At 70.8% G+C, this 53,295-nt stretch carries 63 protein-coding genes and 3 pseudogenes; 31 read left to right on the top strand and 35 right to left on the bottom strand.

Annotated elements, in window-relative coordinates:
* Nucleotides 1-47: 47 nt before the first annotated feature.
* The 4 genes and pseudogenes from BM419_RS06605 to BM419_RS06590 all read right to left on the bottom strand — a co-directional run bounded on the left by BM419_RS06605 (nt 48) and on the right by BM419_RS06590 (nt 3,286).
* Nucleotides 48-815: an FkbM family methyltransferase gene (locus BM419_RS06605; protein ID WP_091925754.1), complete on the bottom strand. Its 768-nt coding sequence runs from the start codon at nt 813-815 to the stop codon at nt 48-50.
* 129 nt (nt 816-944) lie between these two features.
* Nucleotides 945-1,442, bottom strand: coding sequence for a peptide deformylase (locus BM419_RS06600; RefSeq protein WP_091925751.1), 498 nt, complete (start codon nt 1,440-1,442; stop codon nt 945-947).
* Nucleotides 1,443-1,528: 86 nt separating this feature from the next.
* Nucleotides 1,529-2,474 (bottom strand): annotated as a pseudogene (locus BM419_RS06595) (sigma-70 family RNA polymerase sigma factor).
* Between the two features lie 62 nt (nt 2,475-2,536).
* Complete coding sequence (locus BM419_RS06590; protein WP_091925748.1) at nt 2,537-3,286, bottom strand: SDR family oxidoreductase; 750 nt, start codon at nt 3,284-3,286, stop codon at nt 2,537-2,539.
* A gap of 237 nt (nt 3,287-3,523) precedes the next feature.
* Here BM419_RS06590 and BM419_RS06585 point away from each other — a divergent pair, with 237 nt between their 5' ends.
* The gene (locus BM419_RS06585) at nt 3,524-5,128 is read left to right on the top strand and encodes an ATP-binding cassette domain-containing protein (RefSeq protein ID WP_091925745.1); all 1,605 of its coding nucleotides are present in this window, start codon (nt 3,524-3,526) and stop codon (nt 5,126-5,128) included.
* Nucleotides 5,129-5,190: 62 nt separating this feature from the next.
* Here the strand turns inward: BM419_RS06585 and BM419_RS06580 are convergent, their stop codons facing one another.
* The 4 genes from BM419_RS06580 to BM419_RS06565 form a co-directional block, all read right to left on the bottom strand.
* Nucleotides 5,191-6,147 carry an adenylate/guanylate cyclase domain-containing protein gene (locus tag BM419_RS06580; protein ID WP_091925742.1) on the bottom strand — a complete coding sequence of 319 codons (957 nt, stop codon included), beginning with the start codon at nt 6,145-6,147 and terminating at the stop codon, nt 5,191-5,193.
* Between the two features lie 8 nt (nt 6,148-6,155).
* On the bottom strand, nt 6,156-6,401 hold the full coding sequence (locus BM419_RS06575; protein WP_091925740.1) for a hypothetical protein: 246 nt from the start codon (nt 6,399-6,401) through the stop codon (nt 6,156-6,158).
* 300 nt (nt 6,402-6,701) lie between these two features.
* The gene (locus BM419_RS06570) at nt 6,702-8,003 is read right to left on the bottom strand and encodes a glycosyltransferase (RefSeq protein WP_091925737.1); all 1,302 of its coding nucleotides are present in this window, start codon (nt 8,001-8,003) and stop codon (nt 6,702-6,704) included.
* 307 nt (nt 8,004-8,310) lie between these two features.
* Nucleotides 8,311-9,573 (bottom strand): cytochrome P450, encoded by a 1,263-nt coding sequence (locus BM419_RS06565; protein WP_091925734.1) that lies wholly within the window; start codon nt 9,571-9,573, stop codon nt 8,311-8,313.
* 244 nt (nt 9,574-9,817) lie between these two features.
* Here BM419_RS06565 and BM419_RS06560 point away from each other — a divergent pair, with 244 nt between their 5' ends.
* On the top strand, nt 9,818-10,057 hold the full coding sequence (locus BM419_RS06560; protein WP_091925730.1) for a hypothetical protein: 240 nt from the start codon (nt 9,818-9,820) through the stop codon (nt 10,055-10,057).
* Between the two features lie 82 nt (nt 10,058-10,139).
* Here BM419_RS06560 and BM419_RS06555 read toward each other — a convergent pair whose 3' ends face one another.
* The 4 genes from BM419_RS06555 to BM419_RS31885 all read right to left on the bottom strand — a co-directional run bounded on the left by BM419_RS06555 (nt 10,140) and on the right by BM419_RS31885 (nt 13,934).
* Entirely contained in the window at nt 10,140-10,997 is an 858-nt protein-coding gene (locus BM419_RS06555) for an alpha/beta fold hydrolase (RefSeq protein ID WP_091925727.1), read from the bottom strand.
* Nucleotides 10,994-12,247: a Bcr/CflA family efflux MFS transporter gene (locus BM419_RS06550; RefSeq protein WP_091925725.1), complete on the bottom strand. Its 1,254-nt coding sequence runs from the start codon at nt 12,245-12,247 to the stop codon at nt 10,994-10,996. Before BM419_RS06550 ends, BM419_RS06555 begins: the two co-directional genes overlap by 4 nt.
* The gene (locus BM419_RS06545; protein WP_091925723.1) at nt 12,238-13,521 is read right to left on the bottom strand and encodes a glycosyltransferase; all 1,284 of its coding nucleotides are present in this window, start codon (nt 13,519-13,521) and stop codon (nt 12,238-12,240) included. Before BM419_RS06545 ends, BM419_RS06550 begins: the two co-directional genes overlap by 10 nt.
* Before the next feature lie 110 nt (nt 13,522-13,631).
* Nucleotides 13,632-13,934, bottom strand: a complete 303-nt coding sequence (locus BM419_RS31885; RefSeq protein WP_132367411.1) for a hypothetical protein — start codon at nt 13,932-13,934, stop codon at nt 13,632-13,634.
* A 374-nt stretch (nt 13,935-14,308) separates the two neighbouring features.
* On the opposite strand from BM419_RS31885, the gene BM419_RS06540 reads away from it, so the two are divergent.
* From BM419_RS06540 to BM419_RS06525, 4 genes are all read left to right on the top strand, one after another.
* Entirely contained in the window at nt 14,309-15,070 is a 762-nt protein-coding gene (locus BM419_RS06540; RefSeq protein WP_091925721.1) for a response regulator, read from the top strand.
* A gap of 2 nt (nt 15,071-15,072) precedes the next feature.
* Entirely contained in the window at nt 15,073-16,101 is a 1,029-nt protein-coding gene (locus BM419_RS06535; protein WP_091925720.1) for a cytochrome-c peroxidase, read from the top strand.
* Nucleotides 16,098-18,560, top strand: coding sequence for a two-component system VirA-like sensor kinase (locus tag BM419_RS06530; RefSeq protein ID WP_091925718.1), 2,463 nt, complete (start codon nt 16,098-16,100; stop codon nt 18,558-18,560). The genes BM419_RS06535 and BM419_RS06530 overlap by 4 nt, the downstream gene beginning before the upstream one ends.
* Nucleotides 18,561-18,768: 208 nt before the next feature.
* A complete protein-coding gene (locus BM419_RS06525; protein ID WP_091925716.1) occupies nt 18,769-21,810 on the top strand; it encodes a PAS domain-containing protein in 3,042 nt (1,013 codons plus the stop codon).
* Between the two features lie 97 nt (nt 21,811-21,907).
* Here BM419_RS06525 and BM419_RS06520 read toward each other — a convergent pair whose 3' ends face one another.
* On the bottom strand, nt 21,908-22,654 hold the full coding sequence (locus tag BM419_RS06520) for an SDR family oxidoreductase (RefSeq protein WP_091925714.1): 747 nt from the start codon (nt 22,652-22,654) through the stop codon (nt 21,908-21,910).
* 96 nt (nt 22,655-22,750) lie between these two features.
* Between BM419_RS06520 and BM419_RS06515 the strand changes: the two genes are divergently transcribed.
* Together BM419_RS06515 and BM419_RS06510 are read left to right on the top strand one after the other, a co-directional pair.
* Entirely contained in the window at nt 22,751-23,656 is a 906-nt protein-coding gene (locus BM419_RS06515) for an AraC family transcriptional regulator (RefSeq protein ID WP_091925712.1), read from the top strand.
* Nucleotides 23,657-24,132: 476 nt separating this feature from the next.
* Nucleotides 24,133-25,218: an acetyltransferase domain-containing protein gene (locus tag BM419_RS06510; RefSeq protein ID WP_244540714.1), complete on the top strand. Its 1,086-nt coding sequence runs from the start codon at nt 24,133-24,135 to the stop codon at nt 25,216-25,218.
* Nucleotides 25,219-25,297: 79 nt separating this feature from the next.
* On the opposite strand, the gene ybaL is transcribed toward BM419_RS06510, so the two are convergent.
* A complete protein-coding gene (ybaL, locus tag BM419_RS06505) occupies nt 25,298-27,172 on the bottom strand; it encodes a cation:proton antiporter domain-containing protein (RefSeq protein ID WP_091925707.1) in 1,875 nt (624 codons plus the stop codon).
* A gap of 842 nt (nt 27,173-28,014) precedes the next feature.
* Here ybaL and BM419_RS32805 point away from each other — a divergent pair.
* Nucleotides 28,015-28,346 (top strand): annotated as a pseudogene (locus BM419_RS32805) (hypothetical protein); the annotation flags it as partial.
* On the opposite strand, the gene BM419_RS33185 reads toward BM419_RS32805, so the two are convergent.
* The 4 genes from BM419_RS33185 to BM419_RS06485 form a co-directional block, all read right to left on the bottom strand.
* Nucleotides 28,311-28,859 carry an HD domain-containing protein gene (locus BM419_RS33185; protein ID WP_091925704.1) on the bottom strand — a complete coding sequence of 183 codons (549 nt, stop codon included), beginning with the start codon at nt 28,857-28,859 and terminating at the stop codon, nt 28,311-28,313. The pseudogene BM419_RS32805 and the gene BM419_RS33185 sit on opposite strands and share 36 nt — an antisense overlap.
* Nucleotides 28,860-28,917: 58 nt before the next feature.
* On the bottom strand, nt 28,918-29,118 hold the full coding sequence (locus tag BM419_RS06495) for a hypothetical protein (protein WP_056532440.1): 201 nt from the start codon (nt 29,116-29,118) through the stop codon (nt 28,918-28,920).
* A gap of 381 nt (nt 29,119-29,499) precedes the next feature.
* Nucleotides 29,500-30,708 (bottom strand): tyrosine-type recombinase/integrase, encoded by a 1,209-nt coding sequence (locus BM419_RS06490; protein WP_091925700.1) that lies wholly within the window; start codon nt 30,706-30,708, stop codon nt 29,500-29,502.
* A gap of 221 nt (nt 30,709-30,929) precedes the next feature.
* Nucleotides 30,930-31,283, bottom strand: a complete 354-nt coding sequence (locus tag BM419_RS06485) for a hypothetical protein (RefSeq protein ID WP_139257055.1) — start codon at nt 31,281-31,283, stop codon at nt 30,930-30,932.
* Nucleotides 31,284-31,537: 254 nt separating this feature from the next.
* On the opposite strand from BM419_RS06485, the gene BM419_RS06480 reads away from it, so the two are divergent.
* Both BM419_RS06480 and BM419_RS31880 read left to right on the top strand, forming a co-directional pair.
* The gene (locus BM419_RS06480; protein ID WP_091925693.1) at nt 31,538-31,807 is read left to right on the top strand and encodes a DUF1488 family protein; all 270 of its coding nucleotides are present in this window, start codon (nt 31,538-31,540) and stop codon (nt 31,805-31,807) included.
* A gap of 841 nt (nt 31,808-32,648) precedes the next feature.
* A complete protein-coding gene (locus BM419_RS31880) occupies nt 32,649-32,852 on the top strand; it encodes a hypothetical protein (protein ID WP_139257054.1) in 204 nt (67 codons plus the stop codon).
* Nucleotides 32,853-32,856: 4 nt separating this feature from the next.
* Here the strand turns inward: BM419_RS31880 and BM419_RS31875 are convergent, their stop codons facing one another.
* Entirely contained in the window at nt 32,857-33,255 is a 399-nt protein-coding gene (locus BM419_RS31875; protein WP_139257053.1) for a hypothetical protein, read from the bottom strand.
* A gap of 142 nt (nt 33,256-33,397) precedes the next feature.
* Between BM419_RS31875 and BM419_RS06470 the strand changes: the two genes are divergently transcribed.
* Nucleotides 33,398-33,610, top strand: a complete 213-nt coding sequence (locus tag BM419_RS06470) for a hypothetical protein (protein ID WP_091925687.1) — start codon at nt 33,398-33,400, stop codon at nt 33,608-33,610.
* Nucleotides 33,611-33,801: 191 nt separating this feature from the next.
* Here the strand turns inward: BM419_RS06470 and BM419_RS06465 are convergent, their stop codons facing one another.
* Complete coding sequence (locus BM419_RS06465) at nt 33,802-34,461, bottom strand: hypothetical protein (protein WP_091925685.1); 660 nt, start codon at nt 34,459-34,461, stop codon at nt 33,802-33,804.
* 83 nt (nt 34,462-34,544) lie between these two features.
* Here BM419_RS06465 and BM419_RS06460 point away from each other — a divergent pair, with 83 nt between their 5' ends.
* Nucleotides 34,545-34,823, top strand: a complete 279-nt coding sequence (locus tag BM419_RS06460; RefSeq protein ID WP_091925683.1) for a hypothetical protein — start codon at nt 34,545-34,547, stop codon at nt 34,821-34,823.
* A 46-nt stretch (nt 34,824-34,869) separates the two neighbouring features.
* Here the strand turns inward: BM419_RS06460 and BM419_RS06455 are convergent, their stop codons facing one another.
* From BM419_RS06455 to BM419_RS32290, 11 genes are all read right to left on the bottom strand, one after another.
* A complete protein-coding gene (locus BM419_RS06455; RefSeq protein WP_091925680.1) occupies nt 34,870-35,070 on the bottom strand; it encodes a hypothetical protein in 201 nt (66 codons plus the stop codon).
* A 65-nt stretch (nt 35,071-35,135) separates the two neighbouring features.
* Entirely contained in the window at nt 35,136-35,279 is a 144-nt protein-coding gene (locus BM419_RS32295) for a hypothetical protein (protein ID WP_175556277.1), read from the bottom strand.
* On the bottom strand, nt 35,279-35,572 hold the full coding sequence (locus tag BM419_RS06450; RefSeq protein WP_091925677.1) for a hypothetical protein: 294 nt from the start codon (nt 35,570-35,572) through the stop codon (nt 35,279-35,281). Before BM419_RS06450 ends, BM419_RS32295 begins: the two co-directional genes overlap by 1 nt.
* A gap of 1 nt (nt 35,573) precedes the next feature.
* Nucleotides 35,574-36,209, bottom strand: coding sequence for a lambda exonuclease family protein (locus tag BM419_RS06445; protein ID WP_091925674.1), 636 nt, complete (start codon nt 36,207-36,209; stop codon nt 35,574-35,576).
* 1 nt (nt 36,210) lies between these two features.
* Nucleotides 36,211-37,002, bottom strand: a complete 792-nt coding sequence (locus BM419_RS06440; RefSeq protein WP_091925671.1) for an ERF family protein — start codon at nt 37,000-37,002, stop codon at nt 36,211-36,213.
* A gap of 5 nt (nt 37,003-37,007) precedes the next feature.
* Nucleotides 37,008-37,310 (bottom strand): hypothetical protein, encoded by a 303-nt coding sequence (locus tag BM419_RS06435; RefSeq protein WP_091925670.1) that lies wholly within the window; start codon nt 37,308-37,310, stop codon nt 37,008-37,010.
* Nucleotides 37,307-37,465: a hypothetical protein gene (locus BM419_RS32795; RefSeq protein ID WP_244540713.1), complete on the bottom strand. Its 159-nt coding sequence runs from the start codon at nt 37,463-37,465 to the stop codon at nt 37,307-37,309. The genes BM419_RS06435 and BM419_RS32795 overlap by 4 nt, the downstream gene beginning before the upstream one ends.
* Nucleotides 37,466-37,699: 234 nt before the next feature.
* Complete coding sequence (locus BM419_RS06425) at nt 37,700-37,996, bottom strand: hypothetical protein (protein ID WP_091925668.1); 297 nt, start codon at nt 37,994-37,996, stop codon at nt 37,700-37,702.
* A complete protein-coding gene (locus BM419_RS06420; protein WP_091925666.1) occupies nt 37,993-38,211 on the bottom strand; it encodes a hypothetical protein in 219 nt (72 codons plus the stop codon). The genes BM419_RS06425 and BM419_RS06420 overlap by 4 nt, the downstream gene beginning before the upstream one ends.
* 2 nt (nt 38,212-38,213) lie before the next feature.
* Nucleotides 38,214-38,588, bottom strand: coding sequence for a helix-turn-helix domain-containing protein (locus BM419_RS06415; RefSeq protein ID WP_091925664.1), 375 nt, complete (start codon nt 38,586-38,588; stop codon nt 38,214-38,216).
* A complete protein-coding gene (locus BM419_RS32290) occupies nt 38,588-38,737 on the bottom strand; it encodes a hypothetical protein (RefSeq protein ID WP_175556276.1) in 150 nt (49 codons plus the stop codon). Before BM419_RS32290 ends, BM419_RS06415 begins: the two co-directional genes overlap by 1 nt.
* Nucleotides 38,738-39,194: 457 nt before the next feature.
* On the opposite strand from BM419_RS32290, the gene BM419_RS06410 reads away from it, so the two are divergent.
* Nucleotides 39,195-39,461, top strand: a complete 267-nt coding sequence (locus BM419_RS06410; RefSeq protein ID WP_091925663.1) for a hypothetical protein — start codon at nt 39,195-39,197, stop codon at nt 39,459-39,461.
* Nucleotides 39,462-39,538: 77 nt separating this feature from the next.
* On the opposite strand, the gene BM419_RS31870 is transcribed toward BM419_RS06410, so the two are convergent.
* The 4 genes from BM419_RS31870 to BM419_RS06395 form a co-directional block, all read right to left on the bottom strand.
* A complete protein-coding gene (locus tag BM419_RS31870; RefSeq protein ID WP_139257052.1) occupies nt 39,539-40,498 on the bottom strand; it encodes a hypothetical protein in 960 nt (319 codons plus the stop codon).
* A complete protein-coding gene (locus BM419_RS06405; RefSeq protein ID WP_091925661.1) occupies nt 40,498-40,755 on the bottom strand; it encodes a hypothetical protein in 258 nt (85 codons plus the stop codon). The genes BM419_RS31870 and BM419_RS06405 overlap by 1 nt, the downstream gene beginning before the upstream one ends.
* 148 nt (nt 40,756-40,903) lie before the next feature.
* A complete protein-coding gene (locus tag BM419_RS06400) occupies nt 40,904-41,593 on the bottom strand; it encodes a hypothetical protein (protein WP_091925659.1) in 690 nt (229 codons plus the stop codon).
* Nucleotides 41,594-41,597: 4 nt separating this feature from the next.
* Nucleotides 41,598-42,311 carry an XRE family transcriptional regulator gene (locus tag BM419_RS06395; protein ID WP_091925657.1) on the bottom strand — a complete coding sequence of 238 codons (714 nt, stop codon included), beginning with the start codon at nt 42,309-42,311 and terminating at the stop codon, nt 41,598-41,600.
* Between the two features lie 98 nt (nt 42,312-42,409).
* On the opposite strand from BM419_RS06395, the gene BM419_RS06390 reads away from it, so the two are divergent.
* From BM419_RS06390 to BM419_RS32785, 17 genes and pseudogenes are all read left to right on the top strand, one after another.
* Nucleotides 42,410-42,619, top strand: coding sequence for a transcriptional regulator (locus BM419_RS06390; RefSeq protein WP_091925655.1), 210 nt, complete (start codon nt 42,410-42,412; stop codon nt 42,617-42,619).
* Nucleotides 42,616-43,041 carry a hypothetical protein gene (locus BM419_RS31865; protein WP_139257051.1) on the top strand — a complete coding sequence of 142 codons (426 nt, stop codon included), beginning with the start codon at nt 42,616-42,618 and terminating at the stop codon, nt 43,039-43,041. Before BM419_RS06390 ends, BM419_RS31865 begins: the two co-directional genes overlap by 4 nt.
* Nucleotides 43,041-43,409, top strand: a complete 369-nt coding sequence (locus BM419_RS06380) for a hypothetical protein (RefSeq protein WP_091925650.1) — start codon at nt 43,041-43,043, stop codon at nt 43,407-43,409. Before BM419_RS31865 ends, BM419_RS06380 begins: the two co-directional genes overlap by 1 nt.
* Before the next feature lies 1 nt (nt 43,410).
* Entirely contained in the window at nt 43,411-43,593 is a 183-nt protein-coding gene (locus tag BM419_RS06375; protein ID WP_091925648.1) for a hypothetical protein, read from the top strand.
* Nucleotides 43,594-43,857: 264 nt separating this feature from the next.
* Nucleotides 43,858-44,283, top strand: a complete 426-nt coding sequence (locus tag BM419_RS06370) for a hypothetical protein (RefSeq protein WP_091925645.1) — start codon at nt 43,858-43,860, stop codon at nt 44,281-44,283.
* A complete protein-coding gene (locus BM419_RS06365; RefSeq protein WP_091925641.1) occupies nt 44,280-44,627 on the top strand; it encodes a hypothetical protein in 348 nt (115 codons plus the stop codon). The genes BM419_RS06370 and BM419_RS06365 overlap by 4 nt, the downstream gene beginning before the upstream one ends.
* A 21-nt stretch (nt 44,628-44,648) precedes the next feature.
* Nucleotides 44,649-44,921 (top strand): hypothetical protein, encoded by a 273-nt coding sequence (locus BM419_RS06360; protein ID WP_091925638.1) that lies wholly within the window; start codon nt 44,649-44,651, stop codon nt 44,919-44,921.
* A 90-nt stretch (nt 44,922-45,011) separates the two neighbouring features.
* On the top strand, nt 45,012-45,551 hold the full coding sequence (locus BM419_RS06355; RefSeq protein WP_139257050.1) for a hypothetical protein: 540 nt from the start codon (nt 45,012-45,014) through the stop codon (nt 45,549-45,551).
* A gap of 2 nt (nt 45,552-45,553) precedes the next feature.
* A complete protein-coding gene (locus tag BM419_RS06350; RefSeq protein ID WP_091925632.1) occupies nt 45,554-45,931 on the top strand; it encodes a PDDEXK family nuclease in 378 nt (125 codons plus the stop codon).
* Nucleotides 45,931-46,170: a hypothetical protein gene (locus tag BM419_RS06345; protein ID WP_091925629.1), complete on the top strand. Its 240-nt coding sequence runs from the start codon at nt 45,931-45,933 to the stop codon at nt 46,168-46,170. Before BM419_RS06350 ends, BM419_RS06345 begins: the two co-directional genes overlap by 1 nt.
* The gene (locus BM419_RS06340; protein WP_091925626.1) at nt 46,167-47,438 is read left to right on the top strand and encodes a DNA-methyltransferase; all 1,272 of its coding nucleotides are present in this window, start codon (nt 46,167-46,169) and stop codon (nt 47,436-47,438) included. Before BM419_RS06345 ends, BM419_RS06340 begins: the two co-directional genes overlap by 4 nt.
* 4 nt (nt 47,439-47,442) lie before the next feature.
* Nucleotides 47,443-47,643, top strand: coding sequence for a hypothetical protein (locus BM419_RS06335; RefSeq protein WP_091925623.1), 201 nt, complete (start codon nt 47,443-47,445; stop codon nt 47,641-47,643).
* The gene (locus BM419_RS06330; RefSeq protein WP_091925621.1) at nt 47,640-48,221 is read left to right on the top strand and encodes a hypothetical protein; all 582 of its coding nucleotides are present in this window, start codon (nt 47,640-47,642) and stop codon (nt 48,219-48,221) included. Before BM419_RS06335 ends, BM419_RS06330 begins: the two co-directional genes overlap by 4 nt.
* Complete coding sequence (locus BM419_RS06325; RefSeq protein ID WP_091925618.1) at nt 48,218-49,855, top strand: hypothetical protein; 1,638 nt, start codon at nt 48,218-48,220, stop codon at nt 49,853-49,855. Before BM419_RS06330 ends, BM419_RS06325 begins: the two co-directional genes overlap by 4 nt.
* 177 nt (nt 49,856-50,032) lie before the next feature.
* Nucleotides 50,033-50,470 (top strand): Ros/MucR family transcriptional regulator, encoded by a 438-nt coding sequence (locus BM419_RS06320; RefSeq protein WP_091925614.1) that lies wholly within the window; start codon nt 50,033-50,035, stop codon nt 50,468-50,470.
* Between the two features lie 273 nt (nt 50,471-50,743).
* A pseudogene (locus tag BM419_RS32790) lies at nt 50,744-51,931 on the top strand (S8 family peptidase); the annotation flags it as partial.
* 9 nt (nt 51,932-51,940) lie between these two features.
* A partial coding sequence (locus BM419_RS32785; protein ID WP_244540719.1) for a beta strand repeat-containing protein occupies nt 51,941-53,295 on the top strand: 1,355 nt, incomplete at its 3' end.

The raw sequence follows: 53,295 nt of genomic DNA, 5'->3' as shown, positions 1-53,295 counted from the left end.
GGTCCGGCCGCGCCGTTCCGCCCGGGTCCATATCACGCGGGTCCGGATCACGCGGGTCCGGGCTCCGGGCGGCGCGCGAACAGGGCGGCCCAGTCGGCTCGACGCTCCTGCGGGACGAGGAAGAAATCCCACGTCACGTAGTCGCTGACCGCGAGCCACGTGCTCGCATCGTCGATCAGGTTTCCGGTGATGTCCGCGCAGATGTAGCCGTGGCTCTCGGCGAACCGGTAGAGGGAATCCTGCGCGTGCCCGTAGGCGGAGTAGCCGGCCCAGCCGTACTCCACGCTGACGATCGGGCGGCATCGCCGGAGGAGCTGGGCCGCGCCGCTCAGAGCGTTCAACTCCCCGCCCTCGATGTCCATCTTGATGTAGGCCACCGCGGGGACGTGACTGAGGGCGGTATCGAGCCTCTCCGTCCTGACCTTGATGGTCTTGGACGTGATGGCGGGACTGCTGAAGTAGCGGGCGAGGAGCCCGCTCTCGCCGGGCACGCTCGCGACCGTGAAATCGGTGCGCCCCGCCGCGTCGGAGAGGGCGACGTCGTGCAGCTCGACTTCGGATCGTCGGCCGAAACGCCCCACCAGATCCTTCATCAGGACCGGGATCGGCTCGAAGGCGTGGACCTTGCCGGTCGGGCCGACGATGTCGACGAACGCGACGAGGTGGAGCCCGGTATGGGCGCCGACGTCGACGACGACATCCCCCGGAGCGAGGAAGCGGCTGTAGCCCTGCCGCAGGATGCGCTCGTAGTCCGGGACCTGACCGGCGTCATGAACCGCCCTGAACGCGTTGGCGGCGGCGACGGCAGGATGCATGCGCAGGGTCCGTTCAGAGGAGGCGAGCCCGGAGGGTCGGCGAGGTCGCGCCCATGGTAGCCCGCCCCGTGCCGGCTCTGCCAGCGCGCCGCGGCGGGGTGCCGACGCCCACCGCGAGCCCCGACCGGATCAGGCGGGCCGGCCCTTCCCGAACCGCTTCAGCAATCGCTCGCGCTTCAGGCGCGACAGGCGGGCGATCCAGAACACGCCGTCGAGCTGGTCGATCTCGTGCTGGAGGACCGCGGCCGGGAAGCCCTCGGTCTCCTCCTCGTGGGCGGACCCGTCGAGGTCGCGGTAGCTCAGGCGGATGCGGGCGGCCCGGGTGATCCGCTCGCGCACCCCCGGCATGCTGACGCTGCCCTCGTCGTGGACCTCCGTGTCGGGGGACGCCCAGGACACGACGGGGTTCACGTAGACGCGGGCGCTCTCGTCCGGCGACATCCGCACCACCACGAGGCGCGCGGGGACGCCGATATGCGGGGCGGTCAGGCCGATGGCGCTCTCGGCCATGAGCGTGTCCCGGACGTCGTCGGCGAGGGCCCGCAGGGCCGCGTCGAACGCGTCGACCGGTTCGGCCGGGCGCGTCAGGCGGGGATCGGGAAACAGGACGAGCGGGCGCGCCGGCATGGTTGATCAGTCCGCGTGGGTCGTTTCACCAGCGGCGCCGCGAGGGCCAGCCGCGCGCCATGCAAGCCGCGCTGCGGGGCGGATCGTCAAGACCGGCGCGCCGCAGGCCCGGCCGCGTCGCCGGGTCCCGGGCCGGCCGCGACGGCGCGCGCGACGTGGTGGAGCTTGTCGGGATTGCGCGTGATGTAGATGGCGTCGATCCGGCCGTTCTCGATCGCGAGGGCCGTCGTCTGCAGGAGGCCGCCGCGCTCGCGGGTGACATAGCCCGGAAGCCCGTCGATCCACACGAACCCGATCAGCGCCGCCCGGCCGTCGCCCCACTTGCGCCGCGCGCCCGCGTAGAGCCGGAGCAGGCGCTCGAGCCCCCGGATCGGGTTGACGAAGGCGAGCACCCTGCCGCCCCCGTCCGAGGAGAGCGTCACGCGGTCGGCGAGCAGCGTCCGCAGCCCCGCGACATCGCCGCTCGCGGAGGCCTCGAAGAACGCCCGGGCGACGCGCTCGCCCTCGTCGCGGGTCACGGGAAAGCGCGGGCGCGCGGCCCGGACGTTCCGGCGCGCGCGCCGCGAGCTGGCGCACGGCCGGCGCCGCCCGCCCGAGCGTCTCCGCGACGTCGCCGAGCGGCAGACCGAACACGTCGTGGAGCAGGAAGGCCGCGCGTTCCAAGGGAGACAGCCGCTCGAGCGCGAGCATCAGCGTCAGCGTGAGGTCGTCCTCGTCCACGCCGTCCACGCCGTCCGCCCCCGGCTCGACCAGCGGCTCGATCAGCGGTTCCGGCAGCCAGGGGCCGACATAGCTCTCCCGGCGCGCGCGCGCCGACTTGATCTGGTCGAGGCAGAGGTGCGTCACGACGCGCGCGAGGAACCGGTCGGGCGCCGCGACCCCGCTCCGGTCCGCCGCGACCCAGCGCAGCCACGCGTCCTGCACGACGTCCTCGGCCTCGCTGCGCGAGCCGAGCATGCGGTAGGCGATGCGCAGGAGCCGGGGACGGTGGGCCTCGAAGGCGGCGGTCCCGTCCCCGCGCCCCGGCGGCATGACCGGACCGGAGGCCTGATCGCGTCGGGGCGGAGCCCGCCCGCGGGGAAGGTCGGGTCCCGTCATGCCGTCGCGAGCCAGGTCTCGAAGCGCGTATCCCCGAGGCGGGCCGCGGCCGCGTCGTCGGGGACCAGGGAGCCTCGCGCCAGCGCGGCACCGAAGTAGCGGGCCGCGGCGTCGACCGTCACCGCGCGGCCGTCGCCGGCGGCCGCCACGCGCCGGGCGACGAACGCCCGGAACGGCAGCCGCTCCGGCCCCGCGACGTCGATCGTCCCGTCGGCGGGCGCGCCGACGGCCACCGCGGCGAGCGCCGCGGCCACGTCCGCCGCCGCGATGGGCTGGAAATCCGCGTCCGGCACGAGGATCCGCTCCCCGACCGCGAAGGCTTCGGCGATCGTCGCGACGAACTCGAAGAACTGGGTGGCGCGGACGATGGTGTAGGGAAGGCCCGACGCCGCGATCAGCCGCTCCTGCGCGACCTTCGCCCGGAAGTAGCCGTTGCCGTCCGCGCGGTCCGCGCCGACGATCGAGAGGGCGACATGGTGCTTGACGCCCGCTTGCCGGCCGGCGGCGAGGAGGTTGCGGCTCGAGCGCTCGAAGAAGTCGCGCACCGCCGCCGCCTCGAAGGAGGGCGCGTTCGCCACATCGACCACGGTGTCGGCGCCGACGAGAACCTGGGCCAAGCCGGCGCCGGTCACGGCGTCGACGCCCGTGCTCGGGGAGGCGGGGACGGCCTCATGGCCCGCGCGCTCCAGCTCGGCCGTCAGATGCCGGCCGATCAACCCGCTGCCGCCGATCACCACGATCTTCATGACGTCTGTCTCCCGCGCGGACCGGGCCGAGGGGCACCCTGCCGCTCCGGCGTCCCGGTCGGTGACAGGACGATGCAGCATCCCGGTTTGTGACATCCCGCCGCAAAAAGCGACGGCCGCGGCGTTGCGAGAGGCCGCGACCGGCGCTACGGAGGCCCCCCGCCGGAGCCGAGACGCCGATGAGACTGACCCTGACTGCAACGCCGCCACGCCTTGCCGCCAGGACCGTCTCTCCGCATGCCAGCACAGCTCTCCCTCCTGAACCTCGCGTGGACCGCGCCTGACGGGCGCGCCGTCCTCTCCGGCATCACCGCCAGCTTCGGGCAGGAGCGGACCGGCATCGTCGGCCGCAACGGCGCCGGCAAGAGCACGCTCCTGAACCTCCTGGCCGGCCGCCTCGCGCCGACGGGCGGCAGCATCCACCGCGACGGCACGGTCGCCCTGCTGCGCCAGTTCGCGGGCCCGACCGCCGACGAGACCATCGCCGAACTGTTCGGCGCGACGGCGGGCTTGGCGCTGCTCCGCCGCGCGGAGGCCGGTGCGGCGGAGGCCGACGAGCTCGCCGTCGCCGACTGGACGCTCGCGGAGCGCCTGACGGGAGCGTTGGCGCGGATGGGCGTGGCGGTGGACCCCGACACGCCGCTCCGGCGCCTCTCCGGCGGGCAGCGCGCCCGCGCGGCGCTGGCGGCGGCGATCTTCGCCGCGCCGGATTTCCTGCTCCTCGACGAGCCGACCAACGATCTCGACCGCGACGGGCGGCGGGCGGTCCAGGAACTTCTGCAGGCGTGGCGCGCCGGCGCGATCGTGGTCAGCCACGACCGGGCCCTGCTCGACGCGATGGACGCGATCGTGGACCTCGCGCCGGCGGAGGCGACCCGCTACCGGGGCAATTTCGACGCCTTCCGGCAGGCCAAGGCGGCGCGTCTCGCCGCGGCCGAGCACGACCTCGCGGTCGCCGAGAAGCGGGCGACGGACCTCGCCCGCCGGGCGCAGGAGCGCGTCGAGCGCCAGCAGCGCCGCGACGCGGCCGGGCACCGCCGCTCCGCGAAGGGCGACCTGCCCCGGATCCTGGCCGGGGCTCGCCGGGACAACGCGGAGCGGACGGCGGGCGGGAGCGCGCGCCTCACCGAGCGCCAGCGCGCCGGCGCCGAGGCCGATCTGGCGGAGGCCCGGGACCGGATCGCGGCGGTGAAGCCGGCCGCGATCGCGCTCCCGCCGAGCGGGCTCCACGCCGACCGGCGCGTCCTCGCGCTCACCGACGTGACGGTCGGCTACCGGCCGGGTCAGCCGGTCCTGCGGGACGTGTCGCTCGCGGTCACGGGTCCGGAGCGCGTCGCCCTCCGCGGGCGGAACGGCTCGGGCAAGTCGACCCTGCTCGCGCTGGTCGCCGGCCGCCTCAGCCCGTGGTCGGGCCGCGTCTCGGTCGGGGTGCGCGCCGCGCTGCTCGACCAGCGCCTCGACCTCCTCGACCGCGACCGGACCGTGGCGGAGAACTTCGCGCGTCTCAACCCGGAGGAGGACGCGAACGGCTGCCGGGCGGCGCTGGCGCGGTTCCAGTTCCGGGCGGCGGCCGCGGACCGCCCCGTCGCGGCGCTGAGCGGCGGCGAGCGGGTCCGGACCGCCCTCGCCTGCGTGCTCGGCAACCGCGCGCCCCCGCCCCTCCTGATCCTCGACGAGCCGACCAACCACCTCGACCTGGACGCGGTCGAGGCCCTCGAGGCCGGGTTGGCGGCCTATGACGGCGCGCTCCTCGTCGTCAGCCACGACGCGGCCTTCCTGGACGCGTTGGGGATCACCCGGCGCGTCGACCTCGACGACCTCGCCGACCGGCCCCGCGCCTGAGGGCGGCATCCGGAACGGCGGCGGGACGGGACGCTGTCGCCGCCCCCTGCCCCGCCGGGTCTTCAGGAGGCGTCGGTTCGGTCCGCACGCGTCCCGGCCGGATCGAGCCGGAGGGTGAACAGGCGCAGGACGGTGCGGCCGCCGCGCACGGGCCCGACGGCGACGATCCGCGCCCCGCCGGACGGCGCCGCCCGGACGACCGCCTCGGAGGCGAGGCAGTCGCAGGGCAGCGCGCGGGTCATCTGTTCCAGCCGACGGGCCACGTTGACGGTATCGCCGACTGCCGTGAACTCGACCCGCTCCGCCCCGATGACGCCGATGAAGACCGGGCCGCGATGCAGCCCGATGCCGACCCGCACCGGTGGCAGGCCGGCCTGTCCGCGCTCCCGGCTCCAGGTCGCCATCGCGGCCGCGAGCGCGCGGGCCGCCGCGACGGCGCGACCGGCATCCCCGGACGCCGCGTCCGGCACGCCGAACACCGCCATCACCTCGTCGCCGACGAACTTGTCGACGAAGCCGCCCGCCGCCTCGATCGCCCGCGCGGCACGGGACCGGAACGCGGCGAGGAACGCCGCGACCTCGCCGGGCGCCATGCCCTCGCAGAGGCGGGTGAAGCCGCGGATGTCGGCGAAGAGCACCGTCGCCTCCTGCTCCCAGCCGGGGCGCCGGGCGGCGCGATCCGTCTCGGCGACCCATCGGGCGACCGTCGGCGCGGTCAGGCGCGCGAGGTTGTTCCGCTGCCGCGTCGCGGCGCACGCGGCCCCGCGCAGGCGCTGCACCCGCAGCGAGAGCCATGCCAGGGCGAGCCCGCCGAGCCCGACCGTGACGGGCTCGGGCGTCGTCGTGGCCGCGAGCGCCAGGAGCAGCGGCAGCGGCGCCGCGGCGAGGAGCCGGCCGCGCCCCGCCGCCGCGACGGCGAGGTGTCGGCGGAGGGGAACGGCCCGCGCCCGTCGCCCGACACCGCCAGCGAGCCCGGAACAGGCGTCCGCCGTGTCCGCGCGGGGCTCCCGCAGCGCCATCGCGGGCATCAGCAGCGTGAGCAGACGCGGGCGATGATGCGCTGCGCCCGGGAATGCTCCCGCTCCACGGCGGGGGAGCGGAGGTCTAGATCCGTCCGGAACGGGCGTGCCCGGGCGATCGCCGCGACGCTCGGGACGTCGGGCTGCGCGAAGCGCGGGACCGGCTGCGCCGGCGCGGCGGTTGGGGCCGCCAGGACTGTCAGCATCGTCCCGAGCGCGGTGGCTGCGGCGGCCCGTGTGCAGTGTGAGATCATGATCTCGTACTCCTCGTGGTGGAGCGTCCGAAGTAAAAATCCGATCTTTCACCGCGATTTCGGCGGATCGGAAAACAATGACAGCAGACATGCGGCGCGAACGACGGACGGGCGCGGGATCGTTGCCGGGACGGTCGTGACCCGGGTCCGGGCTCGTCGCCCCGACAGTCGCCCCAATGGTCGCCCCGACACGCGAACGGCACCCGGTCCGCCGGACCGGGTGCCGTGATGGGCGCGGATGCGGGGGCCGTCCCCGCCGGGACGGTCCCGGGACGGTCCCACGCCGGGTGCGGCGGACGCTCAGGCGGCGCTGCGCGCGCGGCCGCCGTGGCTGGACAGGAGCCGCAGGATCTCGGCCTTCGCGTCGTAGGCGGCGAACTCGGCGGCGAGGCGTCGCGCCTCCCGGCGATGGCCGGGCGCGTCGAGCACGGTCCGCACCGCCTTCCGGATCGCCTCCGGCGTCGGGTCATTCGCGGCGAGGTCGATCCCGGCCCCCGACCACGCGATGCGGGCGTTCACGTCGGCCTTGTCCTCGGTAAGGCCGGCGGCGACGAGGGGGATCCCGTGGCTCAGGGCCTGGTTCACGCTCCCGTACCCGCCGTTGGTCACCATGGCGTCGACCCGGGGCAGCAGCCACTCGAAGGGCAGGTAGGGCGAGAGCCGCGCGTTGGCCGGGATCGGGCCGGGGATCGCGTCGAGCCCCCGGCCGCCGCCCGTCACCACGGTCAGGATGTCGGGCTCATCGGCGAGGGCCCGGAGGGCGGGGCCGACGAGCAGGCCGAAATCGTGGTTCGCGACCGTGCCCTGCGTGACCAGCACGACCTTGCGCGCGCCGTCGAGGTCGCCCGCCCAGGGCGGGAGCGCCGCCTGCCCCGGGACGATCGGCAGCGCCCCGATGAAGCGCACAGTCGGCGGCAGCGGGAACGGGTACTCGAAACTGGGGACGGTGAGCTGCAGGTAGGTGTCGGCGAGCCGGACCACCGCGTCGAACAGCGGCCAGGGCGGGGCGGCCCGGCCGAGTTCCGCCAGCTTGGCGGCGAGGCTCAGCCCGACCGGCCGGTCGACCGCCGCCTCGTAGGCCTCTGCGATGCGGCCGTAGGCGGCCTCCTGCTCGGGCGTCTCGGCCGGCGGGAGGCCCAGGAAGGCCGGAGCCCGGTCGGGCCGCGCGCAGTGCAGGATCGACGTGCCGCACAGGACGATGGCGGGGCGCTCCGCGCGCGGCCCCAGCAGCAGCGGCAGGGCGCCGAAGAACATGTCGTCGCCGATCACCAGCGAGGCCGGGAAGGCCCGGAGCGCCGCGCGCAGGCCGCGCGCCTGGTCGGGGATGCGGTCGACGAACACGCGCTCCATGGCGACGCGCAGCCAGTCCGGTCCCGGCGCGATCTCGGCCAGTTCGGGCACGACCGCGCGGAGGTCGCGGCCGTCGAAATCCGCCGCGCCCGGCAGCGCCATGAAGCGGGCGCCGGCCGCCACGATGCGGTCGCGGAAGGCCGAGCCCGAGAGGACCATGACCTCGTGGCCGTCCGCGATCAGCATGTGGGCGATGGCGAGGAGGGGATTGAGATGGCCCGTGGCGGGCGTCGAGCAGAGGAGGACCTTCATCGCTTGTCCTTTCCGTGGGGGGCGTGAGGGCGCCGCGATCGCGGCGCGATCGCCGGGGCGTCCGGGAGCGAGGCTGGGGGCGGTCCGTTACGGCGTCGCTGCGGCGCGGGGCCGAAGCGGCTACGGCTGCAACGGGCGCGCGTCGGACGCGCGGGAGACGGCGCGACAGGGTCGCAGCGGTCCGGAGGGGCGGCGATCCTGTCGAGGCAGCCGCGCCCTGGTCCCCCTCCCGTGCGGGAGAGGGACCTCGCTACGCGCGGCGAAGGGCTCGGCGAGCGCCGCCGTCCCTATCCGGTCGGGAACGGCGCTAGGCGGCGACCCGCAGCGCGTCGATGCGGCGGATGCCGCTGTGGCCGCGGAGGACCGGCATCGCGCCGGTCAGGCGCAGGCGCGGGGCGAGGCGCAGCACGGCGCCCAGTCCCTCCTCCAGCTCGACCCGCGCCAGGGCCTCGCCGATGCACCGGTGCGCGCCGCCGCCGAAGACCGGGTGGAGGCGCGGGAGGTCGGTGCGCCGGATGTCGAACGTGTCGGGACGCTCGTAGACCGTCTCGTCCCGCATCGCCGACAGCGTCGAGAGCAGCATCAGGCTTCCGGCCGGCACGACGTGCCCGTCGAGGGGAATGTCCTCCCGGGCGACCCGGCCGGCGGAGCCGCCGCTCGGCTCGTAGCGGAGCGACTCCGCCACCGCGGCCGGGATCAGGTCGGGATCGCGGCTGACCGCCGCCCACTGCTCGGGATGCTGCAGCAGCAGCGCCACCTGCATGGCGCCGGCGACCCGGGTCGTGTCGGTGCCGCCGATGATCATCTGCACGAGCTGAATCAGCACCTCCTGCGGCGTGAGTTCGCCGGCCGCCTCGGTCTCCGCGAGGAAGCGCGACAGGAAATCGGCGCGGGGCGCCAACCGGCGCGCGGCGAGGATCCCGGCCACGTAGTCCTGCAGCGCGACCGCCGCCGCCTCCAGATCGGGGATGTCCTCCGGTCCGAAGGTGAAGCTCAGCACCCGGGAGACCTCGTAGGCGAGGTGCGTGAACCGCGGGATGTCGTCGCGCGGCAGGCCGAGGATGTCGGCGATGACCTGGGCCGGGATCTGCGCGGTGTAGCGCGCGACGAGGTCGACCTCCCCCTCCCCCAGCCAGTCGCGGACGAGGCGCTCCGCGGCGACGCGAATTTGGGGCCGCAGCCCCTCGATCAGGCGCGCCGCGAATGTGCGGGTGAAGGGCGAGCGGCGCCGGCGGTGGACCGCGCCGTTGGCGGTGAGCATGCCGTGCGCGAAGATGTCGAACAGCGCGCCCTCGGGGATCGCGCGCGATTCCGGATAGAGCGTCTCCGTGGCTTGGGCGCGGGGGTCGCGCATCAGCAGATCGACGTCGCGGGCGCGGAGGACGAGGACGCCCGCGACCTCGTGACCGACGAAGGGCAGCCGCGGCCGCCAGGCGCGGTAGACGCCGTGCGGGTCGGCCTCCAGCTCCGCCACCGTGAGCGTCGGGACGCCGGTCGGGACGCGGGTCGGGGTGCCGGTCGGGGCTTCGGGCGGGCAGGCCTGTCGCGTCAGATCTTCGGTCGCATTCATCTGTGCGTTCTCGCTGCTGTGTTGCGCGAGAACTCTCGGAAGCCCGGACTACAGGATGATTGCGGGAGCTGGGTCGAACATTACAGCCATAACATGCGGCGCGCCGGCGGCCCGGTCGCCGCCGCGGCCGCCTTGTGCGGAAGAGCACGCCGGTCGCCGCGCGGATGGTGTGTGAGATGTTCCGAAATCATGCCGTAACTTGACCCTTCGAAAAAGGCGCCGCTTCGCAGAAGGAGAAGTCCTCATGATTGCAGGGCTGGCGAATACGGACGACGTCTTCGAGACGCTGCTCCGACGGACGATCACGGACTTCGTGATCGGCGGTATGGACCACGGGATCCCGGACGAGGACGGCCTGATCGTCCGCCTGAGACAGTACGAGCAGCGGGCGCGCCAGGAGCAGCTGAGCTCCCAGACGCTCCAGGTCATCTCGTCGGCGCGGCGCCTCCTGGGCGACCGGACGGAGGCCGGCCCGGCGTCCTGACGCGCCCCGCGCGACGGGTCGCGGGACGGCCTCCGCGGAGGGTCCCGGCCCGCCTGACGGGCGTTGGTCCCGCGGCGTCCCGCTACCGCGCGCGCGGCCGCAGGCCGACCGCCAGGAAGCGCTCGATCATCGCGTTGACCTGCTCGGCCACTTCGATCGTGTTGAAGTGGCCCGCCAGCAGCGTCTGGGCGGTGACGAGCTGCGGGCAGAGCTCCCGCAGCCGGTCGAGGTCGCGGGCCGCCGCCACGAGCGGCACGTCCGCCGAGATGTAGGCCATCGGGACCCGGCAGGCGCGCGCGGCCGGGACGGGATCGTGGGCCAGCACCATGTCGCGCAGCGCCGCGTGGGCCACGTGCTGCGGTGTCCGCTGGCAGGGGCCGAGGATGAAGGTCTCGAAGATCGCCTTCCGCCGGGCCGGGTGGTCGTAGGCGCCGCCGATCGCCCAGGCCATCTCCCGCACGACGGACCGGTAATCCGGGCCGCCGACGCCCGCCAGCAGCCCCTCGATCGCGGCGCCGCCCGCCGCGTCCGCAGACGGCAGGACGATCGAGTCGATCATGACGAGGCCGGCGGCGAGGTCGGGATGGCGGCCGCACAGCTCCAGCGCCACCGCGCCGCCGAAGCTGTGGCCGATCACGATCGGCTTCACGAGGCCCAGCGTCCGGCTCTGCCACGCGACGTCCTCGGCGAAGCCCGCGACCGTGTAGTCGCGCTCCGGCGCGTCGCTGGCGCCGTGACCGCGCAGGTCGACCGCCACGACGCGGCGCGTCCTCGCGAAGTGCCGGATCTGCGGCGTGAAGATGCCGTGGTCGCCGGTCCAGCCGTTGATCAGCAGCAGCGGCTGCCCCTCGGGGGTGAGCGGCCCGGCCTCGATATGGGCGAGCCGGCCGCCGTCTCGCTCCAGGTGGAGGGGCGGCCAGGGGGGCGGGTCGAAGATCATGCGGGTTCTCCGTGGGGCTGGGACGGGGCGCGAGTCGCCGGTCGGGCGAGACCCGCGTGGGCGGCGGCGGCCGCGAGGCAGCAGCCGAGCATCACGGCGGCCATCGACAGGGCGGACCGGCCGTCGAAGAACCGGGCGACGAGGTCGCTGGCGACGGCCGCCCCGAGCATCTGCAGGAAGACCGCGACGGCGCTGGCCGCGCCCGCCGCCTCCGGGTTGCGCTCCGTCGCGCCGTGCACGGCGTTGGGCGACACGAGGCCGAAGGCCAGGGCCACGCCGACCATCGCGGCGACCACCAGCGCGGCCGCGGGCGGTCGGGCGAGCGCCGCGACGAGGAGCAGGGCCGACGCGCCGGTCGCGAGGGCGAGGCCGGCGGCGATCACCCGCGGCGGGGGGACGCCCCGGGCCGCGAGCCGCCCGTTCAGGAAGGCGCCGACCATCACCGACAGGGAGCTCGCCCCGAAGACCAGCCCGTAGGCCAGCGGACTGAGCCCGAGGGCGTCGATGAAGACCAGCGCCGAGCCGGTGATGTAGGCGAAGACCGCCCCCGCGGCCGCGGCGTTGCACAGGGCGTGGCCGAGGAAGACCCGGCTCGCCAGGATCCGCCCGTAGCCGCGCAGGATCCCCGAGGCCGGCCCGGGGCCCGCGGCCCGCTGCAGGGGCTCGTCGATGTGCCGGATCGCCACCAGGGCCGCCAGGGCGGCGGCGACCGGCGCGGCGTGGATCAGGCGCCAGCCGCCGAGATCCATCAGCCCGGCACCGATGGTCGGGGCCATCATCGGCACCACGTTGATGGTGAGGACGACGAAGGACATCCGGGCGCGCGCGGCCTCGCCCTCGAACAGGTCGCGCACCATCGCGAGGACCGCCATGCCGGGGCCCGCCGCGCCGATCCCCTGGAGGATCCGGAACAGCAGGAAGTCCGGCAGCGTCCGCGCCGCGCCGCAGCCGAGGCTGCCCACGACGAGGAGGAGGCAGCCGCAGACGATGGCCGGCTTGCGGCCCAGCCGGTCCGAGACCGGGCCGTAGACCAGCAGCGCGCCGCCGAAACCGAGCAGGTAGATGCCCATGGCCGCGCCCATCGCGGTGGCCGGGACGTGCAGCGCGGTCGCCGTGTCCGACAGGCTCGGCAGGATCATGTCGATCCCGAAGGTCGGGAGCGCCGCCAGCAGCCCGAGGAGCGCCGAGAAGGCGGCCGAGCCGGGGCGGATGCGGGGCCGCGCCAGCGCGGGCGCGCGGATCAGGCCCAAAGCCGGTCTCCGCCCCGGGCGCCGCCCCGGTCCGCGGAGGCCCGGCGCGCCGCCACCATCGCGTCGATCTCGCGGACGAGGCCGCCCGCGTCGAGATCCGCCCGCACGGCCGCCCCGAGAACTGCGGCGGCCCTACGGAAGCCCGGCTCCGCCAGGAGCCGGCGCGCTGCCGCGGCGATCTCGGCCTCGCCCGCGTCGGCGGGCAGGCGCAGGCCGGCGCCGCGCAGGGCGACGCGGGCGGCGTTGTCGGCCTGGTCGCGGGCCAGGGGGATCACCAGCAGCGGCACGCCGTGCAGCAGGGCGCGGCTGACCGTGCCGTGACCGCCCTGGCACACCACCAGGTCGGCCTGCGCCATGAGGGCGTCGTGGGAGGCGGCCGCCACGACCCGGACGGCGGCGGGGGCGGCCAGGTCCGCGGGCCCGACATTCGGGCCGGTCGTCACGATGGTCTCGGCCTCGACCGCGCCGACGGCGCGCGCGACGCGCCGCAGCAGGTCGGTCTGGTTCTGGGCGCCGGTGCTGCCGGCGACGAGGATCCGCCGCCGTCCCGTACCGGACCACGCGTGCCCCGTCCCGCGGGACCAGCTCGGCTCGTCGAGCAGCGGGCCGATGTAGCGGTAATTGGCGGGCAGCGCCTGCGTGTCGAAGTCGAAGGCCCGGCTAACGGCCAGCAGGACGCGGTCGGCTTGATCGAAATGGGCGAAGGCGCTGGCGACCGGCGGCAGCCCGAAGGCGCGCCGCGCGGCGTTGAGCGCCGGCCGGCCCCGCTCCATCGCCGACACGATGGCGGCCGTCGCCGCGTCCACCGCGTCCCGCTCCGCCTCGGTCCGCGGCGGCGTCAGGCCGCTCGCGGCGGGCGGAATGCCGGGGAGCGGGCGGATGCTGATATGCGGCGACAGGACCGCGTGCGGCAGGTCGGCCGCCTCGGCCGCCAGGGCGCAGCCGGGCAGGAGGTCGAGACTCAGGACGGCATCGGTCGGGAGGCGGCGGATCTCGTCGAGCGTGTCGGCCGCGTAGGCGCCGGCCGGGGAGAACATCGTCTGCCGCAGCCAATCCGCGAGATCCGAGAAATCGGCCGGGTCGGCGTCGAGGCCGGTCGGGGCGCGGCGCCAGCCGACGAACGGGAAGCCCGCCGCCTCGACCTCCCCGCACATCGCCGGGTCGGCCATGACGCGCGGGCGGTGCCCCGCCCGGCGCAGCTGCCGGGCCGCCGTGAGCACGGGGCTGAGATTGCCGGTGGTGCCCCACGAGATGCAGAGGACGTTGAGCGACATGATCTGAATGTCCCGAGATGATCGCGCGCGGAGGCGCGCGGAGGCCGCGAATCGGCTGACCTCCCTGGAGCGATCTGAAAGACGACGTGGAGCTCTCGACGGCAGGAGCGTCAGGTTCGGTGCCGATTTCTGCTGCTGATATCGCGCAGGAAATCGACGTAGTCCGGGTGGATACTGTGAATGCACCCGCCGAATGCGAAGCTGACCACCAGCGCGTCGAGCAGCCATCGTCCGTGGCGGGCGAGCGCCGGTCGCGGCGCGGCGATCGGGGACGAAGCCGGGCCGCCGCGCTCCCGCGCCGGGCGTCCCGACGGCCCGGGAAGACCAGCAGCGGGCTTCCGACAGTCGGGCTCGGACTTGCAGAGATTTCGGTGAAGGTGCGGACCGATCTCCGGGATCGCGGCGTCAGTCATGATCACCTCTCTATTTCGAGAGCATGATCCTGATTTCCGCGGGTTACATCCCGGTGTCTCAACAAGATGATCTCGGTTACAGCCGTAACGGTGGCGATATCGTTTGTTCGATACGGTACGTGCTGGGACGAATGCTCGCGCTGTGCTGTCACGCACAATATGGAGCGCGCAATCTTTTAGGGGGCGTGGTATCAGCTCAGCCGTGTAAGGCCCGATGACCGGACGCGCCCAGATTGGCCGCCGGGGCGGGCCGGCGACGGACGCGAAGAGCATCCGGGTGGCGCTATCAGCCCGACCGGACGCTCCTCCCGCTCCCCGAACCGGCGCGTCGAGATCGTGCCGTCGCGGCGGGCCGCCGCGAACCGGAGGTGGCCATGATCGAATCCAGTCTGGACCGGAGTCAGGGTCGGAGCGCGCGCGCCGGCACGACCCGCATCCTCCTCGTCGAGGATGACGCGGGCATGCAGCGCATCGTCTCGGACCACTTCGCCGACCACGACGTCGCCGTGACGGCGGCGACCGACCGGGCGGAGGCGGAGAAGCGGCTCGCGGAGGCCGAATTCGACCTCGTCGTGCTGGACCTGCGGCTGGGCTCGGAGAACGGGCTCGACCTGCTGCGCGATCTGCGGGCCCGGAGCGACCTGCCGGTGATCATCACCACCGGCCATCGCCGGGACGAGATCGACCGGGTGATCGGCCTCGAGCTCGGCGCCGACGATTACCTCGTGAAGCCCTACGGCCTGCGCGAGCTGCTCGCGCGGGTCAGGGTCATCCTGCGCCGGGCCGAGGTGGCGCCCGCCCCGGCGCGGGTCCAGGAATCCCACCGCAGCCGCTTCGAAGGCTGGGTGCTCGATCGGCGTCGCCGGCGCCTCACCAATCCCGAAGGCGCGGATGTCGCGCTCAGCAAGGGCGAGTACGCCCTGCTGGTAGCCTTCCTCGACGCGCCCCAGCGCCCGCTCAGCCGCGAGCAGCTCCTGCAGGCCACGCGCGTCCACGAGGACGTGTTCGATCGCAGCATCGACGTCCAGATCCTGCGGCTGCGCCGCAAGCTGGAGGTGGATCCGAGCGCGCCGCGCCTGATCGTCACCGAGCGCGGCGTCGGCTACGTCCTCGCCGCGACCGTCGAGAAGCTGTAGCCGTGACCCGGTTCCGGGCCGGCCGATGGCGCGTCGCGGTCGCGGCGCTCCTCGGCAGCGCCGCGGCGCTCCTCGCCGCGGCCGCCCACGAGAGGCCAGCCGGCCACGACAGGCCGGTCGACACCGCGCTCTCCGCCGAGGCGGCGGACGCGCTGGGGGTGATCACCCCGGTGCCGGACACCCTGGAGGCGGACCCGGCCCGGGCCGCGATCGGCCGCCTGCTCTTCACCGACACGCGGCTGTCGCGCGGGGGCGACTGGGCCTGCATCACCTGCCACGACATCCGCACCAGCGGCGCGAGCGCGGTGCCCCGGAACCTGACCGCCGACGGCACGCCGGTTCCGCGCAACACGCCGACGGCCTTCAACGCGGCGCTCAGCTTCCGGCTGGGCTGGGCCGGCGACATCCCGAGCCTGCGCGAGCAGGCCGAGCTCGCCCTGACGCGGCCCGAGTTCCTGGGCGGTTCCTGGCCCCGGATCCTCGACACGGTGCGGGGCGACCCGGTGCTCGCCCCGATGTTCCAGGCCGCCTACGGGCGCGCGGCCGACCGCGAGATGGTGATCGACGCGATCAACAGCTTCGAGCGCACGCTCCTCACACCGGACAGCCGCTTCGACCGCTGGCTGCGCGGCGACGCCCACGCCATCACCGACGCGGAGCAGGCGGGCTACGACCTGTTCCGCCGGATCGGCTGCGCGTCCTGCCACCAGGGCGTCAATGTCGGCGGCAACCTGTTCGAGAAGGTCGGCATCTTCGTCACGATCCCCAACAAGGTGGCCGAGGTGCTGCGGGTGCCCAGCCTGCGCAACGTCGCCGTCACGGCGCCCTACTTCGACGACGGCGGGATCGCCACGCTCCCCGAGGCGGTGCGGCTCATGGCGCGGGCGCAGCTCGGCCGGGAACTCACCCCCGCGCAGATCGACGGGATCGTCGCCTTCCTCGGGACCCTGACCGGCACCTACGAGGGCCGGCCCCTGACCGCGCCGCCAGCGCCCGGCGCGGCCTCTCAGGACGGCAAGCCGCAGCTATGAGACTGACCCTGCAGGCCGTCACGCTCGGCGCGCTGCTCGCGGCGCTGCTGACGTGGCTGCTGATCAACGGCAACGGCGGGATGGAGGCCGCCTACCTGGCGACCCAGCGGACCGTCGACGCCCTGGCTCTGGCCGAGTCGCGCATGCAGCACGACGTGCTGCGGGCCCGGACCGGCCTGCTGCGCAACTACGACCCGATCGTCGCGCACCTGCGCGAGATGCAGAAGGCCGGGGCCGACCTGCAGGCGAGCAATGCCGGGGATCCCGACGTCCAGGCGCTGGCCGAAGCGGTGGATCGGGAGGCCGCGATGGTCGAACGGTTCAAGACCGGCAACGCCCTGGTGCAGAACTCGATCGCCTATTTCGACTCGCTCAGCGACCGGCTGTCCGAGTCCGACATCGCTCCCGGCCTCGCGCGCGCGGTGGCCGCGCTCCAGATCCGCATCTCGGAGCTCGTGCGCGACTCGACGCCCGCGCGCCTCGCCGACATCCGCACCCGTCTCGAGACGTTGCACGAAGCCGACGGGGCGGCCGCCCGGGCCGGCGACGTCGACGCCATCGTCCTGCACGGGCGCCAGCTCCTGGAACTGCTGCCGCACGTCGACGCGGTCACGCGCTCGCTGCCGGCCTCGTCGAGCGAGGCGGCCCGCGAGGCGCTCCTGGAATCCCGGCGAAGCCTCCGCGACCGGCGCCAGGCCCGGGCGGACGGATTCCGCCTCGCGCTCTACGCCGTCGCCCTCGCGCTGCTCGCCCTCGTGGTCCGCGTGGGGGTGCTGATGCGTGCCGGGACCCGGATCCTGCGCCGGACCGTGGATTTCCAGACCGTCGTGGCGCAGGCGGCCAACCGCTTCCTGGCGATCCAGCCCGACGAGACCGACACGCGCATCGTGGACGTCCTCGCCATGGTGGGCGAAGGGCTCGACACGGATCACGGCTACGTTCTCATGCTCGACGGCACCGGCGCGGTGCATCTCTGGAACCGGCCCGGCCTCGCGCCGCCGAGCGGCTGGCCGGCGGCGCAGCAGGCCCTCGTTCACGACGTCGCGGCCGCCGCCAGCGACCTCATCTTCGTCGAGGTGGCGGACGAGACCGGGCCGCCGGCCCTGCGCCGCTCCCTGGCCGAGCGCGGCGTCGTCTCGTGGGCCTGCGCGCGGCTGCGCCGGGGCGATCGGATCGTCGGCCTGCTCTGCTTCGAGCGCACCACCTCCGGCCTGCCGCCCTGGCTGCGGCACTCGCGCGGCCTGCTGCAGGTTGTCGCCGACAGCTTCGCGGCCGCCCTGGAGCGACAGCACGTCTGGGCCGAGCGCCGGGAGATCGAGGCGGCGCTGCGCCGCGCCCAGCGGCTCGAGGCCATCGGGACCTTCGCCAGCGGGGTCGCCCACAACATCAACAACGTCCTCAACGTCATGCTGGGCCACGCCGAGATCGCCGGGGACGCCCTGCCGGCTCATCCGGGGCGGGCGGCCGAGCATATCGGGCTGCTGGTCCAGGCCGGCGGCCGCGCGCGCGAGATCGCCGGCCAGATCCTCGATTTCGGCCGCCCCGCGCGCTCCGCGCAGTGCACCAGCGCGGCGGACGCGGTGGTCCACGAGACCGTGGCGCAGATCCGGGCCTCCACGGCCGGACCGGCCACGATCGCGCTCTCGGGCACCGCGGAGGGCGCCCGCGTCGGCGGCGAGCCGGCACAGCTGCAGCAGGTCGTCCACAACCTGATCCGCAACGCCGTCCAGGCTTCCGCGCCGGGCGCGGCCGTCGACGTGCGGCTCGACCACGTCGCCCTGCCGCGGTCGAGCGCCCTGACCCACGGCACCCTGCGGCCCGGCGCCTACGTCCGGATCCGCGTGTCCGACACCGGCCGCGGCATGGACGAGGCCACGCTCGCGCGGATCTTCGAGCCGTTCTTCACCACCCGCCCGGCCGGGACCGGCCTCGGGCTCGCCACCGCCTTCGAGTTCGTTCAGGAGCACGACGGCGCCTTCGACGTGCGCAGCGCGCCGGGCAGCGGCAGCACCTTCGCGGTGTGGCTGCCCGTGATCCCGCAGGCCGCGGACGGCGCGGCGGCCGGCGGGACCGTGATGCTGGTCGGGCGCACGCGCCGGTCGGTCCAGGACGACGAGGAGACGCTGGCGGCGCTCGGCTACGAGCCGGTCGGCTACGCGGACCCCGAGGCGGCCCTGGCCGTCCTGCGGCGGGAGCCGGGGCGGTTCGATCTGCTGATCGTCGACAACCGTCTCGCCGATCTCTCGGGCCTCGCCTTCGCGCACCGCGCCGCGCGGATCTCCGGGCGGCCGATCGTGCTCTCGCTGTCGTCGACCGACGCGGTGCAGCCGGAACTCCTCGCGGCGGTTCCCGTCGCCGACATCGTCCGGCGGCCGTGGCGCTCGAACGCCCTGGCGCTGACGCTGCGGCGCCATCTCGCCTCCGTCGACCCGGCGCGTCGCCCGGCCGCCGTCTCCTGAGGGCACCGGCGGCATCAGGATCCTGCGATCCGGCCACGCGGGCGCTATCCCGGCTTTGACAAGCTCGGCGTCACGTGGGACCGGTCTGGCATGCCGGGCGGCCAGATGCGCGATGCCGCCTCGACGATCGAACGGGCCGGGTCGAGTCTCGCCGAGACCCCGTCGCGCGAGGAACCCCCGATGCCCGTCGAAGCCGCGTCAGGACGCCATGCACGGGAGATCTGACGCCCCGATCTGCGACCCGGCCTTCCTCGCCGACGGCGGCGCGATGGCCGTGCTCCTGCGCGCGCACGACTGGGACAGCACGCCCCTCGGCGCGCTGTTCGCTTGGCCCGAATCGCTGACGACCCTCATCGGGGTCATGTTCGGCGCGAACCGGCCGACGTTCATCCTCTGGGGCCCCGAGCGGCGGCTCCTGTACAACGATCTCTACGCGGAGATCCTCGGCGACCGGCATCCCGCGGCCCTCGGCCGGGACTGTCTCGCGGTCTGGGGCGGGGTCGGTGCCGGTCTCGCGTCCCTCGTGGACAGGGCCTATGCCGGCCGGCCGGTCCACACGGCGGAGGGTGAGCCCCTCCTCCACGGCGACGGCGGTGCCGACGCGGCGCGCTTCGCGCTCTCCCTGGTGCCCGTCCGGGACACGGCGGGGCAGGTCACCGGCCTCGTCGGGACCTGCACGGCGATCGCCGGCCAAGCGGGCGCCGCCCGCCGTCCGCGCGAGACGGAGGCGTCGCGGCGGGACAACGAGGAGCGGCAATCCTTCCTGCTCGATCTCAGCGACACGCTCCGCCCGCTGACCGCGTCGGCGGAGATCGTCGCGGTGGCCTCGCGGCGCCTCGGCGAGCGCGTCGGCGCGAGCCGCGTCTTCTACGCCGAGATCGCCGGCAGCCTGATGAAGGTCGAGCGGGAATACGTCCGGGGCGTCGGCTCGATCGTCGGGGAGCATTCCCTGGCGGCGTTCGGCCCCGACCTCCTGGCCGCCTACCGCGACGGGACGGTGGTCGCGGTCGAGGACGTGGCGGCCGATCCCCGCTTCAGCGAGGCGGCGCGCGCCGGCCTCGGATCCCGCGAGGTCGCGGCCTTCGTCGACGTCGTGCTGTTCCGCGGCGCGGAGTGGGTGAGCCTGCTCGCGGTGCAGAGCGCGGTGCCGCGCGCTTGGACCACCGCCGAGGGGAACCTGATCCGCGACGTCGGCGAGCGCGTGAAGGCGGCGATCGAGCGCGCCCGCGCGGAGGCGGCCCTGCGCAAGAGCGAGGAGCACCTGGCGGCGATCTTCGCCGGCGCCTCGGTCGGCCTGTCCGAGGTGGATGCCGCGGGGTGCTTCCTGCGGGTCAACACCGAGCTGTGCCGGATCCTCGGGCGCCCGGCCGAGGCGCTGCTGCGGCTCGGCGTCGCCGACGTGACCGATCCCGCGGACCGGGCGCCGAGCGCGGCCGCGCTGGCGCGGTCCCTCGAGACGGACCGCGATGTCACCCTCGACAAGCGCTATCTCCGCCCGGACGGCAGCGCGATCTGGGCTAGCAGCAGCATCCGGCGCCTCGACGACGCGGACGGCAGGCTCAAGAGCCTCCTGATCGTCACGGCCGATCTCAGCCGGCGCAAGGAGGCCGAGACGCGGCTCGCCGAGAGCGAGCGCCGCCTCCAGGACCTGAACGAGACCCTGGAGCTGCAGGTCTCCGAGCGCACCGCGGAGCGCAATCTCTTCGCCACGATCGTCGAGAGAACCGACATCATGGTGATGGCGGCCGATCTCGACTACAACATCCTGGCGATCAACAAGGCGAATGCGGACGAGTTCGCGCGCATCTACGGCGTGAGGCCGAAGGTGGGCGACAACATGCTCGACCTGCTGGCCGACCAGCCCGAGCATCAGGCGCAGGTGCGGGCGGGGTGGGGGCGCGGGCTCGCCGGCGAGGAGATCACCCTGGTCGAGGCGTTCGGCGACGCGGAGCGGGCGCGCCCCTCCTACGAGATCAGCTTCCGCACCCTGCGCGACGCGCGGGGCGAGCGCACGGGCTGCTACCAGTTCGTCATGGACGTCACCGAGCGGCTGCGCGGCCAGGCCGAGCTGGCCCAGGCGCAGGAGGCGCTGCGCCAGTCGCAGAAGCTGGAGGCGGTGGGCCAGCTCACCGGCGGCGTCGCCCACGACTTCAACAACCTCCTGACGATCATCCGCTCGTCGGTCGACTTCCTGCGCCGGCCCGATTTGCCGGAGGTCCGCAAGCGCCGCTACCTCGACGCGGTCTCAGAGACCGTGGAGCGGGCCGCGAAGCTCACCGGCCAGCTGCTGGCCTTCGCCCGCCGGCAGGCCCTCAAGCCCGAGGTGTTCGAGGTCGGCCAGAGGGTGCGGGCGATCGCCGACATGCTCGACACCCTGACAGGCGCGCGGGTGCACGTCGTGACCGAGGTGCCGGAGGCGACCTGTCTGATCCGGGCGGATGTGAGCCAGTTCGAGACCGCGCTCGTCAACATGGCGGTCAACGCCCGCGACGCCATGGATGGGGAAGGCACGCTGACCCTGCGCGTGACCTGCGGCGCGGCCCTGCCGGCCATCCGCGGCCATGCCGGGTCCCGGAAGCCCTTCGCGGCCGTGTCGCTGATCGACACCGGCACCGGCATCCCGCCCGAGCGGATCGGGCGGATCTTCGAGCCGTTCTTCACCACCAAGGAGGTGGGCAAGGGGACCGGCCTCGGCCTGTCCCAGGTCTTCGGCTTCGCTAAGCAGTCGGGCGGCGACGTCGACGTGCGCAGCACTCTCGGTGCGGGCACCGCGTTCACCCTCTACTTGCCGCAGGTGGCGTCCGAGGAGCGGCCGGCCGGTGACCGGCTGCAAGATGCCGACCTCGCGCCGCTCGGGAGCGGGCAGCGCGTCCTGGTCGTGGAGGACAATGTCGGCGTCGGGCAGTTCGCGACGCAGATCCTGGAGGATCTGGGCTACCGGCCGACCTGGGCGGCCAACGCCGAGGAGGCGCTGGAGGAGCTCGGGCGGGCGGCGCACAGATACGACCTGGTCTTCTCGGACGTGGTGATGCCCGGCATGGGCGGCGTCGCGCTCGCGCAGGAGCTTCGGCGGCGCGCGCCGCAGGTGCCCGTGGTGCTGACATCGGGTTACAGCCACGTTCTCGCGCAGTCGGACGCCCACGACTTCACGCTGCTCCACAAGCCGTACTCGGCCGAGCAGCTCGGCCGCATCCTGCATCGGGCCCTGGATCCGCGCCGGAAGGCCGGCGCGCTCGCGGATCCGTCCTGAGCCCGGGCTCCCGCGTCGGGATCCCGGACCTCCGGGCCGGGGCCTGCGCGGTTCGCCGCCGCCCTCAGCCAGCTCTCAGCTCGCCCTCAGCCCGCCCTCAGCTCGCTTTGGCCCACGCCACCGCGTCGGCGCCGGCCGGCAGACGCATGGGGCACGACGGGTCCGTCACCGCGCGCCACACCGCCTCCGCCACGTCCGAGGACCGGGTCAGGTCCCCGTCCGCCTGCTGGATGCCGGCGAAGACCTTCGCGGCCACCGCCGCGTAGGCTTCGGGGATGTCCATGCCCATGCGGGCGCGCGCGTTGGCGCCGAACGCGGTCTCCGGGGCCCGTCCGGGAATGACCAGCCGGGCGCGGATTCCGAACGGTTCGAGCTCTAGCGCCAGGGACTCGGTGAAGGCGTTCACCGCCGCCTTGCTCGCCGTGTAGACGGACAGCAGGTGCAGCGGGCGCTGCGTCACGCTCGACGTCACGTTGACGACGACGCCCGCGCGGCGCGCCCGGAACTGCGGCAGCACCGCTCGGGTCATCGCGATGGTGCCGAGGGTGTTGGTCTCGAACACCTCCCGCGCGGCGTCCATCGAGACGCCCTCCAGCGCGTTCAGTAGCCCGACGCCGGCGTTGTTGACCAGCGCGTCGACCGGTCCGGCCGCCGCGACCGCGCGGTCGATGCTGTCGTGGTCGGTCACGTCGAGCGGCAGGATGCTCAGACGATCGGAGGGCGCCAGCAGGTCGCTCCGCGGCCCGCGCATCGCGGCGACCACGCGCCAGCCCCGTTCGAGGAAGGTGCGGGCCGTCTCCAGGCCGAAGCCGGACGAGCAGCCGGTGATCAGGATCGTGTTCATGGGAACTCCCGTGCAGAAGCGGCAACGGGGTGATAGAGAGCGCGGGCCGGACCTGATACGTGCGTAAGTCCGTTTCGCATTGGCGAGCGTCCGAGAATGCCCGATCCGCTCACCCAGGTGGTCGGCCTCCTCCGGCCGAGCGCCCCGCTGTCCAAGCTCGTCACCGGCTCCGGTCACTGGGCGGTGCGGCGCACGGATTCCGGGCTTCCGTTCTACGCCGCCGTGCTCGAGGGCGGGTGCCGCCTCGCGATCGACGGCGAGGCCGGGATCGTGCTCGGAGAGGGCGACTTCGTCCTCATCCCCGCGGCCCACGCGTTCACCACCACCAGCCTCGAGCCGCCGCCCCCGCGGCGCGCAGCGCAGCGTCCCGTCGCTGTGAGCCCCGGCGTGTTCCGGCTCGGCGACGCCGAGAGGCCGCCGAATGTCCGGATGCTCGTGGGCCACTGCGTCTTCGCGTCGAGCGACGCGGATCTGCTCGTCTCGCTGCTGCCCCGGTATGTCCATGTGCGCGGCGCCGCCCGGCTGACCACTCTGCTCGGCCTCGTGAACGAGGAGACCCGCGCCGACCGGCCGGGCCGCGACGTGGTCCTGGCGCGCCTGCTGGAGGTCGTGCTGATCGAGGCGCTGCGCGCCACCGCCGGGCCGGCGGCGCCCTCGGGACTGCTGCGCGGGCTCGCCGACGACCGGCTCGCCGCCGCCCTGCGGCGGATGCACGACCGGCCGACGGCGAGCTGGACGGTGGCCGCGCTCGCGCGCGAGGCGGGCCTCTCCCGGTCCACGTTCTTCGAGCGGTTCCGCCGCGCGGTCGGGGTCGCCCCGATGGAGTACCTGCTGGCGTGGCGGATGGCGCTGGCGAAGGATCTGCTGCGCCGCGAGGCGGTCGGGATGGCCGAGGTAGCCGCGCGGGTGGGCTACAGCTCGGCGAGCACCTTCAGCGTCGCCTTCGCCCGGCACGTCGGCCGGCCGCCGATCCGGTACGCCCGCGAGCGGCCGGTGCCGTGATCCGGGCCGGCTGGCCGTGCCCCGGACGAGCCCCGGGCCAAGCCCGGGCCAGGCCCGGACACGGTGAGGCGGCCCGGATCACGGCACCGGCATCGACGGTGCCAGCCGGCCCTTCGCCCCGAAGCAGAGTTCGGCTACCAGACGGAAGCGCGCTCGACCCCGTCACCCGCCGCGGCGCGACCGACGCGCCACGGCCCCTCGCGCAGGAGAACGTCCTGATCACCGATCCGCAGGCCCTCCGCGCGCAGGCCGGTGCCCGTGCGAGCCGCCGCCAGGACCGCGCCGCTCGATGGTCGCCGGCATTCCGCGCGATCGCCGGCGGTGTCCGAGCCGACATCGGCGCTCCCCCGCGGGGCACCCTCGGCACGGTGGCGCGCTCCTGATGGTCGCATCGTCCTGGGCGCCCGCCGCCGCGCCCCGGCGGTCCGGCGGCATCGCGGCGCGTCGGCTCCATCGACGCCCTGCGCGGGCTGGTGATGCTGCTGATGCTCGTCGACCACGTGCGGGAGTTCTTCTACCTTCACGCGCAGGTCCGCGACCCGATGGACCTCGCCGAGACGCCGCCCGACCTAGTCCTGACACGGGCTGCCTCGCACCTCTGCGCGCCGGTCTTCGTCCTGCTCACCGGCCTCTCGGCGTTCCTCTACGGGCAGAGGCACGGCGCGCGGGCGACCGCCGCCTTCCTGCTCAAGCGCGGTCTGCTCCTGATCCTGCTGGAAGTGACGCTCGTCAACTTCGCCTGGGCCGGCAGCGTCCGGCCGCCGATCCTGTACCTGCAGGTGATCTGGGTGATCGGTCTCTGCATGGTGGCGCTGGCCGGCCTGCTCTGGCTGCCGCGGGCCGCCCTCGTGGCCGGGGCCCTGGCGCTCATGCTCGGCCACAACCTGCTGGACGGGGTCGCGATCCGGGCGGACGAGCCCGGCTACGTGCTCTGGTCGATCCTGCACCAGCGCGGGATGATCGCGCTGCCCTGGGGCGGGCTGGCGCGGACCTCGTACCCGCTCCTGCCCTGGATCGGCGTGATCGCGGCCGGCTACGCCCTGGGGCCGCTCTTCGCCGGCGGTGTCGACGCCGCGCGCCGACGCGCGGGGCTCCTCGGGCTGGGGGCGGCCGCCTTGGTCGGCTTCCTCTTCCTGCGCGGGCTCAACGGCTACGGCGAGCCGGTGCCGTGGCAGGCGGGGGCCACGCCGCTCGCCACGGTGCTGTCCTTCGTCAACCTGACCAAATACCCGCCCGCGGCCGACTTCCTGTTGCTGACCCTCGGCCTCGGTCTCGGCCTGCTGGCGCTGTTCGAGGTGATGCCGCAGCGGCTCCTCGGCGGCCTGCGCGTCTTCGGCGGCGCGCCGCTGTTCTTCTACCTGCTCCACCTCGCGCTGCTGCGCGTCCTCTACGACGGCGCGGTGGCGCTGGGCCTCGCCGGGGCGTCGGGACGGGTGGAGGCCGGCTCGCCCCTCGCGCTCTGGCTCGTCGCGGTCGCCGTGAGCGTTCCCCTCTGGCTGGCGTGCCGCGTCATGGTGCGCCTGAAGCGGGCCTCGACATCGCCGGTCCTGAGCTACCTCTGACGGCGGCCCCTCGGCCGCCGACATCCGCCGCGGCCCCGTGTGGGAGCGGCCACGACCGGGCCGCCCCCGCGGTTCCTCGTCAGGACAGGTCCGCCCCGTCGCGGTCGTGCTGATGGCGCAGCTCGGGGGTCCCCTTCACCTGCCCGACGGTGACCTCCGCGTCGCTCCGGCTCTCCGCGCGCGCCGTGTCGATGAAGACGCGGGCCTCGCCTTCGCGCACGCCGAGACTGCGCAGCGCGTAGAAGGACATGCCGAGGGCCAGCTCCCGCTCGCCCATCAGCACGAGGCCGACGCCGTCCTCCTCGAGATGCCGACGTTCCGCCTCGCTGTGCGTGCGGACCACGGTGTCGATCCCCGGGTTGGCGGCGCGCGCGGCCTCGACGAGGCGACGGGCCTGATGCGCGTCGGGCGTGGCGACGACGAGCAGGCGCGCGGTGCCGATGCCGGCCGCCTCGAGGATGCCGGGCGCGGTCGCGTCGCCGAACACGGCCTGCGTGCCGGCCGCGCGCAGGGCCAGCACGCGGCGCCGGTCGCGCTCCACCACCACGTAGGGCAGGTCCCAGGTCTCCAGCGTCGCGCCGATGCTGCTGCCGACGCGCCCGAAGCCGATGATCACGACGTGGTCCCGTCGCGGCGGCTCCCCGCCCGAGATGGCGACGTCGGCCGCGCCTTTGCGCGCGAAGCGGGCGGCAAGGTCCGGCCGGTCGGCGAAGACCTGCTCGATCCGCGCTGCCAGGGCGAAGAAGAGCGGGTTCAGCGTGATCGACAGCAGGGCTCCGCCCAGGATCAGGTTGCGGCCTTCCTCGGGCAGCAGCTTCAGCGACAGGCCGAGCGATACCAGGATGAAGGAGAACTCGCCGATCTGGGCGAGGCTCGCGGCGATCGTCAGGGCCGTGCCGAGCGGGTGCCGGAAGGCCAGCACGATGGCGACGGCCGCGAGGGACTTGCCGACCATGATGACGCCGAGCACCGCCAGGACCGAGAGCGGCGCGCGCAGGAGGATCCCCGGATCGAACAGCATCCCGACCGACACGAAGAACAGGACCGCGAAGGCGTCCTGCAGCGGCAGCGAATCGGCGGCCGCCTGATGGCTGAGATCGGACTCGGCGAGCACCATCCCGGCGAAGAAGGCCCCGAGGGCGAAGGAGACCCCGAACAGCTCCGCCGAGCCGAAGGCGATGCCCAAGGCCAGGGCCAGGACCGCGAGGGTGAACAGCTCCCGCGAGCCGGTGCGCGCCGCCTGGTCGAGCAGCCAGGGCACGAAGCGGCGTCCGCCCACCAGCATCAGCCCCGCGAAGACCGCGACCTTGGCGAGCGTCAGAACGACGGTGAGCGCGAGGCTCTGCGCGTACTCCGGTCCGACGAGCTGGGCGACGAGGTCCGTGAGGGCGTGGGCCGTGCCGTGCCCGAGGCCCCGGGCCTCGCCCCCGAGCGAGGGCGCGAGGGCGGGCAGGACCACGAGGGTCAGCACCATCGCCAGATCCTCGACGATGAGCCAGCCCACCGCGATGCGGCCGTTGTCCGTGTCGAGGAGGCCGCGCTCCTCCAGCGCGCGGAGCAGGACCACCGTGCTCGCGACGGAGAGGGCGAGGCCGAAGACCAGGCCCTGCCCGAGGGTCCAGCCCCAGGCGAAGGCGAGGCCGATCCCCATGGCGGTCGCCGCCGCGATCTGCACCACCGCTCCGGGCAGGGCGATGGCGCGCACGGCCATCAGGTCCTTGAACGAGAAGTGCAGCCCGACCCCGAACATCAGCAGGATGACGCCGATCTCGGCGAGCTGGCCCGTGAGGTTGCTGTCGCCCACGAAGCCCGGCGTGTAGGGGCCGACGAGGACGCCCGCGACCAGGTACCCGACCAGCGGCGGCAGCCTGAGGCGCTGCGCGACCATCCCGCAGATGAAGGCGAGGGTCAGCCCGAGGGCGATGATGGCGATCAGTTCGGTCGCGTGCGGCACAGGGTCTTCACCTCCGGGGGGCGATGCGGATCGGGCGGAGCGAGCCTTTCCGAATGGCGGCCGCGATTCAACGCTCTTCCGACCGAACGCCTGTGCGAACCGCCGTCGGCGATCGCCGCGTGCCCCTCGGGCGCCGCGAAACCGCCTCCCGCCGAGCCGCGATGGTCTTCCGGAGTGCTGTCCCGCGCCAGGGCAGCGGGCGCCGCCCGCGTCCGCGCGTCCCGATCGCCCATCGTGCAGGAATCCGGCGCGCGGTCGAGGGCCGAGGCGGGTCGGGGCGGGACGAACGGCCGGGACCTGGAACCCGCGGCCTCGCCGCTGCCGGGAACGGGCGCCTCGCCGGAGCCCGCGCCGGGGGAGCGGTGCCGCCCGCGCGAGGTGCGGCAGCCTGACCGGGATGCGCGACTCCGTCACGCGGCCCGGAAGCGGGCGCGCGTCCGGCCGCAACAGGGTCGGGTATTGCTCTAGCTGTCCGTGAGGATCGACGTGAGATCCGTAAATCCCTGGGCCTCGCTCGTGAGCAGGGCCACGAGCAGCAAGCACAGGCCGCCCAGGAGTGCGACCCCGGCCGTGGCTCCCACCAGATCCGACGTCCGAATGGTCGGCTCAGCTTGACGGCTGAACAGCAAAGCTCGCCCTCTGCGAGTGTTCGGATACGTGCGGCTCACGCGATGCCCCCAGAGATCGAGGCCCCTTGTATTAACGTTCACATGATCGGCTCTTCATCCGCGCGCGAACCGCGAGCATTGTAAATCGCGTGCGCTGGCGCACGTCCAAGATCTGGGAAGAGGATGATTTGACCTTCCCTCGATTGTCCGGGCCTTGGTCGCGGGCGGCCGCTGCTCTTCGGGGACAGCTTCGGCCACCGGGCGCCGTTCATGCTGACGATCCTGTTCGCCGAGACATTCCGGGAGGTGCACGTCGTCTAGTCGACCTCGTCTGGCCGACCTCGATCGATGACGGGCTGGTCGATCGCGTGAAGCCCGACATCGTCCTTACCGAGCTGGCCGAGCGGTTGCTCCATCAGGCCGTCGACGGCGGCTTCGCTGTCGCGGCGCGGGTCGCCGCGCATGCCGCGGCCGTGACAGCGGGACGGTGCCGGTCGCGCGAAGCTTCGCCGCATGGGCAAGGCGCTGGGCTAACGCGGCCCGCTGCCTTCGACCGTCGTCGGTGAACCGAGCCAGCCCTTCGCCGCCGCCGCCGCGCGCAGGATTGCCTTGGCCGGCTCGTACTTGAGATGAAGCCGCTCGCGGGTCTCCGCGGGCAGGAGCGCCAGACGCCCGGGATCCGAATTGTCCTCGAGGTCGGCGAGCTTGACGAGGGTCGCCCGGAGGGTGCCCACTTTCGCGATGTTGTTGATCCAGGCCGCGTAGGTGACGCGACCTCCGGGCTTCGTCAGCATGGCGACCGAGGTCAGCACGTTGTCGCTGAATCCCTCCTTGGCCAAGTCGCCGAACCCGTAGCGGGTGTCCTCGACCACATCGTGCAGCCACGCGGCCTGCAGCGCCTCGTCCCGCTCCAGGTCGGACCAGAACGGGCACCCTTCCGACAGCCTGAGCACGCCGGCAGCCACGCGCGCAAGATGCTCGATATACGGCCTGCCGCCCTTGTCGACCTGGCCGTCGTGGGCGACGGTGGCCACCGTCCGCGCGTCGGCCGCCGTCCGGCGGAGGGGAGGCAGGATCACGCGGTCATCCCTTCACCGGATACGCCAGCAGGGTCGCTGTCCCGGCCATGTACCGCTCTCAGCCCGACACGAACAGCATCATCATCCGCGCCGCCGCCGCGATCTGCTCGACGGTGGCCTCCGGCATGTCGGCGACCGCCTTCTCGACGATGCTCCGGGCGATGCCGTCGTACAGGCCGATGCCCAACGCGAACGTGCTGAGACGAACCAGCACGCTGTCGGCGATCGTCTTCCGCTTCGGATCGGGCACGTCGCTCATGTCGTCCTCGGGAAACTCATGTTGATCGCGCTCTCGGCCACGTGCGGCGCAGCGCCGGCGCGGAGGCTCGTCGCCTGAGAGCGCATTTCGATGGCCTCGGCCACGTCGACGTGGTGGCCTGTCGGGAACGTGATGGGCTCAGCCGTCGCGGTCTCGCTCTCCACAGCGGTCGTCTCGGCCTCACGGTGCGGAGCGCCGGCGCCGGACGGCCCGCGGGCCGTTCGGGACCGTGCGGATTCTCGTGCCGCGGGGCGACACCGCGCGTTCCGGCGGGCCCGCTCAGTCCCGGCGCCGAAGGTCCTGTTTTCCTTGGGAAATTTGGCTGGGGCGCCAGGATTCGAACCTGGGAATGGCGGTACCAAAAGCCAATATCCCCAAGTGCTAACGTCTTGCACGCCTTCGCTTTTCCAAATCAGTCCGCTGCCCCTGTGCCGGTTTTTGTGCAACGATCGGCAGGCCGGTCGCGGCGTCGATCTCCTGTGGGAATGACCCGCCCTCCCCTGTGCCGGGATTTGTGCCGACTCCATGCGCCGCTGCGCGCCGCGCCTCAACCTCCAAAAATGCATAGGCCCGCTCGGTCTGGACGACGCTGCGGTGGCCGAGCTGATCGCGCACCATCTCCATCGTCCACTTCTCTTCTTGGAGGAGCCGGCAGCCGTGGGTCCGGCGCAGGTCGTGCCAGCGCAGGTCCTTCACCTTCGCCCGGTCGGCCGCGTTCCGGAGCCCGCGGTCAAGGTGATTGAACCGCTCACCGTCGTTGCGCTCCGGTCGCGCTACCGCCGCCGCTCGAGCCGCGCCGCGCTTCGTCGTCGCCGCGCCGTGATGGAAGACGTAGGGGCTGGTCAGATGCCGCGGCATCCGGGCGAGCACCTTGAGCGCCGGCTTCAGCAGGATCACCGTGCGCTCGCGCTTGCCCTTGGCGGTCTCGGCCGAGACGGTGAGCTGCTTCCGGGCGAGGTCGATCTGTGGCCAAGTGAGCGAAAACTGCTCCTCCTGGCGCAGGCCGGTGTAGATCGCGAACAGAATTGCGTCACGGACGTAGGGCACCGCCGACTCCAGCAGCCGCCCCTCCTCCGCCCGGTTGAGGTACCGGGTCCGCGGCGGCGCCTCCCGCAGCCCGCGCTTCGCCCGCTGCTTGAGGAACGGGATCACCGGGTTGAGGTCGGCCCACTCGTTCTCGATCGCGAAGCCGAAGATCGTCGACAGGCAGGCGAGGTCGCGCCGGACCGTCGGAGCCGAGGCGCCGGCTGTGCGCCGTGCGGTCTCGAACTCCTTCAGATCCTTGGCCCGCAGTTCGAGGAGCAGGCTGCCCTTGAAGTGCTCGTTCAGCCAGTTGATCGACACCCCGTAGCGACGGAGCGTGCTCGGGCGCAGCGACGGGCCGTGGTCGGTGATGAAGGACGCGATGACGGCGTTCAGCGTCAGCCGCGGCTTCCCGCCCCACGCTTGGGCTTCGAGGTCGGAGAGCCAGACCGCAAGACGTTGGCGAGCAACGCTTTCAGATCGTGTTCCGAGGGATTCGCGGATGTCCTGGCCGTTCTTCTGGACCCGGCCCCACCACGTCTTACCGCGGAGGTAGATGTCGGCCATTCTGGCACCGTCCTCGTCGAAGCATCCCACCACTGACGCACGGCACGCAGGTCGAATACCCACGATGACCGCGGACCGAACGGCTGTCGAGCACCGGGGATTCGCCCGGCCGCAGCCTGACGGATCCAGTGCCGTTCGGTGAAGCCGAATTCGCGCACCAGGTCGGCGGCGCTGGCCAACTGCTCACGCGGCATCGCCCCCTCCCCGCTGCTGTTCTGCGCTCACGCTGCCCTCCCGCTCGTGTCCTCGGTCGGCCGCTCTCCGCGCTCTGCCAGCGCCTCGAGGTCCGGGATCATCTCGGCGCGGATCTCGCGCTGGGTGTAGCTCCAGCCAGGCAGCAGGGCGTGGATGTAGCGGCCGCGCTTCCCGTTGATCCGGTGGAAGCCGGGCAGGTTGGCCCAGCTCTCCCACCATTCGCCGCGGCGCGGGCGCACCAAGTCGACGTGCGCGGTGCTCTTCGTGCCCATGGTCGACGGGTCGGCGATAGCCGCGCGCAGGGCCTGGGCAGCTTCGCCCGCGCGGCGGCGCTCGTCGTCTGTCGGCGGTGGTAGAGGCTTCGGGGCGCGCTTCGTCATGCGGCCCCCGCGATGTCGAGCGCGTCGGCCGGCGCGAGCGGCTGCCAGCCAATCAGGGGGCTGCGGAAGGCGCGAGCGGGGGAGACGTCAACTCGCTTCGTTTCGATAAGGCCCCGAAGGCTCCGGATTCTCTTAGGGTCAAAGTCGGCGGATCTAAAATATATTTTGCCGATTGCGGCTCGTTCTGTGTCGATGACCCGTTGTCTATGAAACAGGTATTTCTGGGGGGCTGAATAAAACCGCTGAGGCGTGCCATGATGATCGTTGGTTACCCGGGATGGCCCCCGGTTATTGATGCGAACACGCGAGAGCATGTTCGTTTCGCGATGTCGGACGGGCGCAGGCTTCTCCCTTGCAGAATTCCGATCACAACACTGCGAGACTGCTTCGGCGACGAGGACTCCGAGCCAATCGATCTTTTTGAAAGCTGCCAAGGCGAAATCGAAGACGCTGCTGGTAGAAGGTACGCGCGCGACGGCATTGCTAATGGAGTAATCGATCTTGATGATCGAGACTTCGATTGATTTGCAAGAGCGGCGCTGGTGTTCATTGCGGAGAAATTTAAAATGTACTCCCTTTACAAACTTTCTGCTGTAGTCGCTCTGGTAATCAGCATCCCTGCAGTCGCACAAACTGTTGCCGATCCTCCTATCGGTACTCAGGACGGCTGGTCGAATATGCCCAAAACGACTGCTACGATCCCCGACCGGGTTCGAACGCCGGACGACGGCTCTCCAGAAGGCCTTCGCGTGCGCAGTGACCTGGCAGATCAGCCAGAGCCGCCCCCCACTGTCCCTGTACCGAAGGAGCCTTTCTAGGAGCGTCAGGATGCACCATGGCGCTCGGATTCCTTCGCGATCGTCACCGTTGAGCTGGATCAGTGCGAGACGGGAGCGCAAGTTTACCCGACGGCATACCAGTCCATGCAGATCTTCGACTCGCCTATAGTTCTGACAGCTGTATTTCTGGCGGGTTGTTTTGTTCTGTTTGCGGCGCGCAGGCACCAGCGCGCAATTACTGCGGTGCTGGGCATCATTGTTATAGTCTTGTGCATCGTAGTAGTCGGCGCCGTTATGGGCGGGACGGACGGTAATCAAACAAAACCAGATCGGTGAACGCGTGACGACGGCAGTGTCGATTTGTGATGGTTCAATCATGGCGCGCCTCCATCATCGCGCCTAACAGATCCTTTGTCGCGCCCTCGGCATCGGCAGCCTCTGTCGACCCGCCGAAGCCGGAACGCATGAAGCCGCTGATTACTTTATTCTGTATGGAGCGGACGGCTAACCTGCTGTCCACGGACGGCATCTGACCACGCCGTGGCTGCAGCTGTCCGACGCCTCCATGCGGGCGAGGGAGAGCGCGATGACCGAGGGCAAAAACGACCGCGTTTCTCCGTCCCTGAAAGACGTTGCTGCAGGTGAGAAGGCTAGTAGGGACAAGTTCATCGAGGGCGGCGGCCCGCTGCGGCAGCCTCCGGACGGCCACCTCTCGGGCGGCGATCGTCCGACTGGCATCGTATCCGAGGTCGAAGGACCCGGGCTCAACGATCCGCTCAAGGGCAAGTAGCATCTCAGCCACGGGCGCCTCCCTTGGCGGGGGCGGCGATGCCTAAGCCGTATGGGTGCACTTCCGCAGTCAATCGACTTTGAAGTATTAAAATCAAGCCTTTCGCTCGGTCGATATGCTCCAGAATGGAGTCTGACATGCGGCGCATTGATAATGCCGATTGGCTATTAGCTGTCCTATCAGCCCTTTCATTTTTGATCGGCGCAATCGAAAAGACGTATAATCTTTCGCCACCAGGTGATGGGCGCGGTGGGTTCATTAATGTATGGGCTTTCTCGGCGGCCCTGTTCTTTGCGTTTTGCATGAGCGTCGCGCGGCATCGGTAGCGATCTACCCATATTGCGACGGGCATCACTTTGGCGGCCACGCCACCCTCTCGCGTGATGGTGCGGGACTCGGCCATGCTCCTACTCCGAGATCAGAGTGATGAGGACCGAAAAACTGTTCTTCAGCTGCGCTTTCACGGATCTGAAAAATTGACCGGATCTACGAAACTGATCGCTCAATGCTCTCGTGCTCAGATCCTGCTTGAGGAGGTCCGAGCCATGACGATCACCACCTCGATCAACGCCGTCGGGCCGGTGAGGGCGACGGAGATGATCCAATCGGCCCGAGCTGAAGCCGCGCTCGAACACAGGGCGGGACTGCATACCGTCACGGCGGCGGTGCAAGGGCCCGACGAGGAGAGCATTCAGGAGAGGAAGGGCGGTCTGAACCTTCCCCCGTCGCAGAAGCGTGTGGTCGACATCACTGTCTGAGACCAATTCGGCCATAGGGCTGCTCCGCGGCTTTGGTAACTTGACGTGCGCGATGTCCGCCTCGAATTCGGCGGCCTGCGCGTCCCAGGACTCAGCGACCCGGCGGTGATGAGCGGCCTGACGGCGCGCCTGTTCGGCTTGCGTCCGCCTGGCGCGCAGCCAGTCGTCGGAGCCGCGTGTCGTGACCGCGTTCATGCAGCCCTCCCGATGAGATCAGGCTGCCGCGCGGCTAGGTCGAGCGCCGGCAAAGTCGTCGCGAAGCGAGACGCGCTCGTGCCGTCGATGCTGTGCGCCATCGCGGCGTGAGCCATGCGAATGCGGCGGATAGTGTTCACCCGGGCCACGTGGAAGTGGCAGCCGTGCTCACGGCAGAACGCGCCCCAGTCCGCCATGCGGGCGAGCTTCCACTCGGTTGAGCCGCCCAGGAAGATGCCGACGTTCGGGCCCACCAGCTGCGCGAGGTCGGCGTGCTCAATGCCGTCCTGCACGGCGATTAGCACCATCGGCACGACCGATAGGCAGCGGTTGAGGTAGCGGACGGAGAGGTCGAGCGAGCGCAGGCCGCCGGCGACAATGTCCGGCAGCACCAGCCACTCCGCGGGCTGGTCAAGACTCGACAGCCAGTCGAGAAACCGCTCGAACTCCTCCTCGTCGAACTCGCGTCCGGTCTGGAAATCGCTCCATGCGCCGTTGTCGGCGACGATGCGGAAGCGGATCCGCTCGCCCGTTTCTGGGCATGCCCACTCCTCCACGCGCCAGACGCCCGCGCGCGAGATGAGCAGGCCCCAGCCATGCCGGCCGAGAGCATCGAGGTTCCGGCGCGTGCCGGTGCGCGAAGCCCAGCACATCATGCCGCCGCTCCCCCGCCACTCGTCAGAATGGGCGCGGCCAGGGGCCGCTGAAGCTGATCCGCGCCCGGATCGTTGATGTCGCGATGTTCGATCCGCTGATCCCACTGATCACGGCCGCCGCATTCGTCGGCGTGGGATGGGTGATCCTCCACGCCGGACGGCAGTACGACGACGCGATCCAGCACACGCTGACCGTCTTCGCTCTGGTGATCGGGCTTCTGGTGCTGATCGGCGTGACCGCGAAGCTGCGATCCATGATGGGCGTCGGTCGCATGTCGCACCGGATTGAGGCCCGGTCGCAGAACGATCCCGCAAGTCCGGTCCGCGCGGTGCGAAAGCTCGATGCTGGGCTGAACCCATAGAGCGATCTGGCTCCGCCCGAGACGAAGAACGCGCGGACGCGGACGCTCAGACATCGAACATCTCCACGATATCGCGATCGACGGGCAGGCCAATGGCCCGGTTGAGCGAGGCCTCGACGACGAGGTCGGCCATGTTGGGTTCGGGGTCGCGACCCTTGCGCCGCGCGCGGCGCTCGGCCTGCCGGACGAACACCGGATGCTCCGGCACGCAGACGCGGGCGGCCTTGAGCCCGTGCTTCGCCTTCACGTGCGAGAACAGCGCCTCGGTGCTGGCGAGCGTGCGGGTGCAATGGGGGCAGCGGAGAGCGGCTATCAGCGGTCGCCCTCCCCGCGATCGGACGCGGCGCGCGCGGCGTCCTCGGCCCTGAGGGCGCGGTGCGAGGACACGAGCGACCAGACGGCGCCGGCCAGGGCGAGACCGATGGCGATCCCGATGAAGAGGCTGGGCCAGGACATCAGGCCGCCTCGTCCGAACCGCTGATCGGCCGGACCTGGAAGCACGTCGCCGTGCTCGCCTCGGCCTCGGAGATCAGGGAGCCGTAGCCGAGGAGCGTCTCGACCTTCTCGCCGCGGCGGACCGGGCGGACGGACAGCTCCAGCATGGTGCCATCCGTGAACCGGACGGCGAACAGGCGGCCGCGGCCCTCGTACCGGGCGCGGCGGCGTTCGTTGATCGTCTCGCGGTGGACGACGCGGCGCTGGGACGACGAGTAGCCGGACCATTCGCCTTCGAGGACGTAGCGGGCCATCTTAGGCGGCCTCTGCTGTTCCGATGGCCAACAGGGTCGCGACGCGGGCCTCGACCTCGCCGAGGAAGGCGCGCACGGCCACCTCGTCCTTCGCGATCTGCTCGTCGTCGCGGTGGAGGCGCTTCACCCACAGGCGGAGGGCCGGCGGCACGCTCGGGTGCCACGAGGCGAAATCGCACCACTTCCGGCCCGTGCAGGCCATCTGCCAGCGCATCTGCGGCAGGTACTGCTCGGGGATCGCGCCCGAGAGCAGCGTGTCGAGGTGGGTGCGCAGGGTCGGGCACTTGATCTCGACGAGGCCGAGATCGCCCACCAGCCGGTCCGGGCTGGCGCCGGCCATGGCGATGCTGGGGTGCTCGACGAAGCCGATCTGGTCGACGTCGACACCGTGCAGGAAGGCGTAGGCGTCAGCCGCCTGCGGCTCGCGCTCGGAGCCCTCCAGCATCGGGCCGGTGAGGTAGTGCTGGGTCGTGAGCCCGGTGAGCCGCTCGCCGACGAGCTCCATCAGGTAGCGCTCGCGCTCGGCGGTCGGCTTGCCGTCCTTCTTTACGGCGAGGATGTCGGCGATGCGGGAGGCGGTCGCCTTGCCGCAGCGCGCGTCGAGCCACTCCGGGCTCCCCTGGACCATGTCGGCCATGTCAGCGACCCTCCTGCTGACGGGCGCGGTTGGCCACGGTGGTCTTGATGGAGGCCAGGACCTCGTCGAACCGGTTGGCTGGCAGGTCCGGCACGCTCTCGACGCCGAAAAAGCGCAGCAGCCGGTCCGGCGGGATCTTGTGCTCGGTGAGCTGCTTGCGGATCTGCTCCGCCTGCTCGTCGCTGATGACGTCGTCGTTGCCGCCGGCCGGCGCCCCGTCCGTGTCGTGCGGGTCGTTCGTCAGCGCGATGTTGAACACCTGCAGGACGAGGTAGCGCCGGGCATAGGTGATCGTGGAGCCGATCCCCTGGATGGGCGTCTTGTTGGCCTTGCCCTGGGCGCCGGCGGTGTCGGGCGGGAGGTCGAGGTGATAGGCGCGCTCGTGCCCGGCCTCGTGCGCACAGGTGCAGGTGACCCGGAGGTTGCCCTGGATCGGCGACGGCTCGGTGTCGAATGACAGCGAGAAGCCGTGCCGGGCGATGATCGGCGCCGTTGCCTTGGCGATGCTCTCCAGGCGGGCGTAGGAGGCCCCGGAATGCGAGTTGCGGGCGTCGCGCAGGACGCGCGGCAACTCGGCCTGACAGGCGGACATCGCGGCGCTGAAGGTGATGCGCGCGCGCTCGGCCCGGTCCTCGCGCGCCATGACGAGGAACCGCTCGACGCGGTCCGGGTCGATGTTCGGGTCCCGGGCCATCCGCTCGATGATGGACAGGACGGCGGCGCCCTCGGCCGGCTGAGCGGCCGGCACCTGCGCGGTGTCGGCGACGGCGATCTCTTGGCGTGCTGCTGACATGGTGCTCACTCTGCGGAGACGGTGGCGGGCAGGCCGGCGACGCCGAGCCCGGCGTTGATGGCGGCGGCGAGCATCTCAGCCCGCTCGCGGTCGAGGCTCGCGGAGCCGGCCGGGATGAGCAGCGCGAACACCTTCCCGTCGGCGTCGGCGAGGCCACGCAGGGTGCTCTCGCAGGCTCGGACCGGCGCCCGGATGCCGAGGAAGGTCGCGCGCTGGGCGGGCGTGACGGCGCGGGGCTCGCGCATCTCGAAGGGGAGCACGGAGCGGGTCATCACGGCCTCGGTGGGGGTGAAGGGCGGAAGGGTCACAGGCGCCTCCCGGCGGCCCGGAGCCGGGTGCGCGCGTCGGCGAGCACGGTGACGTCGTCGCGCCCGTCGAGGTCGACGCGGGTCTCGGCGGTGAAGAGCGCGATGTTCCCGGCCATGGTGCCGGCGGTGGCGCGCTCCAGCGCCTCCTCGAGCACAGCGGTCCAGCGTCTCGCGCGGCTGGTCCAAGCCGGTGTTCAGGAGCAGGACCTGCGCTGCCGCGGCGTGCTCGGTGGTGGTGCGCAGGGCGGCGTAGAGCTCGGCGGCGCGCTGGTCCTGCGCGTGGATGGCGCGGACCAGTTCGCTGTAGCTCGGGACGCCGAACCCGGCGGCGTGGCGATCGACCAGGGCGATGAACGCCTGGTGGTTCGGGGCGGAGCGGACGGCGCAGCTCATCGCGCACCCGCCAGCTTGTCGGAGACGCGGGCGCGGGCGGCCTCGGCGCGGCGCGCCGCGGCGGCGAGCTTCGCGGAGACGTCCTCCAGGCGGCCCATGTCGGCGCGCTGTCCGGCGCCGGCGATGGTGGCCCGCTCCAGGTGATGGACCGCCGCGAGCGTGGACTCGCTGATTGCGTCGAGGATCGCGAGGGAGGATTCCAGCCGCCCGAGAGCCTCGGACGCGCTGGGCAGCGGCTCGGCGGCCTCAGCCAGCGCGCCGAACTGGGCGCGGAAAGGATGCTGCGCGTTCATGCGGCCTCCAGGAGCTGCTGGGCCTCGAAGTCCGCGATGGCGGCCAGCTCGTCGGCGGCCTCCAGCGCGAGGGAATCGGCGTGGTCCTGGGCGGCGAAACAGGCCTCGGCCCAGCAGTCGAAGTCGCCGCCGAGGGGCCCGTAGGGGCCGTGCAGGGCGTAGCCGGCGGAGGAGCCGGTGATCCGGTAGCCGGCGGGGAGGTCGAGGTGCGCCATGGTCAGGCGGCCTCGGGGACGAGGGCGAGCGTGCGCGAGCCGGCAACGTCACCGGCCACCAAGCGCGCCTCGGCGTAGAGATCGGCCGCCTGCAGAAGGTGCTCGCGAGCGCGGTCGACGGTCTGCGGGACCGCGAGCGGCGTGGGCGTCTCGGGCGCGTCGAAGAAGGACGCGATGGGCGCGCCGGTGAGCCGGGCAATGATGCTCAGAGCGACGCCGCTGATGCGGTTCACGCCCTTCTCGTACTTCTGGAGTTGCGCAGCCGAGACGCCGATCGCGGCGGCCACGGTGCGCTGTGTGAGGTGAGCCCGGATCCGGGCGGCGCTGATGCGCTCGCCGATGCGGACGTCGACGTCGGTGGCGGGTTGGCCGGCCATCAGCGGGCGCCCCGAACGGCGGCCACGTGCTGGGCGATGAACGCCGGTACGAACGGGGCGAGGCCGATGGTGAGCGAGCCGAGCAGGCAGTGCGCGACTACGACCGTGGCCGACGCGTGCTGGAGATTGTCGAGGTAGGCGGTGAGCATCTGGGGCTCCATCGGCTCGGTGAGCGGCGATGGGCATAGGTAAGCAGATCTTTCCTGGACCCGCAAGTGAGAAAGGTAAGTTGGGCTTTCCTGCGCTTATCCACATTTGTCCACAGATGCCGCGAGAACCGCCTCGACTCTCGACGCGTTCTGGTTGCAGCATGAGAACACAGCAGGAACAAGCAAGAGGCCCGGATGGGAGCCCTGCCGCGCGACTTCCCGTCCGAGTTAGCGGACGTGGTCGGGATCTACATCCATTGTGAGGAATGCGGCCGGAAGAGTTATTGGCCGGGGTTCAAAATAAGAGACGCAGAGCGCCGTGGCTTTCGGACAGTTCAGGCTTTAGGGAGCCGGTTCCGCTGCCAATCTTGCGTGGAGCGAGGCGGCAGCGGCCGCAATGTGACGCTGCGTTTAACATTGAAAGGCGAGCTTTGATCTAACCTAAGGAGGGGCCTCGATGTCGCTTCAGCCAATCGTCGCTCACAGTGTACAATTGTTTGTTCTGGCGAATGGCGAGCTCGCCGCGGGTAGTCTCTCGGGCTGCCGGAGCGCCGCGGAGGCCTGTCGTGTTGCTGAGGAGAAAGTCCGCAACGGCCGGGCGGTCGGTGCTGCCGCCTTCACGCGCACGGTCGTAGATCAGGACTACGGCGACGGCTCGGAGCCGGTGACGCTGGCGATCTTCGGCAAGGTGCCGTCGGGGTTGGCGGATCAGCTGCCGTTCTAAATATCTCACAGACTAGCCCGCAGGTGGATGTCCTCGAAAAAATTTCAAGCAAATTGCAGACGACGTCGGGCGCTGCTTCAATCAAGAGGGCTGGGCATTCCGCCATACATTGGCGTTAGTTCAAATTCGAAAGCAGAAATTGGGCAATCTTTTAGCCGTATAGGCTGCATGCGCCGCGTTAATTGAAACATAAATTGTGTGATATGTCGCTTTTCCGGATCGGCAGGAAAGCTGTATGATACACACCCTCCTACAAAGAGTGGAAGAATAGGGTTTCCTTCGTTGTCGTGAGCAGTATTGCCTGCGGCTTTGATGCTTTCGGCGTCTAAACCGATTACATAATTAGCTGGACCGTACCCAGTCGCGCCCTCGTAAACGTCTCCAGGGAATACTGTATGGCCAGCCCATGTCGCCTGCGAACGCGCTTCCTCGCACTTCTCTGCCTGTATGCGGTATGGGTTGTGCTCAAAGTCGGTTCGCCAAATCAGCATCCAGATGTGGGATTGAACGTTGATGGCAGGCTCTTTTCCAACATTGATTGCGCGCACCGAGAAAGCAAAAGTAACAGCGCCGTCATTTTCCATGAGCGGCTGATCGCCCAGGCCAACTTCCACTTTGAGCCAAGCGCGATTACTGGCAATGAGCGTCTTTTCAGCGATCCTGGCCGATCGAGTGGCGGCATCCGCACTCGTGCGTGCGATTTCGATGGCCTCAAGCGTGTCGTCGCGTTGTCTCACGGCCGCGAAAACGAGGCCCGCCGTAGCGACGAACGAGAGAATGGTAGAGATCGTCAAGACAAGAGTGTAGAGCGCCACCGGATCTTCGAAGGTAAGAGTAAGGAGGTCCTTACACTCCTTGGTTGTCTTTCCGCCGTTAGCCTGCTTGGCGGCTGCGCATTCTTGTTCATATTGATACGCTTCGCTCATACCAGGGGCCGGATGGTACATCGTGCGAGAATAGATTACAGCGGCGAAAGCTAGAGCAAATATGCTAAGTATTGTAGCCGAGATGCGCTTGTCCAGTTTCGAGATCTTCACTACGCCAAGCCTCCCTTCACTGCCTGCGCCCTCTGGAATGCCTTTGTGATAACGCCCTGAAGGTGCTCCAGCGCATTCACTCCGATCGGCACACCTACGCGCTGTCCTTCCACGGTGGTCACCACCAGGACGGCGAGGGCGTCCCCAACCTGAAGCTCGGGATCCGGTAGGCAGATCGGCAGGATGAAGTCAGTGTGGAGCTCGCCGAACTGGACGTGGGCGGCCTTGTCGTGGCGGAAGGGCTTGGGGTCGGTCATGATTGACGGCCACCCGATTGCGCAGGCACAGGGTTCACAACCCAAGCGAGAGCTGCCGTGCCCGACCTGTCAGACCGTGAGCGCTCAAAGTCGCCCCCAGGGCGGATGCTGGCAGCATCGGAGATCGCCGAGGGCGTGACGCGCGAGCTCATGGCGAGCTTTTCTTCGGAGGAGCTCGACGGCTGCGTACTCTCTGAACGAGAGGCGCGCTCGATAGCGTCTCGAATTCTGGCGAGGTTGGGCTTCGGCCTTGACGAATGATACCGTAGAGCCCGAATACGATCTGCTTGGCCTCTGCTATTTCTGATCTGATATTCTTCAAGTCATCAATCGCGTAGCATCGTATCAACGCCTTGTGGTCGTCGTGATGCTTCTGTTCTTGTGGTATGGTCGGGTCAGCGAACCTGTGCCACGCCTCAGCATGGTACTGGGCTAAATCGTCGGCCTTGACCCATAGTGTGAGCTCCGGGAGGTCGAACGACCACCCGAATACCCCGTGGGCGATATCGTGGCGCTCCTGCGCCACGTGAGCGACTGCCTGGAGCACATCGCTGATCAGCGCGCGGGTATCACCGTCACCGACCTGCGCGGATGCCAGGGCGGTGAGGGCGTCTCTTTGTTGCCGCGCGCTCCAAAGCGCCCCGAAAAGAGCGAGGCCGCCGCGCGGCGCATCGCCAAGGAGCGCTGCCACGAGCATAGCCAGTTCATGCTCGACCCGGGCCCAGTCCGTGATGATGCGGCCGATCAGAGCGGCCGCTTCCACGTTCGCTTCCAGCCCCCGCTTGTCGAAGCAGAAGTGCTTGCCCCGGTGATCCGGCAGGAAGTGTGTGCCTGTCATGCGATCACATCCCGATCAGCTCGATCCAGGGGATCACGCGATGCAGCCGCGCGATGTCATCCTCGTCGAAGACAAGTTCCTTTGGCGGGTTGAACTGCTCGACAGTGACCTTTCCACCGGTGCGGCGGACAAGCCGCTTCACGAACGCGCTGCCGGCTTCACCTTCCATCGGAGCCTTCAGCTCGACGATGACGATGTCCCGCGGCTTCGGCCGGCGATGTGGGTCAACGTACAGCGGGTCGCCGTCCTCGTAGCGTTCGGCCATACTGTCGCCGACGACGTAGACGACGAACACGTCCTTCTTGCCCTCAATGCCGGGCGGCCGCGGGGCATAGTCGATCGTCTGACCGTTGAAGCGGAAGTCGCCTTCATCACCGCAGACGCCGGTGCCGAGCACCGGCACGTCGCGCGGCCCCTTTAGCTTCGGTAGATCAACCCTCTCAGCCGAGGTCGACCTTCGGACATTCGGCTGCGGTTTAGCGCTCTGCTCCGCCGGGGGCGCCTCGACAAAGACCATTTCGCCACGCATGGCGGCTGCGAGATCGATGCCGAGCAGTTCGGCCAAGCGCGGCAGGCGGTCCCGCTGCGGGCCACTCTCGCTAGTCTCCCAGATCGTGACGGCATTCCGCGTGATGCCGAACTCAGCCGCGATCTGGCTCTGCGTAATTTTGCGAGCCTTCCGAGCTTCTTTGATCACGTTGCCGAGCGGCGTGGGCATGCGTGAAAGCGTGTAAGCAAGCCTTTCACGGCGGCTAGGCCAGAATTTCTTACCTACCATCTTGCCACCAAGGTAAGCCTGACTTACCTTTCGACATCATGGAACCGACCGCCCTCGAACGAGCGATCGAAGCAGCCGGTGGCACGAAGGCCCTCAGCCGCAAGATCGGGATCTCCTCCCAGGCTATCAGCCAGTGGCAGGAATGCCCGCCGCTGCGCGTTCTTGAGGTCGAGAAAGTCAGCGGTGTGCCGCGGCACGAGCTTCGACCCGACATCTATCCGGCTCCAGTTGAGGGAGCGGCCGCGTGACCGCGCTGCTCTCCCTCCCCCAGCTCACCACCGGCTCCCAGCGTGCGCTTCCGCGTTCGCCCGTGGGCGCTGCCATCCCGGCTGGTGTTGAGGGCCCGCGAGGGCGTTTCTCCCGAGACCGACTGGCCGGAGCCCGCGCGCTCCGGCCCCTTTCGGGGATGCTCGTCGCGGCCGTGATGCTGACGGCCTGCGAGGCCGACCAGATCTCGGCCCGGGCCGTCCTGGAGGAGCAAGGCTTTCACGCGATCGCCTTCGCGATGGCGCCGCCGGTCGGCCGGCCCTGCGCATGGGGCGAACCGTTCGCGCTGCGCTTCCGAGCCGTGCGCGAGGATGGCGTCGTCGTGGCGGGCACGCTCTGCGCAACCGACGAATCCGCCCAGGATGCCCGGCTGTTCGCCGATCCGTCGGAGGGCGAGAGCTGATGGCGGCCCTGTCCCACGCCCGCGCGCCGCGCGCCCTCGCCGGTCGCGCCGCCGCGGCTCTGGCGGTGCTGTCGCCCGTGCCGGCGGACGAGCGCGCCCAGATGCGCGCCTTCGCCCTCGACGGGGCCGGCTCGACCGAGATCATGGGGCTGTTCGGCCGCTCGCGGTCCGTCGTGCGGCGCCAGTGCGAGGGGTTGAACCAGACCCAGGTCAGCCGCCGGACGCGCCTGCTCGCGATCCTCGACGTCGTCGAGAACTCGGACCTGCCGCACGCCGTCCTGGCGCCGCAGCTCGGCTACCGCAACGCCGCCTCGCTGGGCGTGGTGCTCCACCGGGCGCGCAAGCTCCGCCGCCGGTGGGGTGCCTGATATGGTCGCGCAGATCGTATTCCTCGGCCTTGCCGTGATGTGCCTCTTCGATGCCGGCTTCGTCGCCGCGCTCGCCTGGGCCACGCGATCCTCCGGGACGCTCGTCAGCCGTCGCCCGCTTGCCGGTGCTGGCGTGATGCTCGCGGCTGGAATCCTCTGCCTCATCGCCGGGAGCGTCTCGTGAGCGCGCCCCGGCTCTCCCATCGCGGCGGCGTCGAGCGCATCGCGCTCCCCGCACGCGAGCGCGCCGGCCGGGCCCTGACCTGGTGCCCGTGCCGGCGCGTCATCGTCCCTCGCGATCAGCTCCTGCCGGCAAGCTGCGCCGATCGCGTCGTTGTGCGTGCGTTCTTTCAAGATCTCCCTCTGCATGTCCGGCTCCTCCGTCCGTGGTCATCAGAAACCACGAGTGGATTTGCAGATGTGCAAAAGGTTTTTGCGGAAAGCTCAAATGCCGGACGCTGACGTTATGCGGGCGCGCAGCGCCTTCGACGAAGTTCTGCGGTTCGAACTCCGGGGACCCGGCGACACGGCCAATGCCATGCGCCGGATCGCCACCCGCGAGCGCATCCCGTTCGGGAAGCTGTGGGCGCTCCGCTACCGCCCGCCCAAGGAAATCGCCTCGCACATCCTCGCCCGGATCGAGGCCGCACACGCCGCCGCCAGGCTGCGACAACTCGAGAGGCTCGCCCATGACGTCGAGGTCACCGCCTCCATCGCCGGGGCTTCGCACCCTGCTGTTCGCGAGGGTGAAGCTCTTCTTCGCTCGGCAGGTCGCGCGGCTGAAGTCGCAGATCCGCGAGTGGCGTGTCCGGCTGTCCACCCGGTTCAAGCGCACGCGGCGGTTCTGATCGGTCAGTTCCGGGGGCAGTCATGATCGACGGCAGCGACCAAGCCGCGGCCTTCCAGACCGCCCTCGACCGCGGGCTTCCGGCCCTGATCGGCGGCGCCTGCAAGGGCGTCGAGGACGGCATCCAGAACGCTTCGCCGGCGACCTTCGCCCTGCGCTGCTCGCTGCTGGCCTACTTGCGCGTCGCGCTCTGGACGGCCGAGCTGGTGCTGGAGGCCGAGAAGAAGGGCGGCCCGGCCCCGGCGAGCGTCAGCCCCGGCCAGTCCCTCGCCCCGGTGCTCGGGCGGGATCTCGCGCTCGTCGAGCCGCTCGTGACGCGCCGCTCCGGCGGCCTCGACCCGCGCCTTCCGGCCGGTCGCTACCACCCCTGATCCGAGCCCGAGGAGGCCGCGATGCACAACCCCCTGTCCGCCCTGATGGAGATCCTCCGCCGCGTGCTGCCGGCCAGCGCCGACGCCGAACTCGTCAAGGCTGAGACGCACCTCCGCGCGGGCATCGAGGCGGCCGTGCGTGTCGAGGTCACCGAGCAGGTCGAGCAGTTGCGGACCGACGTGCTCGCCGCCGTCCGGACCACGCTCAGTCCGATCATCGGCGCCGCCACCCTGGCGCCCGAGACCGCGCCCGCCGCGCCGGTCGCCGAGCCGGCGACGCCGCCGGCAGCCTGATCCCGAAACGAGAACCGCCCGGCCTGCTGTGGGAGCGGGTGCCGGGCGGTCTGAAGCGAATGGGCGTCGTGCCCATCCATGGAGAGACAGATGGAAGCCACAACCGAAGCTGATACGCAAGTATTGCCGGCCGACTTCGACGCGGAGACCCTGACGGGTGATCTGCTCGACGTGCTCCTGACCCACGTGCGGTCCATGGAGACACCCTGGTCGAAGCTGCCCGAGTGGGATCAGCGGGACCGGATCCGCGCGATCGAGAAGTGCGCCGAGGACCTCGTCCGCCGCTCGGTGCACGTGATCGCCCACAAGGGGCAGCCGCACCTCGTTGTCCAGACCGGCAAGTGGTCGGTGGGCGAGCTGATCGACCTGAAGGTCGGGGCATCCTCGAGCGTCGAGAACATCACGAAGCTGGCCGAGCACGGCAACGGCTCCGCCATCCTCGTGCTGATCGAGCCGGGCGAGTTCTTCGGCCAGCGCCAGGAGGCCAAGGCCGATCCGGACCAGCCCGCGATGGATCTCGGCGGTGAGGAGGCCGAGGACGGTGACGGCGAGCCCGCCGCCGGGACCGAGCCGGCCGCGCCGCGTCCGCGCCGCAACCGCCGCCAGATCTCCGAGACGGAGGCGGCCTGACCATGAACGCCCCCGTGCGCCACGGACGAGCCGGCCTGCCGGCAGCAACCCTCGCACGGGGGCGTCTGCCTGCGGGCACGATGAACAAGACCGAGGAGGCCTACGCGCGGCACCTGGAGGGCCTGAAGGCTCTCGGCGAGATCGCGTGGTTCGGCTTCGAGGCCTGGACGCTGCGCCTGGCCAAGCGCTGCTCCTACACGCCCGACTTCATCGTCATGCGCGCCGACGGCGCGATGGAGGCCCACGAGGTCAAGGGCCACTGGACCGACGATTCCAGGGTGAAGATCAAGGTCGCCGCCGCGCAGCACCCGCTCCGCTTCGTCGCCATTCGCGCGCTGCCGAAGAAGGCCGGCGGCGGCTGGGAGGTCGAGGAGTTCTGATGCTCGCGCTCCGCCTCCCTCCCGATCTCTCGCCGGCCGTGCAGCGCCTCGTCGTCTGGACCGCGCTCGGGTGCGTGCTGGTGCGCGTCGCCGGCGGCTGGCGCCTGGAGCGCGCCGCCTCGATGCGCGGCACGCGCGGGCCGGCGCCGAAGACGATTCAGGACCGCACCGCGCAGGAGGCGATCCGCCACGGTGCCCGCGTCGGCGCCCCGGAGGATCTATTCGGGAGCGCGGCATGACGGTCCGCATCCACGTCGGCGACGTGCGCGAGCAGCTCCGCGCGATGCCGGACGCCTTCTTCGACAGCGTCGTGACTAGCCCGCCGTATTGGGGGCTGCGCGACTATGGGGTCGCTGGCCAGATCGGGCTCGAGCGGACGCTGGGCGAGCACCTCGCCTTGATGGTCGACGTGTTCCGCGAGGTCCGGCGCGTGCTCAAGCCGCGCGGCACTCTCTGGCTGAACTACGGCGACTGCTACGCCGCGACGCCGAACGGTCGCGCTGCGGCCGACGTGGTCGGCGACGACCGCACCTTCCGGGACAAGCCCTTCTCGACGGTCGGGCCAATCCTGGAGCAGGGCCATTCGGCCGGGCGCGGGCAGCGCGGAGACGTCTTCCGGACGCGGTCTGCCCTCCCGCCTTCCGGGCGCGTGGTGGCTGGCGGCTTCCTGAAGCCGAAGGACCTCTGCATGATCCCGAACCGGCTGGCGATCGCCCTGCAGGACGATGGCTGGTGGGTCCGCTCGGAGATCATCTGGCACAAGCCGAACCCGATGCCGGAGTCGGTCTACGACCGGCCCACGACCGCGCACGAGAAGGTCTGGCTCCTCACCAAGGGCGAGGACTATTTCTACAATCATGAGGCCATCCGCGAGCCGGTGACTGGCGGCGCGCACGTTCGCGCGGCGGCGCGCGGCACCGATACGGGTGTCGGCTGGGGGCGCCTCGACCGCCTGGACCCGGACCAGTCCGACCGAGGGCGGGACCGCGTGAAGCGGCCGGGACCGAACAGCCGGCAGAACGTCGACCGTGTGCCGGTCTCGCGGAAGCCAGGCGTCACGCCGAAGTCGGCGCCGGAGGACTCCAACATCCGGGCGAAGGGCAGCTTCCACGCCAGCACGACGCAGCTCGTGACCAGCCGCAACGCACGGAACGTCTGGACGATCGCGCCGAAGGCCTACCGTGAGGCGCACTTCGCCACCTTCCCGCCAGCGCTGGCCGAGCGCTGCATCAAGGCCGGCGTCCCGGCGCAGTCCTGCGGGCTCTGCGGCGCCGCGCTGCCGCATCCGCGCTGCGAGGGTCTGTGCCGGTTCGCTGAGCCGGTGCCCGGGCGCGTGCTCGACCCGTTCGGGGGCGCCGGCACCGTCGGCCTGGTCGCGGCCGGGCTCGGCCTCGACGCCACGCTGATCGAGCTCAACCCGGAATACGCGGCGATGTCCGCGCGCCGGATCGGGGCCGCGGCCGAGATCGTCGGCACGCCGGCGCCGCTCCCGATGGCAGCGGAGTAGCACGATGGTGTGGGCTCTCATCCACGGCGGTCGCATCGTCGCCCGCGGCTCCTACTCCGAGGTCCTCGACACGGCCGAGGACTGGATGGTGCTGGAGGTCCTGCGCCATCCCGACGGGACCGTGGTCGCGCGCCGCCTGCCGTTCGGCTGGCAGGTCCTGCCCGAGGCGATGGTGCAGCCTCGCGACGTCGAGGCGGCGGCATGAAGCTCGCCAGCCCGAACCCGGCCGCCGAGCACTCCCGCGGCGAGGTCCTGCGCCCGCAGGATCGCGCGTGGCTGCGCCAGCAGGGCGTCGGGCCAGCCGGCTACCTCGGGCGGCTCGGCACCTTCGGGCTCCCCTTGCGCGACGTGGTGGTGCTGCGCCGCGGCCGCCGCTTCGATTTCGCCCGGCACTGCCGCGGCGAGCAGGTCGAGCGCCGCAAGGTCCTGACCTTCCTCGCGCACGACGAGCTCGGTGCACCGATCGACGTGGTGGCTTGGGACACGGTCAACGACGCGATCGCGTGCTGGCTCGGCCTCTGCGGGTTGCTCGGCCTCGACTTCCCGTGCCCAGGCATCGCCGGCGACCCGCTGGTGGTGTTCCCCGACCCCCTGTCCTGGCTGAAGGCCGACCGGCGTGGCGTCGTGATCGTCCGCCCCTCTCTCGCGCGCCACCACCTCCTCGAGGTCGACGCGATCCGCACCGCCGACATCGCACACGCCGGCGCGGTCGAATCCCTCCTGCTCCGAGGCCTGCTGCCCCGGATCACCGTCCCGGCCAGTAGCGTACGGCGCGTCGCATGAACGTGGTCACCGACATCGAGCACCGTCGCGCCAAGCGCGAGCAGATGCGGCTCAACCTCGGGGATCTCCGCGGGGAGCGTTCGGCGCCGTCGGATTTGCCGATCATCAAGGTGGTCGCGAGCGAGCTGCCGCGCGTCGTCGACGAGGCCGAGGAGCTGCTCCTCGAGAGCGGCGTCGCCGTGTTCTCGCGGGCAGGCACGCTGGTGCGTCCGATCGTCGAATCCGTGCCAGGCGCGAACGGCGCCTTGATCCAGGTGGCGCGGCTGCGCCCGCTCTGCGCCGATTCCCTCTCGGATCTGCTCGCCCAGACCATGCGGTTCCAGCGGTTCGACGAGCGCCGCCGCGCCTGGGCCAACGTCGACCCGCCCGCGAAGGTCGCGGCGATCCTGCTCTCGCGCGAGGGAAAGTGGCAGCTGCCGCCGATCGCCGGGATCATCACCACGCCGACGCTCCGGCCGGACGGCACGCTGCTGAGTGAGCCCGGCTACGATCCCACGACGCGCCTCTACCTGATGCCGGACGAGGCGTTGAAGCTGCCGCCGATCCCGGAGCGGCCCGGCCGCGAGGAGGCCGAGCAGGCGCTGGCGCTGCTGTTCGAGCCGCTCGCCGGATTCCCGTTCGTCGGCCCGGTCGACCGGGCGGTGGCGCTCTCTGCCGTCCTCACGGCGCTCCTGCGGCCCGCGCTCGGCGTCGCGCCGGCGCACGCGATCGCGGCGAGCACGCCCGGCACCGGCAAGAGCTACCTCGTCGACGTCGTCGCGACGATCGCCACCGGCCGGCCCTGCGCGGTGATCCCGGTCGGCAAGACCGAGGAGGAGACCGAGAAGCGCCTGGGCGCCCTGCTGCTCGATGGGGCTCCGCTGATCTCGATCGACAACGTCAACGGCGAGCTCGGCGGCGACATGCTCTGCCAGATGACCGAGCGCCCGCTGGTGCGCGTGCGGATCCTCGGCCGGAGCGAGATGCCGGAGGTCGAGTGCCGCTCGACGATCTTCGCCACCGGCAACAACCTCACCCTGGTCGGGGACATGACCCGTCGCGCGGTGCTGGCCACCCTCGACGCTAAGATGGAGCGGCCCGAGAAGCGCGCCTTTGACTTCGACCCGGTGGCGCACGTGCTGCGCGACCGCGGCGCGCTGGTGGCTGCCGCGATCATCCTGGTGCGGGCCTACCGCGCCGCCGGGTCGCCGCCGGTCTGCGGCCCGCTCGGATCCTACGGGGCGTGGTCGAGCACGGTTCGGTCCGCGCTGGTGTGGCTCGGAGAGGCCGACCCGGTCGCCAGCATGGACGTCATGCGCGAGGAGGATCCGGACCTCGCGATGATCGGCGAACTGTTCGCGAACTGGCGCGACCACCTCTTCCCGGGCTCGCCCTACACGGCCGTCGAGGTGGAGGAGGTGGCCAGCGAGCGCCACTCGACCGGCGACTACGCCCGTCCGAGCTTCCGAGACCTCCTGATGCGCAAGGCCGGTTCCGGGCCCGTCGTGTCGACGCGGCGGCTCGGCGCTTGGCTGAAGGCCATCAAGGGGCGCGTCGTGAACGGGTGGCGCCTCGACATGATGGCCGACGAGAAGCGCGGCCACCGGTACCTGCTCGTCCAGACCACGACCGATGCCCCTGCGGGCGTGGGGTAAGTGGGGAAAGTGGGGTCACTTCCACGCGCACGCGCGAAACTCTCGTCTTTTTGGCTGCTCTATAGAATAGACCCCACTTTCCCCAGCTTCCCCAAAAGACAGGGAGATCAGGAGAAGAAGGGTCAGGGCAGCCGGAGCACGGCGCGGGCAGCGCGCCGATCACCCCGGAGACCGTTCATGCCCGAGACCACCACCACCGACCTCGTCCACCTCGCAGCCGGAATCACGGCCTCCTACGCCGCCGGCAACCACTTCCCGGCCTCCGCGCTACCGGACGTGCTCACGGCCGTCCACGGGGCGCTCTGCGGCCTGGCGCAGGGATCGGCGGTCGAGGCGGCACCGGCGCCCGCGGCCGACACGCCCTCCCCGGCCGAGATCCGGAAGTCGATCCGCCCGGACGGCCTCGTCAGCTTCCTCGACGGCCGGTCGTACAAGACCCTGAAGCGGCACCTCACGGCCTACGGGCTCACGCCGGACGGCTACCGTCAGCGGTTCGGCCTGCCGGCGGACTACCCGCTGGTCTGCCCGTCCTACTCGGCCCAGCGGTCCTCGCTGGCCAAGGCGATGATGCTCGGAGTGCCGGGCAGCCGGTCGAAGCTGCAGGCGGCGGAGTAACCGGCATGTCGAGCTGGGATCGCAAGCCCCCGGGCAACCGGAGCCCCTACGAGAACATCGGCCGCGGCGGAGGCAAAATCATGCGGCCGGCCGAGCCGGACCAGCACTGCTACATTCCGAATTGCTCCAGGTTCTAATCATATCCTCCAAGAGAGAGGCCTTCTTAGGAGCTGCCGCGGTACGCAGTGGCTCAAACTGGTCAACTTTAACGAGAAACTTTTGTTAACATTTTCGTTATTTTAATCGCGCTCAACGAGCCGCCCAAGCCTAGAGATGTTCCCGGTGACAAAATCAGGTCGTAGTTTTCTGCTGGGATCATCTTGCTTTGCCGCACTTATGATAAATAGTGCCGCCTTATCTCAAAGCTCAGTTATTTCTCCGCAGCGCTCTTTGTCAACGGCAGGACTTACTAACGCTTCTGATTTTCAGACAGCCGAGTACTACGCGAATTACGGAATATCACATATTGGGTCCTCAACTGCTTACGCGAGAGGATTTACGGGGTCCGGCATTCTAGTTGCTGTGTTTGACACAGGAATTGATGCCAGAAGCCCGGAATTTTTTGGGAAAATATCGCCATTGTCCCAAAACGTATTCTATTCAAATCTGCAATCGCAATATAACGACGCAATTTCGAAAATGGGGTATGTTGACACCTACGGACATGGAACGCACGTTGCCGGTATTGTTGCAGCCAGCCGAGATGGCGTCGGAACGATGGGCGTCGCTTTCGATGCCTCAATCCTGGCCATCCGCGGCATTGGCCCAGTGGCATCGGCCGTTACGGACCAGTTCAACACCGCGGCATTGCTGACCGATTTCAATCGCGGGTACGATCTTGCCATCTCCTCGGGCGCAAAGATCCTTAATGGTAGCTACGGCCCAGGTTACGATTTTAAATATAATCTCGATGGTACGCCCAATAAAAATTACGTACAGCTTGAAGAGTATCTGATGCCGTCATCGACGGTTGATACGTATAATTATCTAAAAAGGGCATCAGATGCCGGGATGCTGCTAGTTTTTGCAGCGGGAAACAATCGCCTGTCTCAGCCAATCATTTCCGATGACCCTCAAGGCAATGGGTTTTTGCCATTTGTAAGTCCCGCAAATGCAAATAGCGGGAAATACGTGATCTATAACCCAGATGGATCGCTCGAAGACCTAAGTAAATATGATTTTTCTTCGCTGAACGGTCACATTATTACGGTCGTAAACGTAGATGAAAACAATGTCATCGGCGAACAGAGCAGTCGGTGTGGTGTCGCGGCTAGTTGGTGCATCTCCGCTCCTGGTGAAAACATCACTTCAACTTGGCCGTATACGTATTACGTCAACAACACGCTGACGGCATCGAATGGATATTACGTCGACAGCGGCACCTCGATGGCTTCACCGCACGTCGCGGGTGCCGCTGCGGTACTAATGCAGGCGTTTCCATTCTTGACTGCGCCTCAGATCGCCCAAACGATGTTCACCACCGCTACCCCGATTGGGCCGGCGAACATCTACGGTTGGGGCCTGCTCAACCTCGGCAAAGCCATCGACGGCCCGGGCCAGTTCACCTCCACTTGGACGGTCAACACCACCTATAACGGCCAAGCCTATTATGGTCGCTTCGCCAACGACATCTCGGGGCCTGGCGGCCTGATCAAGGTCGGACTGGGCACCCTCGAACTCGCCGGCACCAACACCTATGCCGGCGGCACCGCCGTCTATGGCGGCACCCTGGCCGTCTCCCGCGACGCCAACCTCGGCGCCGCCGGCACCGGCCTGACCCTCGGCGGCGGCACTCTCGAGGTCCTGGCCGACGGCTTCGCCACCGCCCGCCCGATCACGCTGGCCGGCCCCGGCACCCTGCAGATCGACCTCGGCACCGCCACCCTCGCGGGGCCGATCGCCGACGGCAGCCAGCCGGGCGTGCTCGTCAAGACCGGCCCCGGCACCGCCGTGCTCTCGGCCGCCAACACGTTCACGGGCGGCGCCCTGGTCGGCACCGGCACCCTGGCCCTGACCGCCACCGGCAGCCTCACCGCGCCCGTTCTCGTCGGCTCGGCGGCGAGCTTCCTCAATGCCGGCCTCGTCTCCGGCAACGTCGGCAACTTCGGCGTCCTCGCCAACAGCGGCACCATCACGGGCGGCCTCGCCAATGCCGGTCTGGCCCTCAACACCGGCACCGTCGGCGGCGGCGCGACCAACAGCGGCAGCCTGGTCAACGCCGGCACCGTCGCGGGCGGACTGACCAACACCGGCACCGCCCTCAACACCGGCGCCATCGGCGGTGGCGTCATCAGCAGCGGCATCCTGAGCAACAGCGGCGCCATCGGCGGCGGCGTCGCCAACACCGGCCTCCTCGCCACCAGCGGCACGATCAGCGGCGGCCTGACCAATGCCGGCACCGTGCTCGCCAGCGCTGGTCGCATCGACGGGGCCATCGCCAACAATGCCGGCCTGCTCGCCGTCGCCGGATCCGTGGCCGGCACCGGCCCCTTCGCCAACGCCGCCGGCGCGACGCTCGCCGTCACCACGGGCGGCAGCTACAGCCTCGCCGGCCCCCTCGCCAATGCCGGCCTCGTCGCCGTCGCCCAGAGCGCCAGCCTCACCGCCTCCGGCGGCCTCAGCAACGCCGGCCTCGTCGCCAGCGACGGCACCCTCACCGCCGACCTGACCAATACCGGCGTCGCCCGCCTGTCCGGGCAGTTCAACGGCACGCTCACCAATGCCGGCCTCGTGCAGATCACCGGCCCGCTCGCCGGGCTGACCGGCCTGACCAACACCGGCGCCCTCGACCTCGGCGGCACCGCCCTCACGCTCACCGACCTCGC

Source organism: Methylobacterium sp. yr668 (assembly GCF_900116245.1).
In the GTDB taxonomy this organism is placed as follows: domain Bacteria; phylum Pseudomonadota; class Alphaproteobacteria; order Rhizobiales; family Beijerinckiaceae; genus Methylobacterium.
Note: the sequence above shows the minus strand (reverse complement) of the source record. Positions and strands in the feature narration are given on the sequence as shown.

Excerpts from the sequence above, each read along its gene's own strand:
- BM419_RS06605 (WP_091925754.1), bottom strand. The coding sequence starts at position 815 with ATGCATCCTGCCGTCGCCGCCGCCAACGCGTTCAGGGCGGTTCATGAC.
- BM419_RS06600 (WP_091925751.1), bottom strand. The coding sequence starts at position 1,442 with ATGCCGGCGCGCCCGCTCGTCCTGTTTCCCGATCCCCGCCTGACGCGC.
- BM419_RS06590 (WP_091925748.1), bottom strand. The coding sequence starts at position 3,286 with ATGAAGATCGTGGTGATCGGCGGCAGCGGGTTGATCGGCCGGCATCTG.
- BM419_RS06585 (WP_091925745.1), top strand. The coding sequence starts at position 3,524 with ATGCCAGCACAGCTCTCCCTCCTGAACCTCGCGTGGACCGCGCCTGAC.
- BM419_RS06580 (WP_091925742.1), bottom strand. The coding sequence starts at position 6,147 with ATGGCGCTGCGGGAGCCCCGCGCGGACACGGCGGACGCCTGTTCCGGG.
- BM419_RS06575 (WP_091925740.1), bottom strand. The coding sequence starts at position 6,401 with ATGATCTCACACTGCACACGGGCCGCCGCAGCCACCGCGCTCGGGACG.
- BM419_RS06570 (WP_091925737.1), bottom strand. The coding sequence starts at position 8,003 with ATGAAGGTCCTCCTCTGCTCGACGCCCGCCACGGGCCATCTCAATCCC.
- BM419_RS06565 (WP_091925734.1), bottom strand. The coding sequence starts at position 9,573 with ATGAATGCGACCGAAGATCTGACGCGACAGGCCTGCCCGCCCGAAGCC.
- BM419_RS06560 (WP_091925730.1), top strand. The coding sequence starts at position 9,818 with ATGATTGCAGGGCTGGCGAATACGGACGACGTCTTCGAGACGCTGCTC.
- BM419_RS06555 (WP_091925727.1), bottom strand. The coding sequence starts at position 10,997 with ATGATCTTCGACCCGCCCCCCTGGCCGCCCCTCCACCTGGAGCGAGAC.
- BM419_RS06545 (WP_091925723.1), bottom strand. The coding sequence starts at position 13,521 with ATGTCGCTCAACGTCCTCTGCATCTCGTGGGGCACCACCGGCAATCTC.
- BM419_RS31885 (WP_132367411.1), bottom strand. The coding sequence starts at position 13,934 with ATGACTGACGCCGCGATCCCGGAGATCGGTCCGCACCTTCACCGAAAT.
- BM419_RS06540 (WP_091925721.1), top strand. The coding sequence starts at position 14,309 with ATGATCGAATCCAGTCTGGACCGGAGTCAGGGTCGGAGCGCGCGCGCC.
- BM419_RS06530 (WP_091925718.1), top strand. The coding sequence starts at position 16,098 with ATGAGACTGACCCTGCAGGCCGTCACGCTCGGCGCGCTGCTCGCGGCG.
- BM419_RS06525 (WP_091925716.1), top strand. The coding sequence starts at position 18,769 with ATGCACGGGAGATCTGACGCCCCGATCTGCGACCCGGCCTTCCTCGCC.
- BM419_RS06520 (WP_091925714.1), bottom strand. The coding sequence starts at position 22,654 with ATGAACACGATCCTGATCACCGGCTGCTCGTCCGGCTTCGGCCTGGAG.
- BM419_RS06515 (WP_091925712.1), top strand. The coding sequence starts at position 22,751 with ATGCCCGATCCGCTCACCCAGGTGGTCGGCCTCCTCCGGCCGAGCGCC.
- BM419_RS06510 (WP_244540714.1), top strand. The coding sequence starts at position 24,133 with ATGCTGCTGATGCTCGTCGACCACGTGCGGGAGTTCTTCTACCTTCAC.
- BM419_RS06495 (WP_056532440.1), bottom strand. The coding sequence starts at position 29,118 with ATGAGCGACGTGCCCGATCCGAAGCGGAAGACGATCGCCGACAGCGTG.
- BM419_RS06490 (WP_091925700.1), bottom strand. The coding sequence starts at position 30,708 with ATGGCCGACATCTACCTCCGCGGTAAGACGTGGTGGGGCCGGGTCCAG.
- BM419_RS06485 (WP_139257055.1), bottom strand. The coding sequence starts at position 31,283 with ATGACGAAGCGCGCCCCGAAGCCTCTACCACCGCCGACAGACGACGAG.
- BM419_RS06480 (WP_091925693.1), top strand. The coding sequence starts at position 31,538 with ATGATGATCGTTGGTTACCCGGGATGGCCCCCGGTTATTGATGCGAAC.
- BM419_RS31880 (WP_139257054.1), top strand. The coding sequence starts at position 32,649 with ATGACCGAGGGCAAAAACGACCGCGTTTCTCCGTCCCTGAAAGACGTT.
- BM419_RS31875 (WP_139257053.1), bottom strand. The coding sequence starts at position 33,255 with ATGGCCGAGTCCCGCACCATCACGCGAGAGGGTGGCGTGGCCGCCAAA.
- BM419_RS06470 (WP_091925687.1), top strand. The coding sequence starts at position 33,398 with ATGACGATCACCACCTCGATCAACGCCGTCGGGCCGGTGAGGGCGACG.
- BM419_RS06465 (WP_091925685.1), bottom strand. The coding sequence starts at position 34,461 with ATGATGTGCTGGGCTTCGCGCACCGGCACGCGCCGGAACCTCGATGCT.
- BM419_RS06460 (WP_091925683.1), top strand. The coding sequence starts at position 34,545 with ATGTTCGATCCGCTGATCCCACTGATCACGGCCGCCGCATTCGTCGGC.
- BM419_RS32295 (WP_175556277.1), bottom strand. The coding sequence starts at position 35,279 with ATGTCCTGGCCCAGCCTCTTCATCGGGATCGCCATCGGTCTCGCCCTG.
- BM419_RS06450 (WP_091925677.1), bottom strand. The coding sequence starts at position 35,572 with ATGGCCCGCTACGTCCTCGAAGGCGAATGGTCCGGCTACTCGTCGTCC.
- BM419_RS06445 (WP_091925674.1), bottom strand. The coding sequence starts at position 36,209 with ATGGCCGACATGGTCCAGGGGAGCCCGGAGTGGCTCGACGCGCGCTGC.
- BM419_RS06440 (WP_091925671.1), bottom strand. The coding sequence starts at position 37,002 with ATGTCAGCAGCACGCCAAGAGATCGCCGTCGCCGACACCGCGCAGGTG.
- BM419_RS06425 (WP_091925668.1), bottom strand. The coding sequence starts at position 37,996 with ATGAACGCGCAGCATCCTTTCCGCGCCCAGTTCGGCGCGCTGGCTGAG.
- BM419_RS06420 (WP_091925666.1), bottom strand. The coding sequence starts at position 38,211 with ATGGCGCACCTCGACCTCCCCGCCGGCTACCGGATCACCGGCTCCTCC.
- BM419_RS06415 (WP_091925664.1), bottom strand. The coding sequence starts at position 38,588 with ATGGCCGGCCAACCCGCCACCGACGTCGACGTCCGCATCGGCGAGCGC.
- BM419_RS32290 (WP_175556276.1), bottom strand. The coding sequence starts at position 38,737 with ATGCTCACCGCCTACCTCGACAATCTCCAGCACGCGTCGGCCACGGTC.
- BM419_RS06410 (WP_091925663.1), top strand. The coding sequence starts at position 39,195 with ATGTCGCTTCAGCCAATCGTCGCTCACAGTGTACAATTGTTTGTTCTG.
- BM419_RS06405 (WP_091925661.1), bottom strand. The coding sequence starts at position 40,755 with ATGACCGACCCCAAGCCCTTCCGCCACGACAAGGCCGCCCACGTCCAG.
- BM419_RS06400 (WP_091925659.1), bottom strand. The coding sequence starts at position 41,593 with ATGACAGGCACACACTTCCTGCCGGATCACCGGGGCAAGCACTTCTGC.
- BM419_RS06395 (WP_091925657.1), bottom strand. The coding sequence starts at position 42,311 with ATGCCCACGCCGCTCGGCAACGTGATCAAAGAAGCTCGGAAGGCTCGC.
- BM419_RS06390 (WP_091925655.1), top strand. The coding sequence starts at position 42,410 with ATGGAACCGACCGCCCTCGAACGAGCGATCGAAGCAGCCGGTGGCACG.
- BM419_RS06380 (WP_091925650.1), top strand. The coding sequence starts at position 43,041 with ATGGCGGCCCTGTCCCACGCCCGCGCGCCGCGCGCCCTCGCCGGTCGC.
- BM419_RS06375 (WP_091925648.1), top strand. The coding sequence starts at position 43,411 with ATGGTCGCGCAGATCGTATTCCTCGGCCTTGCCGTGATGTGCCTCTTC.
- BM419_RS06370 (WP_091925645.1), top strand. The coding sequence starts at position 43,858 with ATGCCGGACGCTGACGTTATGCGGGCGCGCAGCGCCTTCGACGAAGTT.
- BM419_RS06365 (WP_091925641.1), top strand. The coding sequence starts at position 44,280 with ATGATCGACGGCAGCGACCAAGCCGCGGCCTTCCAGACCGCCCTCGAC.
- BM419_RS06360 (WP_091925638.1), top strand. The coding sequence starts at position 44,649 with ATGCACAACCCCCTGTCCGCCCTGATGGAGATCCTCCGCCGCGTGCTG.
- BM419_RS06355 (WP_139257050.1), top strand. The coding sequence starts at position 45,012 with ATGGAAGCCACAACCGAAGCTGATACGCAAGTATTGCCGGCCGACTTC.
- BM419_RS06350 (WP_091925632.1), top strand. The coding sequence starts at position 45,554 with ATGAACGCCCCCGTGCGCCACGGACGAGCCGGCCTGCCGGCAGCAACC.
- BM419_RS06345 (WP_091925629.1), top strand. The coding sequence starts at position 45,931 with ATGCTCGCGCTCCGCCTCCCTCCCGATCTCTCGCCGGCCGTGCAGCGC.
- BM419_RS06340 (WP_091925626.1), top strand. The coding sequence starts at position 46,167 with ATGACGGTCCGCATCCACGTCGGCGACGTGCGCGAGCAGCTCCGCGCG.
- BM419_RS06335 (WP_091925623.1), top strand. The coding sequence starts at position 47,443 with ATGGTGTGGGCTCTCATCCACGGCGGTCGCATCGTCGCCCGCGGCTCC.
- BM419_RS06330 (WP_091925621.1), top strand. The coding sequence starts at position 47,640 with ATGAAGCTCGCCAGCCCGAACCCGGCCGCCGAGCACTCCCGCGGCGAG.
- BM419_RS06325 (WP_091925618.1), top strand. The coding sequence starts at position 48,218 with ATGAACGTGGTCACCGACATCGAGCACCGTCGCGCCAAGCGCGAGCAG.
- BM419_RS06320 (WP_091925614.1), top strand. The coding sequence starts at position 50,033 with ATGCCCGAGACCACCACCACCGACCTCGTCCACCTCGCAGCCGGAATC.